The sequence below is a fragment of the Acidobacteriota bacterium genome, from assembly GCA_040754075.1.
Taxonomy (GTDB): Bacteria; Acidobacteriota; Blastocatellia; order UBA7656; family UBA7656; genus JBFMDH01.
Genome location: JBFMDH010000010.1, coordinates 155,501 through 213,171, shown reverse-complemented (window position 1 = coordinate 213,171; position 57,671 = coordinate 155,501). Strand labels below are relative to the sequence as shown.

41 protein-coding genes (2 of these 41 running past the window's edge) are annotated in these 57,671 nt (G+C 50.7%); 36 read left to right on the top strand and 5 right to left on the bottom strand.

Translation table 11 applies throughout. The features are described from left to right. The 6 genes from AB1757_13385 to AB1757_13360 all read left to right on the top strand — a co-directional run. On the top strand, positions 1-1,039 hold the 3' end of the coding sequence (locus AB1757_13385) for a glycosyl hydrolase (protein ID MEW6128027.1). It extends 1,775 nt beyond the left edge of the window; 1,039 of the gene's 2,814 nt are visible here — the last part of the coding sequence; its start codon lies off the left edge, out of view; its stop codon occupies positions 1,037-1,039. Between the two features lie 62 nt (positions 1,040-1,101). Then, positions 1,102-2,760, top strand: coding sequence for an alpha-L-arabinofuranosidase C-terminal domain-containing protein (locus AB1757_13380; GenBank protein ID MEW6128026.1), 1,659 nt, complete (start codon positions 1,102-1,104; stop codon positions 2,758-2,760). 76 nt (positions 2,761-2,836) lie between these two features. After that, positions 2,837-4,033, top strand: a complete 1,197-nt coding sequence (locus AB1757_13375; GenBank protein ID MEW6128025.1) for an alpha/beta hydrolase family protein — start codon at positions 2,837-2,839, stop codon at positions 4,031-4,033. A gap of 358 nt (positions 4,034-4,391) precedes the next feature. Continuing rightward, a complete protein-coding gene (locus tag AB1757_13370; GenBank protein ID MEW6128024.1) occupies positions 4,392-5,138 on the top strand; it encodes a serine protease in 747 nt (248 codons plus the stop codon). A 182-nt stretch (positions 5,139-5,320) separates the two neighbouring features. Then, the gene (locus AB1757_13365) at positions 5,321-6,082 is read left to right on the top strand and encodes a rhamnogalacturonan acetylesterase (GenBank protein ID MEW6128023.1); all 762 of its coding nucleotides are present in this window, start codon (positions 5,321-5,323) and stop codon (positions 6,080-6,082) included. A 41-nt stretch (positions 6,083-6,123) separates the two neighbouring features. Next, positions 6,124-7,608 (top strand): glycoside hydrolase family 28 protein, encoded by a 1,485-nt coding sequence (locus tag AB1757_13360; GenBank protein ID MEW6128022.1) that lies wholly within the window; start codon positions 6,124-6,126, stop codon positions 7,606-7,608. Positions 7,609-7,754: 146 nt separating this feature from the next. Here the strand turns inward: AB1757_13360 and AB1757_13355 are convergent, their stop codons facing one another. Together AB1757_13355 and AB1757_13350 are read right to left on the bottom strand one after the other, a co-directional pair. Continuing rightward, positions 7,755-9,329: a UxaA family hydrolase gene (locus AB1757_13355; protein MEW6128021.1), complete on the bottom strand. Its 1,575-nt coding sequence runs from the start codon at positions 9,327-9,329 to the stop codon at positions 7,755-7,757. 32 nt (positions 9,330-9,361) lie between these two features. After that, the gene (locus AB1757_13350) at positions 9,362-10,285 is read right to left on the bottom strand and encodes a hypothetical protein (protein ID MEW6128020.1); all 924 of its coding nucleotides are present in this window, start codon (positions 10,283-10,285) and stop codon (positions 9,362-9,364) included. 370 nt (positions 10,286-10,655) lie between these two features. On the opposite strand from AB1757_13350, the gene AB1757_13345 reads away from it, so the two are divergent. Genes AB1757_13345 through AB1757_13330 form a run of 4 tightly spaced genes read left to right on the top strand, consistent with a single transcriptional unit; the run spans position 10,656 to position 14,593 of the window. Further along, entirely contained in the window at positions 10,656-11,432 is a 777-nt protein-coding gene (locus AB1757_13345; protein ID MEW6128019.1) for a glucose 1-dehydrogenase, read from the top strand. A gap of 58 nt (positions 11,433-11,490) precedes the next feature. After that, on the top strand, positions 11,491-12,822 hold the full coding sequence (locus tag AB1757_13340) for an MFS transporter (GenBank protein MEW6128018.1): 1,332 nt from the start codon (positions 11,491-11,493) through the stop codon (positions 12,820-12,822). Between the two features lie 6 nt (positions 12,823-12,828). Further along, positions 12,829-13,932, top strand: coding sequence for a sugar kinase (locus tag AB1757_13335; protein MEW6128017.1), 1,104 nt, complete (start codon positions 12,829-12,831; stop codon positions 13,930-13,932). Between the two features lie 7 nt (positions 13,933-13,939). Then, on the top strand, positions 13,940-14,593 hold the full coding sequence (locus AB1757_13330; protein ID MEW6128016.1) for a bifunctional 2-keto-4-hydroxyglutarate aldolase/2-keto-3-deoxy-6-phosphogluconate aldolase: 654 nt from the start codon (positions 13,940-13,942) through the stop codon (positions 14,591-14,593). A gap of 91 nt (positions 14,594-14,684) precedes the next feature. Here AB1757_13330 and AB1757_13325 read toward each other — a convergent pair whose 3' ends face one another. After that, complete coding sequence (locus tag AB1757_13325) at positions 14,685-15,452, bottom strand: FadR/GntR family transcriptional regulator (GenBank protein MEW6128015.1); 768 nt, start codon at positions 15,450-15,452, stop codon at positions 14,685-14,687. Positions 15,453-16,312: 860 nt separating this feature from the next. Between AB1757_13325 and AB1757_13320 the strand changes: the two genes are divergently transcribed. The 26 genes from AB1757_13320 (at position 16,313) to AB1757_13195 (ending at position 56,903) form a co-directional block, all read left to right on the top strand. Then, the gene (locus AB1757_13320) at positions 16,313-19,852 is read left to right on the top strand and encodes a TonB-dependent receptor (protein ID MEW6128014.1); all 3,540 of its coding nucleotides are present in this window, start codon (positions 16,313-16,315) and stop codon (positions 19,850-19,852) included. A 182-nt stretch (positions 19,853-20,034) separates the two neighbouring features. Next, positions 20,035-20,946: an FAD:protein FMN transferase gene (locus AB1757_13315; GenBank protein ID MEW6128013.1), complete on the top strand. Its 912-nt coding sequence runs from the start codon at positions 20,035-20,037 to the stop codon at positions 20,944-20,946. Next, positions 20,939-21,556 (top strand): hypothetical protein, encoded by a 618-nt coding sequence (locus AB1757_13310; GenBank protein ID MEW6128012.1) that lies wholly within the window; start codon positions 20,939-20,941, stop codon positions 21,554-21,556. The genes AB1757_13315 and AB1757_13310 overlap by 8 nt, the downstream gene beginning before the upstream one ends. Positions 21,557-21,570: 14 nt before the next feature. Beyond that, positions 21,571-22,863: a Gfo/Idh/MocA family oxidoreductase gene (locus tag AB1757_13305; GenBank protein MEW6128011.1), complete on the top strand. Its 1,293-nt coding sequence runs from the start codon at positions 21,571-21,573 to the stop codon at positions 22,861-22,863. Between the two features lie 151 nt (positions 22,864-23,014). Next, a complete protein-coding gene (locus AB1757_13300; protein ID MEW6128010.1) occupies positions 23,015-24,346 on the top strand; it encodes a Gfo/Idh/MocA family oxidoreductase in 1,332 nt (443 codons plus the stop codon). Positions 24,347-24,358: 12 nt separating this feature from the next. Then, a complete protein-coding gene (locus AB1757_13295; protein MEW6128009.1) occupies positions 24,359-25,594 on the top strand; it encodes a PmoA family protein in 1,236 nt (411 codons plus the stop codon). Between the two features lie 56 nt (positions 25,595-25,650). After that, a complete protein-coding gene (locus AB1757_13290) occupies positions 25,651-26,910 on the top strand; it encodes an MFS transporter (GenBank protein MEW6128008.1) in 1,260 nt (419 codons plus the stop codon). Further along, positions 26,907-28,388 carry an NADH:flavin oxidoreductase gene (locus AB1757_13285; protein MEW6128007.1) on the top strand — a complete coding sequence of 494 codons (1,482 nt, stop codon included), beginning with the start codon at positions 26,907-26,909 and terminating at the stop codon, positions 28,386-28,388. The genes AB1757_13290 and AB1757_13285 overlap by 4 nt, the downstream gene beginning before the upstream one ends. Continuing rightward, a complete protein-coding gene (locus AB1757_13280) occupies positions 28,385-29,179 on the top strand; it encodes a 3-ketoacyl-ACP reductase (protein MEW6128006.1) in 795 nt (264 codons plus the stop codon). The genes AB1757_13285 and AB1757_13280 overlap by 4 nt, the downstream gene beginning before the upstream one ends. 7 nt (positions 29,180-29,186) lie before the next feature. Next, entirely contained in the window at positions 29,187-30,356 is a 1,170-nt protein-coding gene (locus AB1757_13275; GenBank protein MEW6128005.1) for a glycoside hydrolase family 88 protein, read from the top strand. Between the two features lie 78 nt (positions 30,357-30,434). Further along, positions 30,435-31,532, top strand: coding sequence for a galactose-1-phosphate uridylyltransferase (gene galT, locus AB1757_13270; GenBank protein ID MEW6128004.1), 1,098 nt, complete (start codon positions 30,435-30,437; stop codon positions 31,530-31,532). After that, positions 31,529-32,536: an inositol monophosphatase gene (locus AB1757_13265; protein ID MEW6128003.1), complete on the top strand. Its 1,008-nt coding sequence runs from the start codon at positions 31,529-31,531 to the stop codon at positions 32,534-32,536. Before galT ends, AB1757_13265 begins: the two co-directional genes overlap by 4 nt. A gap of 13 nt (positions 32,537-32,549) precedes the next feature. Continuing rightward, positions 32,550-34,019, top strand: coding sequence for a galactokinase family protein (locus tag AB1757_13260; GenBank protein MEW6128002.1), 1,470 nt, complete (start codon positions 32,550-32,552; stop codon positions 34,017-34,019). A 233-nt stretch (positions 34,020-34,252) separates the two neighbouring features. Then, positions 34,253-35,506, top strand: coding sequence for an HlyD family efflux transporter periplasmic adaptor subunit (locus AB1757_13255; protein MEW6128001.1), 1,254 nt, complete (start codon positions 34,253-34,255; stop codon positions 35,504-35,506). 11 nt (positions 35,507-35,517) lie between these two features. Further along, positions 35,518-36,228, top strand: coding sequence for an ABC transporter ATP-binding protein (locus tag AB1757_13250; protein ID MEW6128000.1), 711 nt, complete (start codon positions 35,518-35,520; stop codon positions 36,226-36,228). 127 nt (positions 36,229-36,355) lie between these two features. Beyond that, positions 36,356-38,815 (top strand): ABC transporter permease, encoded by a 2,460-nt coding sequence (locus tag AB1757_13245; protein ID MEW6127999.1) that lies wholly within the window; start codon positions 36,356-36,358, stop codon positions 38,813-38,815. Between the two features lie 24 nt (positions 38,816-38,839). Next, positions 38,840-41,437, top strand: a complete 2,598-nt coding sequence (locus AB1757_13240; protein ID MEW6127998.1) for an ABC transporter permease — start codon at positions 38,840-38,842, stop codon at positions 41,435-41,437. A 120-nt stretch (positions 41,438-41,557) separates the two neighbouring features. Then, positions 41,558-44,125 carry an ABC transporter permease gene (locus AB1757_13235; protein MEW6127997.1) on the top strand — a complete coding sequence of 856 codons (2,568 nt, stop codon included), beginning with the start codon at positions 41,558-41,560 and terminating at the stop codon, positions 44,123-44,125. A 14-nt stretch (positions 44,126-44,139) separates the two neighbouring features. Then, a complete protein-coding gene (locus AB1757_13230; GenBank protein ID MEW6127996.1) occupies positions 44,140-46,566 on the top strand; it encodes an ABC transporter permease in 2,427 nt (808 codons plus the stop codon). 12 nt (positions 46,567-46,578) lie between these two features. Then, positions 46,579-48,087 carry a serine hydrolase gene (locus AB1757_13225; protein MEW6127995.1) on the top strand — a complete coding sequence of 503 codons (1,509 nt, stop codon included), beginning with the start codon at positions 46,579-46,581 and terminating at the stop codon, positions 48,085-48,087. 43 nt (positions 48,088-48,130) lie between these two features. Then, the gene (locus AB1757_13220; protein MEW6127994.1) at positions 48,131-50,524 is read left to right on the top strand and encodes an ABC transporter permease; all 2,394 of its coding nucleotides are present in this window, start codon (positions 48,131-48,133) and stop codon (positions 50,522-50,524) included. 20 nt (positions 50,525-50,544) lie between these two features. After that, a complete protein-coding gene (locus AB1757_13215) occupies positions 50,545-52,191 on the top strand; it encodes a M28 family peptidase (protein ID MEW6127993.1) in 1,647 nt (548 codons plus the stop codon). A gap of 112 nt (positions 52,192-52,303) precedes the next feature. Beyond that, complete coding sequence (gene speB / locus AB1757_13210; protein MEW6127992.1) at positions 52,304-53,158, top strand: agmatinase; 855 nt, start codon at positions 52,304-52,306, stop codon at positions 53,156-53,158. Between the two features lie 28 nt (positions 53,159-53,186). Then, on the top strand, positions 53,187-55,625 hold the full coding sequence (locus AB1757_13205; protein MEW6127991.1) for an ABC transporter permease: 2,439 nt from the start codon (positions 53,187-53,189) through the stop codon (positions 55,623-55,625). A gap of 187 nt (positions 55,626-55,812) precedes the next feature. After that, a complete protein-coding gene (locus AB1757_13200) occupies positions 55,813-56,685 on the top strand; it encodes a DUF4097 family beta strand repeat-containing protein (protein ID MEW6127990.1) in 873 nt (290 codons plus the stop codon). 68 nt (positions 56,686-56,753) lie between these two features. Continuing rightward, positions 56,754-56,903, top strand: coding sequence for a hypothetical protein (locus AB1757_13195; GenBank protein MEW6127989.1), 150 nt, complete (start codon positions 56,754-56,756; stop codon positions 56,901-56,903). On the opposite strand, the gene AB1757_13190 is transcribed toward AB1757_13195, so the two are convergent. Both AB1757_13190 and AB1757_13185 read right to left on the bottom strand, forming a co-directional pair. Beyond that, the gene (locus AB1757_13190) at positions 56,904-57,272 is read right to left on the bottom strand and encodes an HNH endonuclease (protein MEW6127988.1); all 369 of its coding nucleotides are present in this window, start codon (positions 57,270-57,272) and stop codon (positions 56,904-56,906) included. A gap of 123 nt (positions 57,273-57,395) precedes the next feature. Continuing rightward, on the bottom strand, positions 57,396-57,671 hold the 3' portion of the coding sequence (locus tag AB1757_13185; GenBank protein ID MEW6127987.1) for a hypothetical protein. 405 nt of this gene lie beyond the right edge of the window; 276 of the gene's 681 nt are visible here — the last part of the coding sequence; its start codon lies beyond the right edge, outside the window — the gene reads right to left on this strand; it ends in the stop codon at positions 57,396-57,398.

Sequence of the window (57,671 nt, the reverse complement as noted above, 5' to 3'; positions counted from 1 at the left end):
GATTGCCACTAGACAAATGCCAGTCAAAGCGCCGGGAATGCACGCGGCGGCTGATAAACCAAAAGTAACTACTCTCTCGCAAGCTATTTTTTCAGGCGCATCACCCATTGGTCATTTCGTGACCGACGAAACCGAGCAACTTAAAAATAGACTCGCGTCACTGGTAAAACCGGATGTTCAACTGTCGCCGCAAACTTCGGACATCGGTTTCATTCATCGCCAAACCGAATCGGCAGAAATTTATTTTCTCGCCAATACCGGAAATGTGTCGCGCAATGTAAAAGCGACGTTTCGCGTTCAGGGAATGAATGCGGAATGGTGGAATCCGTTCGATGGAACGATTGCGCCTGCGAAAATCGAAAGCCAAAGCGCGCAGGGAACAACCCTTACACTCGAACTTGAGCCATATGGTTCGCGGGTTCTGGTATTCACCAAACGCGCCTTGCCGGTTGCGCAAATTAAACCGTCGCAAAATATTCCGACGGCGATGGATATAAGTAATGAATGGCAAGTCACCTTTGGTGAAAATCAATCAGCGGTTCGCTTCGCAACCCTGCGTTCGTGGACGGATGATGAAAGCACACGATATTTTTCGGGACTTGCGAGCTATGAAAAAACCATCAATGTGCCCGACAGCTTTTTGCAAAGCGGATTGAATGTACAACTGGATTTTGGTGAAGGCATGGCAATCGCTTCGCAACCCGCACGTCCGCAGGCAGGACCCGGCATGCAAACCTATTATGACGCGCCGGTTCGCGAAGCCGCAGTGATTTATCTCAATAATCAAAAAGCCGGGACGTTGTGGTGTCCGCCCTACAAACTTGATGTAACGAAATTTATACGACGCGGTGAAAATCAAATTAAAATTGTCGTAGCCAATACTGCCATCAATCATATGGCGGGTCGCGCCTTGCCTGATTATCGTCTGCTCAATTCGCGATACGGTGAACGTTTTCAACCGCAGGATATGGATAGAGTTCAACCGGTTCCTTCTGGTATATTGCAACCCATTCGTCTGGTTCCGACAGCAAAACTTTAAACCACTCTTTTGAATTCAGCTTCACAAGGGATTCATCGCTGAAAAAATTGAAAGGGAGAGCTATGAGAAGACGCGCGTTTTTAGGTGTAGCTGCTGGAGCCGGATTAACCTTAATTACGAAACCAACATTTGGAACTTTGTTTGCGCAATCGACCGATTCACGAATTGAAATTCTCTTGAACGAACCCATCGGCAGAATCGCTCCCGAAATCTACGGGCATTTCGCTGAACACCTGGGCGGCGTGATTTATGACGGCATATGGGTTGGTGAAAATTCCAAAATTCCCAATATCGGCGGCATACGCAAAGCCCTCGTCGAGGCCTTTCAAAAAATCAAACCTTCGGTGGTTCGCTGGCCCGGCGGTTGCTTTGCCGATAGCTACGACTGGCGCGATGGCATAGGAGCCAGAGACAAACGCCCGCGTCATACCAACTTCTGGCGTGAAGCCGGTGAGTGGGGAAAGAACTCGCCCGATGGACCTTGGAAAATCGAACCCAACTTTTTCGGCACTAATGAATTCGCAAGGTTTTGTAAACTGGTCGGCGCTGAGCCTTATTTTGCGGCAAACTTGCGCAGCCTTTCAGCCAAAGATTTTTACCAATGGGTCGAGTATTGCAATTCGCCTGCGGGCAGCACCACGCCTGCGGAGATGCGCGCGGCAGGCGGCGACCGCGAACCGTTCAATGTGCGTTTCTGGGGCATCGGCAATGAATCGTGGGGATGTGGCGGCAACTTTACGCCCGAAGAATACGCCGCCGAATATCGCCGTTTCACCGCTTGGGTTCCGGGGTTCGGTTTGCCTCTGGCGTTTATCGGATCGGGACCAAACGGCGGCGATCTCGATTGGACGCGAAGATTTTTCACTAAACTCAATGAGCGGCGCGCGCTTGGTTCGATGTGGGGGTGGGCTTTGCATCATTACTCGTGGAATGTCACGGGCGGGCGCACCAATGATTGGTTTCAAGGTAAAGGCGACGCGGTCAATTACCCGGACGATGAATGGTATGAGTTGCTCAGCGAAGGCGACAAGATGGAGTCACTGATTTCCGATCACTGGCTGGTGATGGGCGAAATCGACCGTGGGCATCGCATCAAACTTGTGGTTGATGAATGGGGCGCGTGGTACAAGCAAGGCTCCGAAGCGCATAATTCGCATCTCCTCGGTCAGCAATCAACCATGCGTGATGCGCTGCTTGCGGGACTCAACCTCGACACCTTCCATCGTCACGCCGATAAAGTGGCAATGGCAAACATCGCCCAACTCGTCAATTGCCTTCAAGCATTATTTCTAACCAATGAAGATAAATTTGCGCTGACGCCGACCTATCACGTTTTCGATATGTATGCGGTGCATCAAGGCGCGCAAGCGATTCGCACCATTTTCGCTTCGCCGCGCTCACCCTATACGCGAAATGGCAAACCGGCTTCGATTCGCGGGCTTTCCGGTTCTTCTTCTCTGCGTGATAAAGAACTAACCCTGACTGTGACTAACCCGGATATTAAACAAGCGCGCGAAAGCGAAATTGCGCTGCGCGGCGCGACGATTAAATCCGTCAAAGTCACGACGCTTGCAGCAGACGATATTCATGCGCATAACACTTTTGCCAATCCGCGACGAGTTGAACCGAAAGAGAGTCAGGCGACGGCGCGAAACGCAGGGACATTGGTGCATACCTTCGCCCCGGCATCGGTCACCCGTTTGCAAATCACCCTCGCGTGATCGCGGGCTTGGCGGATTAACCGATTTTGCCTGTGGTGAATTTCATTTAAGAAAATTCAAAGTAGAGGTTTCGTCTATGTCAACACCTGAGAAAAAATTTGCCCGTCGCCGCTTCTTGCAGGCGAGTTCTGTCGCTGCCTTTGCAACCGCGCATTTCGCTTCATCAACAACACCGGCAAAAGCGTTGGTCTCACTCGCGCGCCCGCAAACCATCTATCAAAGCCCGCTCAAGGATTTTTCAATTGATGCCGCGCAATTCGATAGTTTGTTATTTACTCAGGCGATGTATGCCGAACAGAAACCGGCGATGACCTTCGAGGCAAAAGATGAACGCGCGGCTCGGCTCTGGCAGAAACGTGTGCGACGAAAAATTGCGGAACTGGTCGGCGGTTTCCCGCCAAGCCGCGTCGCTTTGCAGGCAAAAATTCTTGAGACCAAAGATTTCAAAGATTACACGCGGGAAAAAATCATCTTTCAAAGCCGTGAACAACTCGCGGTTTTCGGCTATTTGTTGTTGCCGAAAAATCGCCCGCAACCTCTGCCTGTGGTCATCTGTTTGCCGGGTCACGGACGCGGTTGTGACGACATCGTCGGTATAGATGAACAGGGCAATCAACGACAGACCAAACCCGGCTATGCGTATGATTTTGCCTTGCAGGTGGTCGAGAACGGTTATGCGGCGTTTGCCATCGAACAACTCGCATTCGGTTGTCGCCGTGATGAAGCGGCGCGGAAAAAAGGCGCAGGGCAATCTTCGTGTCAACCGGCAGCAGGCGCAGCATTGCTATTCGGGCAGACCATGATTGGCTGGCGGGTCTGGGATGTGATGCGGGCGATTGATTATCTGCAAACCCGCAAAGAGATTGACCGCCAGCGCATTGCGACGATGGGAATTTCCGGGGGCGGGACGATTTCGCTGTTTGCGGCGGCGCTCGATGAACGAATAAAAGTCAGTGTAGTGAGCGGTTATTTCAATACCTTTCGCGACAGCATTCTTTCACTTTCGCATTGCATCGACAATTATGTTCCGGGAATTCTCAACGTCATTGAAATGTACGACCTCGCGGGACTGGTTGCGCCGCGCGCGTTGTTTGTTGAATCGGGTTTAAAAGACCCGATATTTCCGATTGCCGGCAGCCATCGCGCCTTTAAACAGGCACAAATGATTTATCAAACCTTTGGCGTCGCGGATCAACTGGGCAGAGAAGTTTTCGATGATGGTCACGTCTTTTATGGCAAAGGCGCGTTTCAATTTTTGAAAACCAATCTTTAAGTCTTCATTGAAAAGGCAGCGGAGAAGGGGCTTTCAACAAGAAAGCGAGCTATTTATTAAAGGAAAAATATTTCCCTACAGGTGTGCGCGCAAGGGTTTTGGCGGGAACTGAATATTCAGCTATTGGAACTTTTTAACCCTCTCAGGAGCGCCATCGTTTGCTTTTGAAAATCAATTTTTTGTGTCAAGATAGGTTGGGTAAATCAGTTTCCACCAAGCACCTGATCAACAAATGAATGGGAAAAATTCAGTGCTTTCAAGTGGACAATCAAAATCATCGAATGCACCCTAATGGTCAGTCTGATTTGCTGGCAGAGTGCCATTCAATTCAAAACCCTAACTGCTTCAGGAGGCTTCAATGAACGGAAAGATTCGCAGCCTTGCCGTAACTGCATTTTCACTTTTAATTCTCCCTTGGGTTTGTCCCTCGCAGCGTTCGACCTCGAATGCAATCAAACAACAGGAGCGCAACAGCATTCTGGTGGGTTTGAAATTTACCAAGAAACATCGTAATTCATTGTCAAAGGCTTTAAGCTTCGTAAGCGGTATAGACCCCAATGCCTATGCCACCGGTTTTCTCGTTGGCGATGGATTGGTGCTCACCAATTATCATGTGGTATCGGGAAAATTGAGTACGCCGAAAAAGCTGTTATTGGGGTTCAAAGCGAATGATGAACTCGATGTGGAAGTTTATATCGATAGTTGCCGTGCCAAGGTGGTTAAGGTTGATGAAGCCGCCGACCTCGCGCTTTTAAAAATTTGCGACTCCTCGAAATCCGCCAAGCGCCCGAAATTCCAAACCGACCCCGCAAAGGATGAAAACCTGATTTTAGTCGCGCAACAGGTCAATCAAAAAATTATCCGGCGAGGCAATTTTCACGGCTTGTACACCTATCAGGGACAGCAATACTGGTCAGCAAGAATCGATGGGCAAGACGGTTTTTCCGGCAGCCCGGTGTATAACGAAAAAGGCGAAATCGTTGGCGTGTTCTCTTCTTATGATTCGGTAAACGATGTGGCATTGATGAGTCCGGGCGTCAAAGCGCAAAAAATTCTGGCTGACTATGATGCCGATTTGCAAAGCGCCCCGACGCCAAAGGATTAATCGCTGAATCGGGCGCTCGCTAAAGTTACGGATAAGTTTAGCGAGCGCTCTTTGACCGCGACCTGCAAGCGGCAGTCCGGGATTCGATAAAAACGATTGCAAACTATTCAATAAAGAAAAATCGCAAGAGCCATCAGTTTCTGGCTGATGGTTTTTTTATTCACTTTTGATTCGGGGAATTGATGCGCTATCTGTCGGTACTATTTTTTCTCGCGCTATTTTCGGGCACTTCGTCAGGGAAAACGCCCATCACGATTTATCTTGCGGGCGATTCGACAATGGCGGAAAAAACGCCCGATAAACGACCGGAAACCGGTTGGGGCGAGATGCTGCAAAAATATTTCAAGGTGGCTCAGGTTAAGGTTGAAAATCATGCGAAAAACGGTCGCAGCACGCGCAGTTTTATCGAAGAAAAACGCTGGCAAACCATTGTTGAAAAATTGCGGGCGGGTGATTATGTGTTCATTCAATTCGGGCACAACGACCAGAAAGAAAATAGTGACCGTTATGCTTCGCCGGCAGACTATGGCAAAAATCTGATTCGCTTTATCAATGAGGTGCGCGATAAAAAAGCGATACCCATATTGCTTACACCGGTGATGCGCCGTCGGTTTGATAGCAATGGCGTCTTTCAAGATACCCACGGCGAATACCCGAATGCGGTGCGCGCCGTTGCCCGGGAGCATCAGGTAGCATTGATTGATATGCACCGCCAAAGTGAAGCGGTCATCAAGCGATATGGAATTGAGGAATCGAAAAAACTTTTCTTGCAGTTAAAAGCCGGTGAGCATCCCAACTACCCGAATGGTGTTGAAGACAACACCCACTTTTCACCGCTTGGCGCAGATGAGATGGCGAAACTGGTCATCACCAGCATACGCCAACTAAAACTCGATTTGTCGCGCTACCTCAAGAAGGCTAGTGAGGCGAATCAAACGAAATGAAGGAACCATTCAGACAAAAATTTATTGATTAGGAAACCTGGATGAATCTAAGGACGACGGCTGTACATCGACGGTTTTTAATTTGCTGGTTGCTTATCGCGATTGCTGGGTCGCTGATTTTGCCATTGCCAGTCACCGCTTGGGCAAGCTCGCCAATTGTTGCTCAGCCTCAACAAAAAGCCAATCGAAAGGCTATTGGCTGGCAAACCCTTCCAACAATTCTTGGGCGTATCAAAGCGCCGAAATTTCCCAATCGTGATTTCGATATTAAACATTTTAACGCCATTGCTGATGGCAAAACCGATTGCACCGAAGCCATCAGGAAAGCGATTGCCGCCTGTAATCAAGCCGGTGGCGGACGTGTGGTCATCTCTGGCGGGACAGTGCTGAGTGGAGCGATTCATCTTTTAAACAACGTCAATCTGCATATTGCCGAAGGCGCAACCTTAAAATTCATTCCCGACCCGAAAAAATATTTGCCTTTGGTGTTTACGCGATTTGAGGGAACCGAGTGCATGAATTATTCGCCCCTCATTTATGCTTTTGAAAAACGGAACATTGCCATCACGGGGAAGGGAACCCTCGATGGCTCGGCTTCGGATGAGAACTGGTGGAAATGGGCTAGACGCGGTGAGGGCGGCACACCTTCGATGGCATCTGTAGACATTCGCCGCTTGCGCGATATGGGCAATCAAGGTGTGCCGGTGAGCGAGCGGGTTTTTGGCGAAGGTCATTTCCTGCGCCCGAGTTTTATTCAACCGCTGCGCTGCCGCAATATCTTGATTGAAGGGGTCAAAATCATTAACTCGCCGATGTGGGAGATTCATCCGGTGCTATCGACCAACGTGACGGTGCGCGATGTCACCATCACCAGTCACGGTCCCAATAATGATGGTTGCGACCCGGAATCGAGCCGCGATGTGTTGATTGAAAATTGCCTGTTCGATACCGGCGATGATTGCATCGCGATTAAATCCGGCAGAGATAATGACGGGCGACGTGTCGGTGTGCCGTCAGAAAATATCATCGTTCGCAACTGCACGATGAAGGATGGTCATGGCGGCGTGGTGATTGGCAGCGAAATATCCGGCAATTGTCGCAATGTGTTCATTGAAAATTGCAAAATGGATAGCCCCAATCTCGACCGCGCATTAAGGTTCAAATCGAACGCCTTGCGCGGCGGCATCATTGAAAACGTTTTCATGCGCGATGTTGAGATTGGGCGCGTAGCCGAAGCGGTGTTGACAATAGATTTTCTCTATGACACTGGCGATAAAGGGACGCATAAACCTGTATTGAGAAATGTGACAATTGAACGGGTGAGGAGTAACGCCAGTCCGCGTGTGATGTGGATAGCCGGATTTAAAGGCACAGTTATCGAAAACATTCGCTTTGTGGATTGCGCCTTTCGCGGTATCGAAACCAGTGAAGTGATGAACCAGGCGGGCACCGTGACCTTTAAAAACGTGACTATCGAACCGGCGAAAAAAGGGCGAAGTTTGAATTCACCACAATCGAATCAGTAGGGTCATTTGAGTTGATTGCAAAACTGTTTTTCAAAGGTTGAGAATGTAAGGTAAACAAATTGGTGAGTAAGTCGCGGTCATTGACCGCCTTTTCAACCTCCGGTCAATGGTTTTGCAAGCGGTTCCGGTTTGTGTTGGATTGGGAATTAAAGCGAAACCGCTTGCTCTGCCCAGAATTGAAATTCGCGGTGCTTGTGTTCTTCGGCTTTGGCTAACACCTCACCGCTTGCCACGCGCCTGAGATGTTCAAAAACTCTTTGACCAACCTGTTCGATGGTTTCGGTTCCATCAACGACACCCCCTGCGGATAAATCCAAATCGCGACTCATGCGTTCAAACACGGGGGTGTTTGATGCCAGCTTGATCACCGGCGCGATAGCATTGCCGATGGTGGTGCCGCGCCCCGTCGTGAACACGATAACCGTAGCGCCTGCGGCGACCAGTCCCGGCGTTGATTCCTGGTCGTAACCGGGTCCCTGCATTAAGTTGATGCCGCGATTTTTCGGAGTTTCGGCGTATTCAATGACGCCTTCGATTCTCGTGGTGCCGGCTTTGGCAATAGCGCCGAGAGATTTAATGGTGATGTTCAATAGCCCACCGGCGATATTGCCGGGACTGGGATTTTGATTGAGCACCGCGCCAAATTGCGCCGCATAATCTTTGTACCAATCAACCATTCGATAAACCGCGCGTCCGGTCTCTGCATCTTTGGCGCGATGCGCGAGAATATGTTCCGCGCCGCAAAATTCCGGCACTTCGGTAATCAGGACGGTGCCGCCTGACCTGACTAATAAATCCGCCGCATGTCCGAGCGCAGGATTCGCAGACAAGCCTGAAAAGCCGTCCGAGCCGCCGCATTTGACGCCGAGAATTAGTTCGCTCACTGACACGGGTTCACGCTTAACGCGATTGACTTCCGGCAACATTCGTTCGACCTCTTTCAAGCCGCGTTCGATAGCGGCTTGCGTGCCGCCCACCTGTTGAATGCCGATTTTCGCAACCGGTTTATTGAAAAAGCGTTCGTGACCGAGCAAATATTTTTCAACATAAGCGAGGTTGGTCTTTTCACACCCTAAATCCATGAAAATCACCCCGCCGACATTCGGATGGTCTGCATAATTGGCGAGCGTGCGAAGCATCACCTCGAGGTTTGAACCGTCCTGACAACCGCAACCTTTGTTATGCGGGATGGCGACAACGCCATCGACATTGGGATATTTCTCGCGATTGTACGTCAACAGTTCCGCCATCATCGAAATTTGCATGGCTTCATGACTGGCGCACATGCTGGTTGGAACAATGAGCACGAAATTGCGGGTGCCGACGCGCCCATCGGGTCTGCGAAGTCCCAAAAAGGTTGCGCGCTCGTCTACAGAAAAGTAATCGGGTGGTGGCGTGAGTAAATTATCCGGGAGTTCGCGAACCACAGGAACGTGGTTGGTCATATTCGCAGGTGAAATCAACTCGCCTTCTTCGATGCCAAGTGAAGTGCCAATCGGTTCGCCAAATTGCAGAACGAACTCCCCGGCTGGAATATTTCGTGTAGCAAAACGGTGCCCAGGAGTAATTACGGTTTTCACGCTAACTACACGACCTTCCGGGAGGGTGACCTCCAGGCCGGGGAGTATCTCTTGCTTAACGACCGCCACATTATCATGCGAATTGACGATGATGGCGTATTCGTTAATCGGCGCAGCTTTTATGATATTTGCACTCGACATGACAGTTCATTTCACTCGGTTAAGCGAAAAACTTATAAAACATCAGGCAGAATTAACGACCTGACATTCGGATGTAAACGCACCCACAGACCGGGATTTTCATCCAGTTGGGCGGCGCGAGTTTCCGGGTCAGCGGAAATTCGGGTTTCCACTACCCGACGAAAACTTTGGCGTTTTGCAGGCGAAGTTTTCGCATCAACAATTGATTGCACAACTCTGCGAGCATTGAGGATTGCCGCAGGCCCAAGCGTTAAAATTTTTGAAGCGCGACGGCATTCCCGCTCATCTTGCGGGCTAACCTCACTGCCACCGGCTTTGAATTTGGCGATGTGATGTTCGAGAATGCTTGATGAAATCGGAATGATGCCTGCAACATCGGTTTGCGTCGCGCCCGATCCCGGTTTGATGTAGGCGAGATGTGATGCGGCTTCGGCTTCGGGACCGTGCCCGATGAAAAAAATATCGATGCCGCCGAGCGCGTTGAGGTTATCGAGATAGTTAATCAACTCGCCTTCAAGGTCATCGGTTTCGGTCTGCATCGGCGTAAAACTTTTAACCTTTTTAAAAAACGCTTCGCCAAGCAATCGCTCAAAATCGCGAACGAAACTGAAACTGTTCGCCATTTTCAAGGGGGCAAGGGCATCTTGGGTGAATACCTGAAGCCGTCCAAGCAAATCATCTGCGGCATCGGTCAACGCAAGGCTACCGAGCATTTTGTGTAAAGCTTGCGCGCCGCGACCGCCGAGTAAAACGATCACCAAATCGCTGGATTTATTTCGCGCTGCCTGTTCTAATTCCTCGAACATGGCGCGACCAACAGCCGCTTCATCGGGCAATACTTCGTAAGTCAGTTCGCGTGCATCGAGCGTCGGTAATCGGTCAGACAGCGTTTGACTCAGCCAGAGATTGTTGCTGGTCAGGCGACGGTTTAAAAATGCTTTTCCGGTTGCAGACAATCATCCCTCTCAACGGCTTTGTGAAATCTGAATGAAGCGTAAAAAGCGAAAATGGTATAACCATTTTAATTTTGACGAAAAGTCATTTAACCACACGAGTGAAAATATGGCAAGCAGTATGGTGGCAGAAAATGCTTGGGTTTCAGGTTTAAAATACTGAAATGCTTGAATGAGTTCGGGTAATCGCGCCTGGGTCGGTAACTAAGGTTTAAGAAACAGCACCTGAAGAATTCCGGCTCAAAAGCCGTAAAACTTGACAACATAAAGCAATGGTGTTACACACATCCTGTTTGAATTTTAATGGTAATACCTTTTGTGTATTCGTAGGCAGGGATATTAAAATCCCAGGCATTCAAAATCTAAGGAAATTATGAGTTTTGCATTACTGGAACTAAGCGATAAAGTCGCCGTGGTCATTGGCGGCACCTCAGGAATTGGGCGAGCCATCGCTTTGGGAATGGCGGATGCCGGAGCCGATGTGGTGGCTTCATCCAGGCGGCTGGAACAGGTTGAAGAAGCCGCCAAAGAAATCGAAAGTCGTGGGCGGCGGTCGTTGCGCGTCACCTCCGATGTTGCTGACCGCGTGTCGCTCGAAAATTTATTGAATGAGTGCGTCAAGGCTTTTGGCAAGGTCGATATTCTGGTGAATTCTGCCGGGCGCACCAAACGCGCGCCGACGCTGGATTTCGCTGAAAGCGATTGGCATGATATTTTGGACACCAACCTCACGGGCACCCTGCGCGCCTGCCAGATTTTTGGTCGCCATATGCTCGAACGAGAATATGGGCGCATCATCAACATCGCTTCACTTTCAAGCTTCGTTGCTTTGTATGAAGTCGCCGCCTATTCGGCAAGCAAAGCGGCGGTCGCCGCGCTGACGAAATCGCTGGCAATCGAGTGGGCAGCGCGCGGGGTTTGCGTCAATGCCATTGCGCCCGGGGTGTTTCGCACGCCGCTGAATGAAAAACTTCTCGATGAAACCGAACGCGGACGCGAGTTTTTATTGCGCACCCCGATGAAACGTTTCGGCAAGGTCGAAGAGTTGGCGGGAGCTGCGGTATTTCTGGCGTCGGATGCCGCGAGCTTTGTGACCGGGGAAGTGTTGGTCGTCGATGGCGGATTTCTGGCGAGCGGCGTCAATCAATAAGTCGTCTTGCGAACCTTCGTATTCACTTTGAAATTAACCTGAGAAGGATGTACCGGATATGGCAGAAGAGACCGGCTTCGTCAAAACCACCGATTATTCGACTCCACAAATCCAAACGGCAGGCGAAAGTATCGCTGCGCGTATTGGTCGCTATCGTTGGGTCATCTGTGCACTGCTGTTTTTTGCGGCAACCATCAATTACATAGATCGCCAGGTCATTGGCATTCTCAAACCGACCTTGCAAAGCGAAATCGGCTGGACGGAAATCGAATATAGCTGGATTGTCTTTTCGTTTCAGGCAGCATATGCCGCAGGCATGTTGCTAATCGGCGGCTTTATGGATCGCATCGGCACCCGTAAAGGATTTTCAATCGCCATTGTCTTCTGGAGTTTCGCAGCGATGGCGCATGCGTTTGCCAGTTCGGTGATGGGGTTTGCCGCCGCGCGCTTTATGCTGGGGCTTGGCGAAGCGGGGAATTTCCCTGCTTCGATTAAAACGGTTGCCGAATGGTTTCCGAAAAAAGAGCGAGCGTTAGCTACCGGGATATTCAATTCCGGCACCAATATCGGCGCACTCGTAACGCCGCTGGTAGTGCCGATGATAACGATTGCTTACGGGTGGCGTTGGGCATTTGTTTTAACCGGGGCGGTGGGGTTTCTTTGGCTGGCATTCTGGTGGCTGCTTTATCGGAAACCGGATGAGCATCCGAAATTATCAAAAGCCGAACTGGAGTATATTCAAAGCGACCCGCCCGACCCAACGGCAAAAATCCCCTGGGCGAAATTAATCCCCCATCGGCAGATGTGGGCTTTTGCCATCGGCAAATTTTTGACAGACCCGATCTGGTGGGTATACCTGTTCTGGTTGCCCGATTTTCTGCATAAACAACATGGCCTCAGCCTCAAAGAATTTGGCCTGCCACTGGTTGTCATCTATTTGATTGCCGACATCGGCAGCATCGGCGGCGGTTGGATTTCCTCATCGCTAATTAAACGGGGTTGGAGTATCAACAGCGGTAGAAAAACCGCCATGCTGATTTGCGCTTTGCTGGTTGTGCCAATTGTGCTGGCTTCGCAAACCACGAATCTATGGATCGCGGTTATTTTAATTGGTCTTGCAGCCGCGGCGCATCAAGGCTGGTCAGCCAATATCTTCACGATTGCTTCAGATACCTTCCCGCGCCACGCGGTCGGCTCAGTAGTTGGCATCGGCGGCATGGCTGGCGCGGTCGGCGGCATGTTGATTGCGCGTCTGGTCGGCGAAATTCTCGAACGCACGGGAAGCTACGTGCCGGTGTTTATCATTGCCGCCTCTGCATATCTATTTGCCCTGTTGATTATTCATTTACTTTCACCAAAACTTGAGCCGGTAAAATTAGAGGCGAATTAATCAGCTATGTCCGAATCATTACAAGTGAAATCAAAAGAGCATTGTCGCTGGGATTTGGTCGGTCTCGGTGAAGTGATGTTGCGCCTCGACCCGGGCGATAGCCGCATTCATACGACGCGCACTTTTCAAGTTTGGGAAGGCGGCGGCGAATACAACGTGGCGCGCGGTTTAAAAAGATGTTTCGGATTGGACACCGCAGTCGTCACCGCGTTTGCTGATAATCCGGTTGGCAGACTGGTTCAGGATTTGATTTATCAGGGCGGCGTTGATCAATCTCACGTCAAGTGGGTGAAATATGACGGCGTCGGGCGCGCGGTTCGCAATGGCATGAATTTCACCGAACGCGGTTTCGGTATTCGCGCCGCGCTCGGATGTTCAGACCGTGGACATACGGCGATTTCACAACTGCAACCCGGCGAAATCGATTGGGAAAAAATTTTCGGAGAGGAAGGCGCGCGCTGGTTTCACACAGGGGGAATCTTCTGCGCTTTGTCTGAAAGCACGCCATTGGTGGCGCGTGAAGCGATGGAAGCCGCGCGCAAACACCGAACGATAATTTCTTATGACCTCAATTATCGCGAATCGCTTTGGAAATCCATCGGCGGAAAAGCGAGAGCGCAGGAGGTCAATCGCGAACTTGCGCCGCTCGTCGATGTGATGATTGGCAATGAAGAAGATTTCACGGCTTGTCTGGGATTTGCCGTCGAAGGGTTGGACGAGCATCATTCAAAACTCGACATCGGAAATTTCCGACGAATGATTGAACGCGCGGTGCAGGAGTTTGCCAATTTCAAAGTGGTCGCAACGACATTGAGAAATGCCAGGACCGCGAGCCTCAACGATTGGGGCGCAGTCTGTTATGCGGACGGTGAATTTTATCAAGCGCCGACCCGCGAAAATCTTGAGATATTCGATAGAGTCGGCGGCGGCGATTCCTTCGCCTCGGGGTTGATTTACGGATTGATGAACGGGCGAGGCGCGCAGTACGCAGTTGAATGTGGCGCGGCGCACGGGGCGTTGGCGATGACCACACCCGGCGATACGACGATGGTCACGCTTGCCGAAGTTGAACGCGCCATGAAAGGCGGCACCGCGCGCGTCGCCAGGTAATATTTTTATGAACAAACATGAAATTATCAGTTGCCTGAAAGAGACCGGATTAATTCCTGTGGTGCGCGCGGCTTCCGCTGATGAAGCGATTCGCGCCATTGATGCGATTAAAGAAGGCGGCGTATCGGTCTTGGAAATTACCATGACAGTGCCCGGCGCAGTGAAGGTCATTGAAGAGGTATGCAAACGCTTCGGCAAAGACGCGCTGGTCGGAGCCGGCACGGTTTTGGACGCCGAGACTGCCAGGCATTGCATTCTCGCAGGGGCGCAATTTGTCGTCAGTCCGGCGTTGGATGTAAGCACGATTGAATGTTGTCGAACCTATAGCGTTCCGGTGATGCCAGGGGCGTTGACGCCGACGGAAGTTTTAACGGCGTGGCGCGCGGGCGCAGATTTCGTCAAAGTTTTCCCTGCGGATTCGATGGGCGGCGCAAGCTATATTAAATCCGTAAAAGCGCCGCTTCCACAGATTGAAATTGTGCCGACCGGCGGCGTGACGCTGAAAACCGCCGCCGATTATTTGAAAGCCGGAGCCAGTGCGCTCGGCGTCGGTTCAGACCTTGTGGATTTGAAGGCTTTGCGGGAAGGGAATGCCAGTTTGATTTCGGAACGCGCCCGACAGTTTGTTGAAATCGTTAAAACGGTTCGACAAGCAAGCTGAAGATGACAGATTGATAAACTTTCAATGGCGAAAGTTTTTTCATTGAATCAATTGAAGATTTGCCGATTGACGACTTCTAATTTTGGTCGCTTCATTCAGATTGTGGCGACCCATTATTTTGCCCGAAAGGTTCCAACTCTTCAGACTCCTGAGCTTTTTGTGCCAGCACCAGATGGTCACGCATGGCATTGCGCGCGGCTTCGGGATTGCGCTCGCGAATGGCGCGGTAAATCTGTCTGTGCATTTCCGCAGACTCTTTCAAATCGTGGGCGCGTTTAACGGTTTTAACCCGAACATCGAAAAGCACGGTGGCGACCATATTCATCAGGGCTGTGAGAATGCGATTGCCCGAAGCCGCAGCTACCGTTTGATGAAACCGCATATCGTGCAACAGGTATTCTTCAGGCGCATCAATCGAAGCATACATGCCAGCCAACTCTTCAGCCATCGAAGCCATTTGATCGCCGGTGGCGCGTTCGGCGGCAAAACCTGCAATTGCCATTTCCAGCGCCCGACGCGCTTCAAACATTTCTCCGGCGGTAAACCCGTGAAGCGCAGCCATCAATCGCAGCGGGCTGCTGTCGAGTTCCGGGGCACCATTTGCGGCAGCCACAAACGTACCGGCTCCCTGCTTGGCTTGCAAAACTCCAACCGCTGCCAGTGAACGAATCGCGGCGCGCAGGGTTGGTCGACTGACCCCAAATAATTTCGCAAGGTCACGTTCCGGAGGTAGTCGATCACCGGGTTTTAATTCGCCGCGTTGAATCTTTTCACGCAGTTGCAGAATCACTTCTTCCAGCATGGTTCCGGTGCGGTCTGCATCAATGGTTTTGAATTTCTTTTTGCTTGAATCGGTCATACCATTTTTTTACCGTTCGGGACTCTCGCCCGCCAATTTTAAATAATGAAATTTCAATAGTTACTCAATAAGTGGAGCGCTTTTGTTAAGCCTCCCCATCTTAACGAATTTAAAAGGTGATGTCGAATAATATTTTTATTGCGAATTGGTTTTACCAATACCGGCAATAAATCGCTGATCGTTTGCCGGTTAAAATCGCATTGCATAAATTAAAGTACCGGTGGTGACTGCAAAGTCGGGGTGGTGACCGCTCAGAAAAAAGCCAGACGTAATCCTGCCGGGGTTCTGGCGATATGGCGACGAATCATTAATGATTTTAATTTATTAGGCAATTTTACTATGAGTTTTGAAAACCCCATGAGAAAACTCCAGCCTTGAAAATGGGTGAGCCTCGCAATATGCCAGAGGATTTAAGCAGCTTCCAGATAGAGAAAGGGCAAGCCGGGGTTGTCAGCGCCGCATTTCAGTTACCAATAAGCGGTTTTCTTGAATTGGTTTTACCCTTGTAAAATAAAAAATTAATTGGTCATAAAATAGCTTGACTAAAAATTTCTATTGGTAGAAAATAATCGCCGTCTTAGACAAAGTATCAGTTTAGTTTAAGCTCTTAAACGTTCCGACAAAAAAAATCAGGTTGTGTAAATTGATAGAAGCCCGATTGGGCAACTTATCAATCAGGAATCCCGACCCCTACAAACAGGGAATTCCAGAAATAAAATTCATCCGCTCACGCGCCTAATGTTTCAAGGCGGTTTGGCGTCGATTGCCAGCACATCTTGAACCGATGGCAAAACTGGATTGAGTTACAACCTCCCTGGCGAACCAATTTGTAACTCTCTTATACCCACAGGAGAAGACTTATGAAGACAAGAAAGATCAAGGCAGTAGCGGTTGTAGCCTTAGTGCTTTCCCTGCTGACGGCGTTGATTCCGTCAACGACCTGGGCAGTTCAGGAAGCGCGAGGCACAATCACCGGTAAGGTAATTGATTCGCAAAAAGCGATTATTGCAGAGGCAACCGTCACTATCAGCAACACGGCGATGGGGACGACGGTTACAGTAAAGACCAATGATGAAGGTATTTTCAGAGCCCTCTACTTGATTCCCGGAACTTATCAGGTGGTGGTTGAATCACCGGGCTTCAAAAAATATATTCGTGATGGCGTCATCCTGCGGGTAAATGACACGCTTTCTCTTGACGTTCAACTGGAAGTCGGCGCGATTGACCAATCGGTAACTGTGGTGGCAGAAGCGCCGCCGCTGGAAACCACCACTGCCTCGCAAGGCACGGTAGTGGATTCGCGTCGCGTCGCTGAACTTCCCATCGCTCATGGCGACCCTTATAAATTAATCGGGTTGACGCCCGGGGTGACTTATTCAGGTTCGCAAAGACTTGATAGACCTTTCGAGCCGACCCACATTGTCGGTTATGCGATTGATGGCACCCGGCGCAATCGCAGCGATTTGACCATTGACGGCACCCCCAGTACCGCCACCGCCAATGCCGGTGAAGTCATCGCTTCCTATGTTCCGCCACAGGATTTGGTCGCCGAGTTCAAGGTGCAAACCGCAACCTTTGATGCGGCGCTCGGCAATACCGAAGGCGGCGTCACCAACCTGACCATCAAATCGGGAACCAATGATTTTCATGGCACATTGAATTATTCAAAGATGTGGCCGGGACTGGTCGCCAATGACTTTTATGGCAATGCCAATAAAATCCCCCGCCCAAGCTTTTATTACAACCGTTTCGGCGGCACCGTTGGCGGTCCCATCTGGATTCCCAAGGTTTATCAAGGCAGAAACAAAACCTTCTTTATGTACGGCTATGAAGCGATTCGCGAAGCCCGCCCGCGCAACAACGGCACCCCGACGGTTCCCACCGAAGCCATGAAACGCGGCGATTTTTCGGAATTGCTGAAAATCAGTTCTTCATATCAAATCTACAATCCGTTCACCCGTCGGCGACTGGCGAATGGTCGCATTCAATCCGACCCGTTTCCGAATAACATCATTCCGCAAAACCTGATTAACCCTGTCGCCAGAGCCATCGTCGATAACTTCTTCCCAAAACCGCGAACCGTTGGCAATGCCGATGGCACACAGAACTATCTCAGACCGGAAATGGTCGAGCGGGCAATCTATGCGTCGCATACGATTCGCTTAGACCATAACTTCAGTGACACGCACAGGGTATTCGGTCGCGCCAGTTGGTATGACCGCAACAGCGATTACAATAATTATTTTGACAACATCATCACCGGGCAGGAATTCAAATTCATCTCCCGACAACTCACTTTTGACGATGTGGTGACCATCAACTCCACAACCGTTTTGAATTTCCGCTATGGCTACAACCGTTTCATCCGCGTCGATCAGGGCAATTCCGGCAGTCTCGGTTTGGATTTGACCACGCTCGGATTTCCGGCAGCTTACAATAGTTTAATTTCTCCTGACATTCGCCGTTTCCCGCGCCTCGACATCACCGGCTATCAGGGCACAGGCGTCGGCGGCGAATTCCGACCGAATGATACGCATTCATTCGGCGCGACCTTGAATAAAGTGTTCAATAGCCATGCCGTGAAATGGGGCGTTGAATTTCGTTCCTATCGCGAAAACGATTTCTTCTATGCCAACAACCAGACCGGGCAATTCAATTTCGATGGCGCCTGGACAAAAGGGCCGTTGGATAATTCGCCGACCTCGCCCGGCGCTATCGGTCAATCCTTCGCGCAATTCCTGCTGGGGCTTCCGAGCACCTCAAGTTTCCTTGCCAATCCTGCAAGCTACGCCGAGCAATCAACCACCCTCGGTCTGTTTGTCCATGATGATTGGAAGGTCAATAACCGGCTGACCTTGAACCTCGGTTTGCGATATGAAGTCGAAGGCGCGTTGACGGAACGTTTCAATCGTTCGGTGAAAGGCTTCAATTATGATTTCACCCAACCTTTTGCAGTCGCCGCGAGAACCGCTTTCAACAACGCGCAATCCAATCCGGCGAATGCCACACCCGAAGTAACGGATTTTCAGGTGCGCGGCGGGTTGGTTTTCGCCAATCCCGGAGACCGTTCGCTCTACAACACGCCCAAAAAGAATTTCATGCCGCGCATCGGTCTGGCATTCAAATTAAATGATAAGACGGTGATTCGCAGCGGCTATGGAATTTTCTTCGGCTTCCTCGGTCAACGTCGAGGCGATGTGATACAGGCGGGATTCAGTCAGAATACCCCGCTCAATGTCACGCTTGATAACGGATTGACATTTATCGAGACGTTATCAAATCCCTTCCAGTCGGGCATCATCAAACCGGTTGGTTCGCTAAACGGTGAGCAGACCTTCCTCGGTCAAGCGATTTCCTTCTTCAATCCCAACCCGAAAACGCCCTATATGCAAAGATGGGAACTCACCATTCAACGTGAATTTGCCGGGATGGTCGCCGAAGCTGCCTATGTCGGCAATCGCGGAACGCATATCGAAACCTCGGTCAATATCAATGCCACCCCCAATCAATACCTGAGCACCAGCCCGACCAGAGACCAGGCGAAAATTGATTACCTGTCGAAACTGGTTCCCAATCCCTTTGTCGGATTGATGCCGGCAACTGCCAGCGCCACCTTCCGCTCATCAACCATTGCCCGCGAAAGGTTGCTGCGCCCCTTCCCGCAATTCGATACCGTGACGACCACGGATAACAATGGCTATTCCTGGTATCACTCATTGCAACTCAGGCTGGAAAAGCGATTCTCGAATGGCTACACCCTTGGTTCAAGCTACACCTACTCGAAATTCATGGAAGCGGTTGACCGCTTAACCGCCGGCGACCTGAAACCTGCGGAAACCATTGCCGCAGACGACCGACCCCATCGTTTAACGGTGAGCGGCATTTATGAATTTCCCTTCGGTGAAGGTCGGCGTCTGTTTGCCGATACCAACCCGGTGGTTTCGCGAATCATCGGCGGTTGGCAAATCAACGGTATCTACACCTATCAAAGCGGTCCGCCCATCGGCAACTGGGGCAATGTGATTTATAACGGCAACCTCGGTGATATTACCCTGCCGCGTTCCGAACAGACCGTGAAAAAATGGATCAACACCAATGGATTTGAGAAGGAATCAGCGAAACAACTGGCGAGCAATGTCCGCACCTTCCCGCTCAGGCTCGGTTATATTCGCGCCGATTACATTAACAACTTCGATTTCGGGTTGTTTAAAAATACGCGAATTACCGAAGGCACCAGCTTGCAGTTCAGAGCCGAATTCTTAAATGCCTTCAATACGCCGTTGTTGTTTACTTCACAAATCAACCTGAATCCAACGCAAACGGCATTTGGCAGCGTTACCGCGACGGCTCAGGAAAACTATGCGCGCCGTGTTCAATTTTCCTTGAAACTGCTGTTCTAGGAAAATCGACCGGGCAACTCAAGCGGGATTGAAGTCCGACTTCAATCCCGCCATTAATTTCCTTCCAACTTCAACAGGCGAAACGTTTCCGAATTATGTTACCGAGGCGACAATTTCTGCAGTTCTCTCCGAGCCGCCCACAACCATCTGAAAAACTCTGGCTCCATATCAGTCGCCACATCATGGCTTGTCAATTTGAAATCACCCTATCGAACAGTGAACCGGCGGGCGTGAGCCTTGCGCAACAGGCGCTCGATAAAGCTGATCACCTGGAGCAACAATTAACCATTTTTCGCGACACCAGCGAAGTGAGTTTGGTGAATCGTTATGCGGCTTCCGAACCGGTGCAAATTTCATCCTCACTCTTTCGACTGTTGCAACTATGTTTAAATTTGTATCAGGAAACTCAAGGCGCTTTTGACATTACTTCCAGCCCCTTGAGTCATTGCTGGGGATTCATTAAAAGAGCCGGGCGTATTCCTCTACCCGAAGAACTTGAGGAAGCGAAATTACGAGTCGGAAGCGATAAATTGGCACTCGATAGCCGGTCGCGAACGATTGCTTTTATACATTCCGGGGTCTGCTTAAATCTCGGCAGCATCGGCAAAGGTTACGCGCTCGATTGCATGAAAGAATTTATGCAAGCGAAAGTGCGAGCTGCATTACTCAACGCCGGCGCGAGCAGTTTTTATGCAATCGGGGATGGCGCGGGGTTGGGCGGCTGGGAAATCGGCATTCGTCATCCGAAATTTTTGGAAAGACGGATGGCGTGGTTGCGACTTAATGATGTTGCAATGGCAACCAGCGGCAGCGAAGAACAATTTTTTGAACATGAAGGCAAACGCTTTGGTCACATCATCGATCCGCGCTCGGGTCTGCCTGCCGAAAGCGTTGCCAGTGTTACCGTGGTCGCGAAATCGGCGGCAATCGCTGATGCGTTGGCGACCGCGTTTTATGTCGGCGGCAGAACCCTTGCCGAAACTTACTGCGAATTACACGATGATATTTTAGTGGTTTTACTGGAAAGCGAGGCTGACTTGCCCATCATCCTGGGCAATCGGCAACTTGCAGAAGTGGAGATTCTCCATGCGTAGTGTGAATACCTTTTCATCCGGTCAACAAATCGTTCTGGTGGTTTTGCGAAGCTTGATTGGCTGGCATTTTTTTTACGAAGGCTATTATAAATTGAGCGTACCGGGTTGGAGCCGCGAAGGCGTCTTACTTGCGCCGTGGACATCTGCCGGTTATCTCAAATCGGCAACGGGCCCGCTTGCCTGGATATTTCAAAAAATGATTGATGCAGGTTGGACAACCTGGATTGATAACACCGTCAAAATCAGTTTGCTGGTCATTGGCATTTCACTACTGCTCGGACTGTTTATCCGCATCGGGTTATGGGGCGCGTTGGTACTTTTAGCGATGTTCTATTTTTTAATGGTTCCGCTTGCGGGAACGCCACAACCGGGAGCCGAAGGCGTTTACTTACTGGTCAACAAAACCTTGATTGAAGGCGCAGCGGTTGTGGTTTTACTGTTTTTCAAAACCGAAACCATCGCCGGACTCGATTTGTTGCTGGCGAGAAAGAAAAAATCAATGGAGGTGTCAACCAATGAAATCTCCTTATCCGATTCGCAACCGGAAGTCACTTTGCAAAAATCCGCAACGGTTGAATCCGTTGAGCGAGCGCGTGAATTGAATATATAGAAAGAAGGTGTGCGATGAATTTAACCGAAGAGATGAAAGACCGTGGGCGGCGAAATTTTTTGAAAGCCATAGCCGGTGCGCCTGCGTTAGTGGCGGTCGGCGCGGCGGCGCTCACCCAGGGACCTATCAAAGGTGGCGCGGTTAAAACGGCGCTCATCGGCACAGGCGATATGGGAAGCGGTCATTTGCGCCAAATGAAAAAAGATTACATCGAATTGAAAGCCCTCTGTGACATCAATCCCAAACGGCGGGCGGCGGCTTCCGAATCTCTGGTGAAAAACGGTTGGGCAAAGCCCGCCGAATATGATGACTGGAAAGAGATGCTTGAAAAAGAAGACCTCGAAGCCGTCATCATCGCGACGCCTTTATGGACGCACGCAGATATTAGCGTCGGCTGTCTCAATGCCGGAAAGCATGTGCTTTGCGAAAAGATGATGGCGAAATCCGAAGCCGATTGTTTGCGCATGATGGATGCGGCGCGGCGCAACAACCGCATTCTGGAAATCGGTTATCAACGCTATTACAATCCGACCTATCAGGCAACTTATAACAATATTATTAAACAAGGCGTGCTCGGTGATATTTATCATGTGCGGCTCGCCTGGCATCGCAATGCGCCGTGGCGAAAACAGCAAGATGCGCCTTCGCCGGATTTCGATCCGAGTCGCTGGGGATACCCGGACTGGGAGCACCTCTTAAACTGGCGAATGTACAAACAATATTCCGAAGGCTTGATGGCGGAACTCGGCAGCCATCAGCTTACCGCCGCAAGCTGGTTTTTGGATGCCGCGCCCACTGCGGTTTACACGCACGGAGAAATTGCCCGTTACAAAGACGGGCGCGAAGTCTATGACCACATCTTTTCAACCTTTGAATATCCCGGCGGACGCGCGGCAACTTTTTCTTCGATTCAATCAAATGCTTTTGAAGAAGCTTATGAAATGTATATGGGCACCAAAGGCACCTTGATTTTAAAGACCGAAACCGAAGCATTCTTGTTTACCGAAGGCGATGCGCAAATCACCAAAGTGGAAGCAACCAGGCAGGGAAACGGCCCGGTTGCTGATGCTTCGGCGAGTCGTCCGCCGGATGCCGCCGGTCGCACGGTGACGGCGCAACCTGCGACGCAGACCAACGATAAAGGCAATGCTTATCAAAACGAGACATCGGAATTCGCGGCTTCGATACGCACCGGAAAGCCTGTGCGGTGCGGTCCCGAAAAAGCGATGCGCTCGGCAATCGCCTGTTTAACCGCAAATCGCTCGGCGGAACAGAAAGCGCGTTTGGAGATTAATCTGAATGCTTAATCGAGGATTGAGTCGGAAAGAGAAATTTTTATCTACCAATAAAATCTATCATTGAGAAAGCGGTCTTTGACCGCGACTTTGAGGAGAAACTTTGAGTTGAGGGAGTGGTCTTTGACCGCGACCGACAATCATTCATAAAAGAGGAATCACCATGACTAATCCGAAAGAGCTATCCCGTCGTGAATTTGTAAAAACCGCAGGCAGCGCCGCTGCTGCCGCGTCTTTACTCACCTTTAACGGTTCACTTGCGAATGCTGAATCGACGCGGCGACGTTATGCGATTGTTGGCACCGGCGACCGCGCCACCACAATGTGGGGAAAACCGCTCGCTACTCGTTACAGTGATGTTCTGGATTTTGTCGGTCTTTGTGACATCAATCCGAAACGTGTTCAAGCCGCTAAAGAATTAATGGGAGTCGGTTGCCCGACCTTTACCAACTTCGATGAGATGATGGATAAAGTCAAACCTGACCTGTTGATGGTCACCACGGTTGATGCTTTTCACAGTCAGTACATCGTCAAAGCTTTAGAGCGCGGCATCGAAGTGATGACCGAAAAGCCTATGGTTATTGATGAAAAACAATGTCAGGCAGTTTTGGATGCCGAAAAACGCAGCAACAAAAAAGTCATCGTCACTTTCAATTATCGTTATGCGCCGAAGCATCAAAAAATCAAAGAGATTCTTTTATCGGGTGAAATCGGCAACGTCCGTTCGATTGATTTCAGTTGGTATCTGGATGTCTATCACGGCGCGGATTATTTCCGTCGCTGGCATCGCTTGCGAAATCGCAGCGGCAGCCTTTGGGTTCACAAAGCGACACATCATTTCGATTTGATTAACTGGTGGCTTGGCGCAGACCCTGTGGAGGTCACCGCCAATGCGAGCCTCAATGTTTATGGCAAAAGCGGCAGCCTGCGTTCAACCCACTGTCGCGCCTGCCCGCATCAATCGCAATGCAAGTTTTATTACGATATGACCAAAAATCCCTTTCGCATGAAAATCTATGCCGGGTGCGAAGATGCCGACGGCTATTATCGCGATGGTTGTGTGTTTCGCGAAGACATAGACATTTATGATTCAATGTCGGCGTTGGTGAAATATTCAAACGGCGCAACCATGACTTATTCGGTCAATGCCTTTATGCCGATTGAAGGTTATCGTCTGGCATTCAACGGCGATAAAGGACGACTGGAAGTGCGCGATTACGAACGCCAGCCGTGGAAGGTCGAAGAAGAAACCGAAATCGATTTGATTAAAAATTTTGGCAAACGTGAACCGGTTCCGTTGCCAAAAATCGAAGGCGGGCACGGTGGCGGCGATGACCGTTTGCGCGATTTGATTTTCCGCAAAGCGAAAATGCCGGATTATATGCAACTGCCGGATTCGCGCGCCGGAGCGATGAGTTGTTTAACCGGCATTGCGGCGCGCACCAGTGTTGAACAGAAACGCGCAGTCAAAATCGCTGACCTCGCGCGTGTGTGACAGGAGAAGAAAGTGATTAACAAGCCCAATAAAACCGGCACATTTTTGATAACCATCTGGTTGTGCATCACAATGTGCGCGGTTCCTTCACTCGCTTCACAAAAAACTATCTGGATTGAGGTGGCTGCCGGAAAACTTGATCGAGCAGATTCAGTAAGCAGTTTTCAAATGCCGAAAGAGGCAACCGGCAAAGCCTTTGTGTTGCGTGATGAGCAAGGCAAACTAATTCCTGTACAGGTTGATGAATCGGGTCGCGCCATCTTTATTTTGCCGAAACTGAGAGCCAACACCACGAAACGTTTTCGTTTGGTTGCAACCAAAGAGCAGGCAAAATCGCCGGGCGTGCAACTGGTTCGTGAACGCGATAAATTATTCGTAACTTCTGCGGGTCGCAAAATTTTTACTTATCAAGCCGAACCCGGTGATTTGCCGAATGCGACAATCAAGCCGGTGTTTAAGCGCGGCGGTTATATTCATCCGGTGTACACGCCTGCGGGGCGCATCATTACGGACGATTTTCCATCAGACCATTTTCATCATCACGGCATCTGGTTCGCCTGGACGAAGACCGAATTTGAAGGTCGCCATCCTGATTTCTGGAACGTCGGTGACGGCACCGGCAGAATCGATTTCGTCGCGCTTGACCGCATGTGGAGCGGCGCGGTTCACGCAGGCTTCAAGGCGCGCACCAATTATATAGATGTCAGCGCCTCGCAACCGAGAACCGTATTAAATGATGAATGGGTGGTGACGGTATATCGCGTAGGCTTAGGGCAAAAGGCTTATTCAATGTTCGACCTGGTTTCAACCCATGAGTTGATGACGTCGAGTCCGTTGCTGCTGCCGGAATATCGCTATGGCGGATTGGGATTTCGCGGGGCGCGCGAGTGGCTTGCGAAAGATAATTGTGTATTTCTGACTTCCGAAGGCAAAGACCGTTCAAACGGTCACGCGACGCGGGCGCGCTGGTGTCACATCGGCGGCAAAGTCGGCGGCGAACTTGCAGGCATCGCGATTTTCGATAACCCGAATAATTTTCGCGCGCCGCAAGCCATGCGCATCAATCCCGACCAACCGTTTTTCTGTTATTCGCCGTCGCTATCGGGCGATTGGAAAATTTCGCCCGGCGAAAAATATGTCTCGCGCTATCGCTTTGTGGTTTATGACGGTGCGCCGGATAGCGACCAACTCAATCGCCTGTGGGAAGATTATGCGAATCCCCCGCAAGTCACGGTGAGCGTCAAATAATTTATCGAGTTGCGAATTCACGTAACTTTTTTCATCAACCTTGAAGATTCAAATCTATGTCTGAACGTCAACGCATTGCCCAAATTCAAGTCGCCGCCACAGGGTTTCTGGCGCTCTTTGCCATTGTCGGTCTTGCACTCTACGGACTGCCGCTTTACTACGATTTCATGGTCAAGGAATTCGGCTGGACGCGGGCGCAGGTGACATCGGGCAATGCGCTCAGCAAACTGTTAATTGGCCCGTTATTCGGATTCATCGCCGGTTGGGTGGTTGATAAATTTGGTCCCAGACGTTTGATGATGACGGGGATATTGATGGCTGGCGGCGCGCTCATCGGACTTAGTTTGATGACCTCGCTTTGGATGTTTTATCTCTTCTACATTTTCAACGCGCTCGGCTATGTCTGCGGCGGACCCTTACCAAATCAGGTTTTACTATCGCGCTGGTTCGATAAATCGCGTGGCAAAGCGATGGGCTTTGCCTATCTTGGCATCGGCGCAGGCGGGGCGCTTGTTCCCTGGTTGGCTTATCGTTTAACCGATGCGTTCGGCTGGCGAAGCTCTTTGCGCTGGCTTGGCGTATTGATGATTGTGATTGCTTTGCCGATGGCTTTATTTGTTAAAGAATCGCCCGAAGGTCACGAAGAAAAAAAGGCTGCTGCGCCGCTTGCGCCAATCAAGCAAATTTTGCGAAGCCCGGCATTTTATCTGCTCGCGCTCGGCAGTATGTGTTCAATCGGCGCAGTTGGCGGCACCAATCAACACTTGAAACTTTTCCTCAGCCTCGATCAAAGTTATGAGCAAGGTGAAGCGGCAAAAATTATTTCACTGGTTTTAAGCTTCAGTATCATCGGGCGATTATTGATGGGCTGGCTTGCCGATTATCTGCCGAAAAAATTTGTGATGTTGTTGATTTACTCGTTGATTGTGGCGGCGATACCACTCCTCTTTTTTGCTTCGACGCCGGGCGTGATGTATCTGTTTGCGGCGATTTTCGGACTCGGACTTGGCGGCGAATATTTAATCATTCCGTTAATGGCAGCCGAACTTTTCGGCGTCAAAGTTTTAGGTCGCTTGATGGGCATCGTACTCACCGCGGATGGCGTCGCTGAAGCGGTTTCGCCAATGTTCATAGGCTTTTTGCGCGACCGCACTGGCAATTATCGTACAGGTTTTTTGGTCTTGATTGGCATTGCGCTACTTGGCGCACTCGCCATTGCCTTTTTGCCGCGAAAAAAAGTTGAAGAGGTAACGGATGAAAAAGTTGAGAACCTCAATGCTCCTGAAATGAAACTGCGTGTGGAGGAATCGAGATGAGCGAACAACGATTCCTTCATCTCGGCAGCGTCGCGAGTGTCGCGGCATTTAAAAAATATTTAGACGACCATCACATCAATCTTCCTTGCGATGATGAAATTTTTATTGGCGCAGATTCGCCGCTCGCCCGACCGATTGAAATCGGCAATCGGAAAATCGGCAATCGTTTTACCATTCATCCGATGGAAGGGTGGGATGGAACAACGGACGGAAAGCCTACGGAACTGACGATTCACCGTTGGAAAAATTTCGGTAAAAGCGGCGCAAAACTCATCTGGGGCGGGGAAGCGGTCGCGGTTCTGCACGACGGTCGCGCTAATCCCAATCAATTGCTCATCAATGAACAGACGCGCGCGGGACTGGCGAATTTACGCGAGGCGTTGATTGATGAACATAAAAAAGCCACCGGTTCAACCGACGATTTGTTAATCGGTTTACAATTGACCCATTCGGGTCGTTACAGTCGTCCGAATTTTAAAGACCGGGGTGAGCCAAAAATTCTCTATCATCACCCGATTCTCGATAAACGACTGGGACTCGCAAGTGATTATCCAATACTGAGTGATGGCGAGATTCGTCAAATCATCGAAGCTTTTCACAAAGCCGCAAAAATCGCCTATGAACTCGGATTCGATTTCGTTGATGTCAAACATTGTCACGGCTATCTCGGTCATGAATTTTTGAGCGCCCACACGCGAGAGGGCGATTACGGCGGCAGTTTTGAAAATCGCACACGGTTCTTGCGCGAAATTGTCGAAGGCATTCGCGCGATGGCAAGCGATTTAGAAATCGGTGTGCGGCTTTCGGCATTTGACCTCATTGCGTTTCGCCCCAATCCCGAAACCAGTGTGCCGGGGCGTCCGGGTGTAGGCGTTCCCGAACTCACCCAAGGGTTGTTGCCATATCGCTTCGGATTCGGTGTGAATGCGGAAAATCCGGTTGCATATGATTTGACCGAACCGGTGCAATTTTTATCTCTGCTTCGCGATATGAATATTCGCCTCGTCAATCTCACGGCGGGTTCGCCTTATTACAATCCGCATATTCAACGACCGGCGTTGTTTCCACCGTCAGACGGGTATCAACCACCTGAAGACCCTTTGATTGGCGTCGCCAGACAGGTTGACGTGACGCGACTATTGAAACAACAATTCGCTGAGTTATTGATTGTCGGAACCGGTTATACCTATTTGCAGGATTTTCTGCCGAATGTGGCGCAGGCTGCGGTGCGCCAGGGGTGGGTTGATTCGGTCGGACTTGGTCGCATGGTGCTGTCTTACCCCGAACTGCCGCTTGATGTGATTAACGGGCGTTCGCTGGCGCGCAAACGTTTGTGCCGGACGTTCAGCGATTGCACGACCGCGCCGCGTAATGGCTTGCCATCGGGTTGTTATCCGCTTGATGACTTTTACAAAACCACAGAAGCCGCCGTAGAGTTGAAACAACTCAAAAACACCCATCGGAGAAATGCTCAATGAGTGATGCAAAACCTGTTGCCTTCATCACCGGCGCGAGTCGCGGCATCGGGCGCGGCATCGCCATTGAACTGGCAAAACGCGGATACGATGTGGCAGGGAATTCCCGAACCCTTGACCCGACAAAAACTGAGAACGGCATTTTTGAAGTCCAACGAACGGTTGAAGCGCTTGGCGCAAATTTTCTTCCGGTTCAAGGCGATGTTTCTATTCTTGATGACCACGAACCGATGGTCGCGGCAATTCTCGAAAAATTCGGACGCCTCGATTTACTGGTGAATAATGCGGGCGTCGCGCCCGAAATCCGCCGCGATATTTTGGAAACCACCCCTGAAAGTTTCGATAGAGTTTTAGGCATCAATCTGCGCGGCGTGTTTTTTTTAACTCAGCGCGTTGCCCGACAGATGATTGAGCAGGTGAAAGCCTATCCCGACAGCAAAGCCAACATTGTTTTTGTGACTTCTATATCCGCCTATATCTCTTCGACCTCGCGAGCCGAATACTGCATTTCAAAAGCCGGACTGAGTATGACCGCGACGCTGTTTGCTGACCGGTTGGCGGAATATGGCATCAATGTTTATGAAGTGCGACCCGGCATCATCAAAACCGATATGACCAGCGCCGTTGAAGCAAAGTACGACAAATTGATTAGCGAAGGTTTGATACCGCAATGCCGCTGGGGATTTCCCGAAGATGTCGGCAAAGCGGTTGTAGCGTTGGTGAGCGGAGATTTTAGTTACTCAACCGGAACGGTGATGGAAGTGAGCGGCGGCATGAATCTGCGCAGGCTTTAAGAAAAATATGAAGATCAATCGAGAGATAAATGAGAGTGAATTGCTGGAACGTTGTCGGCGGACGTTTGATTTCGGCGTGGGACAACTCAAAAAAATGTTAAACAAATGGCTGGTTGAAAAACCCGCGCCGATTTACACCGAAAACGGTGTGTGGTCGCGACCTGATTTTATCTGGACGGATTGGTGTCCGGGTTTTTATGCGGGAATGATGTGGCTTGCATATGAACGCACAGGCGCTGAAGGGTGGCGCGAGGTTGCCGAAAACTATACGCGGAAACTTGAATCGCGGAAATTTGACCGCGATGTTCACGACCTCGGCTTTATTTTCATGTCAACGGCAAATCGCTGGTACAACCTGCTGCCCGATGGTGATGCGACAAAACTTTGGCTGAAAGATTTGTTGATTACCGCCGGAACCATTCAATCGTTTCGCTGGAAAGACACCGGTGAAGACCACTACATCTATTCGTTCAATGGCCCACAATCGTTGTTCATCGATATTATGATGAACATTCGTTTGCTGTTTCGCGCCCACCAGCTTGGCGGCGAAGCGGCGCTTTATCATAAGGCAGTTACGCACGCGCGAACTACGGAAAAATATTTAGTTCGCAAACGTGGCGACCGTCTGGTTGATGGCGAAGGCAAAGTGATTCACGAAGCGATTTTCAATCCCGCGAGAGGCGAGTTTCGCAATCTCTCAACGCAACAAGGCTATTCGCCGTTTACCTGTTGGGCGCGTGGTCTGGCCTGGGCGATGTATGGCTTTACCGACACCTTTTTGTTTACCCAGGATGCGTTCTTTTTAGAAGTCGCTGAACGATGCGCGGGATTTTACCTGGAAAATACCCCCGACGGCGGGGTGCCTTATTGGGATTACGGTGCGCCGAATATTCCTGATGAACCCTGGGATAGTTCGGCGGCGGCGATTGCGGCGGTGGCTTTCTGGAAATTGAAAGATTTAAAAACCACCAAACAACGACCTGAAACCTATCGACAAACCGCTTTGACGATTCTCTCGACCCTCAATAGCGAAGGGTTCACCGGTGATGAAAGTCGCGAAGGCATTTTAAAACATGGCGTCTATCATAAGCCGATGAACTGGGGCGTTGATGAATCGGTGATGTGGGGCGACTACTTTTTCATGGAAGCCTTGCATGTGGTTTTAAGTGAATCATAGTTTTAGATTGTCGTCCGACGATATGCCTGAGCGGGCGGTACTGATTTTTACTCACCAAGCTTGCCAAAGGTTTATTTGATGACTGACACTCACAGCGTGTTAAACAATCAAAAAAATGAATCGGGAAATGCGGTCTGGGAAGAACGCTGGCACCCGCTGCGCGAAGAATGGGTCATCGTCGCGGCGCATCGCCAGAATCGCCCCTGGAGCGGAGAAACCGTCGCGCACGATGCGCAAACCGTCCCCGAATTTGTCGAGGACTGTTATCTGTGTCCCGGCAATTCGCGTGTGAGCGGCGCGCGTAATCCAAATTATGAAGGCGTCTTTGTTTTCGATAATGATCATCCCTGCGTTGGCATGAATGCGTCTGCTGATTTGGAAACGCCGACAGGGATTTTCAAAAATCGCCCGGCGCAAGGCATCGCCCGCGTTATTTGCTATAGTCCCAAACACAACCTCTCACTTGCAGAACTCGAACTCAACGAAATTGAAAATTTAATTGCTGCCTGGCAAGCGCAGTACCGCGACCTCGGCAGTCGTGATGAGATTAACCATGTTTTAATGTTTGAAAATCGCGGCGAAACCGTAGGCGTTTCCAATCCGCATCCGCACGGGCAAATCTATGCCACCAATTTCGTTTTCAAAACCATCGAAACCGAAGCCCGCGCCGCGCAAAACTATTTCAATGAAACCGGGCGGATTTTATTCGCAGATATTATTGCGTCCGAACAAGCAGACAATCGGCGCATTCTTTTTGAAAACGAAAGAGCCATCGCCTTCATGCCATATTTTGCCCGCTATGCATATGAAGTTTACGTTGCGCCAAAACCATCGCGTCAAAGTATCAACGATTTGTCTGATACGGAAGTCCATGATTTTGCCGAAGCTTTGCAATCGGTGTTGATCAAATTCGATAACCTCTGGCAGATGCCCTTTCCCTATGTCATGCCGCTGCATCAAGCGCCTACGGATGGCGGCGATTATCGCAGTTTTCATTTTCATATTGAATTTCATCCGCCGCTTCGCAAACCCAATCTGTTGAAATATCTCGCGGGACCGGAAATCGGCGGCGGCAATTTTCTTTCGGACACCTCACCCGAAGAGAAAGCCGCAGAACTCGGCGCACAACCGGCGATTCATTACAAAAAAATTCAAGCCGGAGTTGAGCAAAGATGAATCTTCACGAATTGCTGGCAGCGATAAAAACTCTGCATGAAACGATACGCCACACGGTGGTTGCAGCCTGTGAACAAACGGCGCTCGAAAACCTTTCGCAAATCGCCAAGGAAGAAGAAGGCGATACGATTTATGCGGTTGACCGCGTCAGTGAAGCGGTCATCGTTGATTTTGTTGATAGCGAAATCGCCTCGAAGGTTGGCGTCATCTTAATCGCCGAGGGTATCGAACACGGGCGAATCGTTTTGCCGGAAGGCACACCCGAAGAAGCAGCCCAATGGCGAATCATCATTGACCCGATTGATGGCACGCGCGGGTTGATGTACCAGAAACGCAGCGCCTGGATTTTAACCGGAGTCGCGCCTAATAAAGGAGACGCGACCAACCTTTCGGATATTGAACTCGCCGTGCAAACCGAAATCCCGCTCGTCAAACAACACCTTTCGGATGTGCTTGCGGCAATCAGAGGTGAAGGGGTGAGCATCGAGCGATTTAATCGCTTGACCGGCGAGCGCCAGCAGATTCAACTGCACCCTTCAAAAACCCAGACCATCGCGCATGGGTATGCAGCGCTTTCAAGATTTTTTCCGGGGGCGCGCGATGAACTCGCGGCGATTGATGAAGAAGTTGTTTTAGCGGCATTGGGTCCTGTGCAATATGGCAAAGCCCACTGTTTTGAAGACCAGTATGCTTCGACCGGCGGACAACTTTATGAACTGCTGAGCGGGCACGACCGCTTCATTGCTGACCTGCGCCCGTTGATGGAAAAAGTTTTAGCGGGACGTGGGAAAACCCTTGGCATCTGTTGTCACCCTTATGACATTTGCACCGAGTTGATTGCCCGGGAACTTGGCGTCATCATCACCAATGAAAAAGGCGAATCGCTCAATTCAAGGCTCGCGGTTGAACCGGATGTGGCTTGGGTTGGGTATGCGAATGAAAGCATTCGCGGGCAAATCGAACCCCTCTTGCAAGCGGCATTAACAAAGCGAAATTTAATTTAAAAGGAATTCGCGAATGTATCGCATCGTTTACGGGTCAACCAAAAATCTCCAGGATGTCACAGCGTTTCTTGAGTTGTTGAACTCGCTGCATACGCATCAGCTTGAATCGGTCAGAAATCTGTTTTCTAAAGACGACATCCTGGTGACGCGCGCCCCCGGAAGGCTCGATGTGATGGGAGGCATTGCCGATTATTCAGGCTCGCTGGTTTTGCAATTGCCGATTCAGGAAGCCACGCTGGTCGCTTTACAGAAAAATGAATTGCGACAAATCAACATCATCAGCCTGAATGCCGAAGCCAATCATCGTTCCAGTTATTTCAAAATGTCGCTTGATGATTTTGCAGATGATGGACAGCCCATCAGCTACGCCAAAGCCCGCGATTATTTTAAACGGGACATTTCACAACACTGGGCGGCTTATGCCGCCGGTGCATTTTTGGTCTTGATGCGTGAACGCGATATTCGATTCACCCAGGGCGCAAACATTTTAATCGAATCGCGGGTTCCCGAAGGTAAAGGCGTCAGTTCATCTGCGGCAATCGAAGTCGCGGTTTTTAAAGCCATCATTTCAGCATTCGATATTGCGGTTTCGGCGCGCGACCTCGCCCTGCTTTGTCAAAAAGTCGAAAACCAGGTAGTCGGCGCGCCTTGCGGGGTGATGGATCAGATGACCGCCGCTTGTGGTGAGGCTAATCAATTGCTCGCTTTGCGTTGTCAGCCGGCGGAGTTAAACCCTTCGCAAAAAATTCCCGAAGCGATGGCTTTCTGGGGAATGGATTCGGGCATCCGTCATTCGGTTGGCGCAGGCGATTACGGCTCTGTCAGAACAGGCGCATTTATGGGCTATCGCATCATTGCCGAGTTAGCTGGTTTTGAAGTAATGCCGACTGCGATTGCCGGGCAGGTCAACATCAAAGATGAAAAGTGGCGAGGGTATCTCGCGAATATCACGCCTGCGGAATATGAAAATAATTTTGCGACACATTTGCCTGTGGAGATTTCCGGGCAGGAATTTTTATCGCGCTATCAGGGCATCAGCGATTCAGTAACTCAAGTTTACCCCGATAAAATCTATGCGGTGCGCGTGCCGACGGCGCATCCGATTTATGAGAATGCCAGAGTTCAGCGATTTGCCCAGCTTTTAAATCAACCGGTGACGGACGCGACATTGAAAGCAGCGGGTGCGTTGATGTTCGCTTCACACGCCAGTTACTCGGCTTGTGGTTTGGGTTCGGAAGGCACGGATTTGATGGTGGAGTTAGTGAAAACTTTGGGTGAATCGCGAGGTCTTTATGGCGCGAAAATCACCGGTGGCGGCAGCGGCGGAACCGTCGCGATTGTCGGACGGCAAAATGCTTTGGCTATGGTTGAACAAATCGCCGATGAATATGCAAAACAAACCGGACATCGCCCGTTGATTTTTTCCGGTTCGTCAATGGGGACGGAAGCCTTCAATTATTTAAAGTTGAGCGATGCTCCATAGTTTAATAAATGCGCAGTCAGCAACACCTGCGAGACCCGCTTCACCTACTTCGCCAACGGCTATTTGCCACTTTGCCGGTGCTTAAAAGTGTTCGTTTATGAACGAGCAAATTCTCAATTTTGCGAAAAGGGTTTTTGTCGCGCTTTGGTAATCCCAACTAAGTCCATAAATTTCAGCAATTAAAAATTCAAGCGTTCTGGCACACGGATTTCCTATGGTTGACCGGAGGAAAAATGGACGTACCACGTAAAAATGCTTCGCGCAAGAAACTGATTAAACGCATTATTTACTTCGTTGTCGCCGCTGCCGTTATCGGTGGCATCACCTTCGGCGTATCGAGACTCAAACCGGCAGCGCCGACGGTCGATGCCGCGACCATGTTGATGGACACCGTGAAACGCGGTCAGATGGTTCGTCAGGTTCGCGGTATCGGAACTCTGATTCCCGAAGAGATTCGCTGGATTCCGGCGCTTTCCGACGGTCGCATCGAACAATTGAATGTGAAACCGGGCGCGGAAGTCACCCCTGACACCATCCTCGTGGTCTTGAGCAATCCTGATCTCGAACAATCGGCGCTCGAAGCCGGAACTCAACTCAAATCTGCCGAAGCCGATTTCGCAAGCCTTAAAGTTCGCCTCGAACGTCAGGTGCTTGATCAGAAAGCTCAGGCTGCCACCGTGCAATCCGATTTCAGTCAGGCGAAGATGCAGGCAGAGGTAAATGAATCGCTTTATAAACAGGGTTTGCTTTCGGAAATCATCTGGCGCACGTCGAAAGTGCGCGCCGAAGAACTGGCGACGCGAAATGAAATCGAAGAAAAGCGATTGGCGATTTTTAATGATGAAGTCAAAACCCAACTTGCTGCACAGGAATCGCAACTTGAACAAAGACGCGCGCTTTATAAATTAAGACAAGATCAAGTTGGCCAACTCCGCGTTCGCGCCGGCATACGCGGTGTCGTTCAAGTTGTTCAAGTACAGGTCGGGCAACAGGTCACCGCCGGAACCAATCTGGCGCGGGTTGCCGACCCTTCGCTGCTCAAGGCAGAATTGAAAATTGCCGAAACCCAGGTTAAAGACATTGCGCTCGAACAACTCGCCACCATTGATACGCGCAACGGCGTGATTCAAGGCAAAGTTTCCCGCATTGACCCTGCCGCACAGAACGGAACCATTACGGTTGATGTCAGGCTTGAAGGGGAATTGCCCAAAGGCGCGCGCCCGGATATCAGTGTTGAAGGGACAATTGAACTTGAACGACTCGAAAATATTTTATATGTCGGTCGTCCGGTTTACGGGCAGGAACGCAGCACCGTCGGCATTTTTAAACTCGACCCCGATGGCAAAAATGCGTCACGTGTTCAAGTGCGCCTCGGTCGCAGTTCCGTCAATACCATAGAAATCATTGATGGTTTGAAAGAAGGTGACCGCATCATTTTGTCAGACACCGCAAGTTATGACAGCGTAGATCGAATTCGATTGAATTAAAAGGAGAGAATATGAGTGATTATCCACTGATTCATATGTCAGGTGTGAAGAAAATTTTTTATACGGATGAAGTCGAAACCCATGCCCTTGCAGGCATTCATCTGGATATTAACAAAGGCGAATACATTTCCATCGCCGGACCGTCGGGTTGTGGCAAATCCACTTTGCTTTCGATTCTCGGCTTACTTGATTCACCGACCGATGGCGAATACTGGTTGAATAACCATGATGTTTCGGATTTACCGATGGCGGAACGCGCCCGCATTCGCAATCGCGAAATCGGTTTCATCTTTCAAAGTTTCAACCTGATTGGCGATTTGACGGTGTATGAAAATGTCGAATTGCCGCTCACCTATCGCGGTATGAAAGCTTCCGAGCGCAAAGAGCGCGTTCATGCGGCATTGGAGCGCGTCGGCATGGCGCATCGCGCCAAACATTTGCCGAGCCAGCTATCGGGCGGTCAACAGCAACGAGTTGCGGTGGCGCGCGCGGTTGGCGGCGACCCGTTGATTCTGCTTGCTGATGAGCCTACCGGAAACCTTGATTCAACCAATGGCGAAGCGGTGATGGATTTAATGCGTGAACTGCATGCCGCTGGCGCAACCATTTGTATGGTGACCCACGATCCGCGTTATGCGCGTTATGCCGATAGAAGCATCAATCTGTTCGACGGTCTGGTTGTCGAAGAATCGTCCATTTCAAAAGCGGCGAGCGAAACATAGGCGCGCTCATCGTCGCCCAGGTCTTTGATGAACAAGCAAGTCGTTTTCCTGCTTGAATGTTTGTCATCCTCGCAAACCCCAGCCATTCAAAATCCGATTTTTTTTCCTGACCTTGGAGTGTCTCCTTATGGATACCTGGTTGAAAGATGTTCGTTACAGCTTGCGGATGCTGATGAAAAAACCGGGCTTTACCCTGGTTGCCGTGCTCACTCTGGGGCTTGGCATCGGCGCGAACACGGCGATTTTCAGCGTCGTCAACGGCGTGCTGCTGCGTTCACTCAATTATCGTGAACCGGAACGCATCGTCACCCTCTTGCAATCTGGACGCGGACCAGTGGCACCGGCAAACTTTCTGGACTTGCGCGCCAACAGCCAAAGCTTCGCGCAGATGGCAGCCGCAGAAGCCTGGGGCGGCACCCTGGCAAACAATGATCGGACTGAAGTGGTAGCCGGATTGCGCATGGGCGAGGGCTTGTTCGATCTATTGGGCATCCCACCGCTGTTGGGACGCGCCTTGCAAGTCGAAGATTACCAACCGGGCAAGGATCACGTCCTGGTGCTCAGCCATAAGCTCTGGCAACGTGCCTTTGGTGGTGACCCGAAGATTGTCGGGCGGCAACTGACCTTGAATAACGAAAGCTACACCGTAGTAGGCGTGATGCCGGCGGAGTTTCAATTTCCGCCATTTTGGTCTACGCGGGCAGAGATGTGGGTGCCGCTGGATTTGCGCGCGCGCGCCACCAACCGGGGCGGCAGTTCCTTGCGCATCTTTGCGCGGCTGAAACCTGAGGTCAGTCTGGAACAAGCCAAGGTGGAAGTCGAAGCCCTGAGCCAACAACTCGCTACCGCTTATCCTGCCGACAACACCGGTTTGGAACTGCGCGTAGATCAGTTGAATGAAAAAGTCGTGGGCAATGTGCGCCCGGCATTGCTGATGTTGTCGGTGACGGTTGGATTCGTGTTGCTGATTGCCTGCGCCAACGTTGCCTGTTTGTTGCTGGCGCGCGCCGCCGCCCGGCAAAAAGAAGCGGCATTGCGCGTGGCTTTGGGCGCGAGCCGCTGGCGCATCGTGCGGCAGTTGTTGACCGAAAGTTTGCTGCTGTCATTATGCGGCGCGGCGGTCGGCATTTTGCTTGCCGTGTGGGGCGTAGATTGGTTGGGCGCGTTGCTGGCGGGCAACAGCACCAGTTTCAGCGTCAAATTGCCGCGCTTGAATGAAATCAAACTCGATGCGGCGGCGCTCGCCTTCACCTTCACGATGTCGCTGATGACCAGTGTGCTGTTTGGCTTGGCACCGGCGCTGGCTGCGTCAAAACCGGATTTGAATCAGGTGTTGAAAGAAGGCGGACGTGGCATAACGGGTGGACGGCACCGGTTGCGCAAAACGCTGGTGGTCGCGGAACTCGCGCTGGCGTTGGTATTGCTGATTGGCGCAGGGTTGCTGATGAACAGTTTTGCGAAGTTGCAAGCGGTTGATCCCGGCTTCAACACGCGCAACCTGCTGACCATGTCGGTTTCACTGAATGGCGCGGCGCAATACGTCGGGCCCGCGCGCGAAGCGTTTTACCAACAATTGACGGACAAGCTTGCCGCTCTGCCCGGCATTCAATCGGTCAGCGCGATTAATCACCTGCCGCTGGCGGGTGATCTGTGGGGACAGTCGCTGGTCATCGAAGGTCGCCCGTTGCCCGCGCCGGGTCAGGAAATCCCCGCCGCTTTCCGCGTCAGCCGCCCCGGCTATTTGCAAACGATGGGGATTGAGTTGCGTGGCGGACGCGATTTCAACGAACGCGACACCGCCGATGCGCCCGGCGTCGTCATCATCAACGAAACCCTGGCGCGGCGACATTGGCAAAATGAAGACCCGCTAGGCAAACGCCTGACGCTGGATGATCCGCGCAGCAATGCGCCCGCGCCGCGCTGGTTGACCATCGTCGGCGTGATCAAAGATGTCAAACAAGATAGTTGGATGAGCGCGCCCGAAAACGAATTTTACTTGCCGTTCCAACAGAGCCGGAACTTTTACGCGGGCACTGCCGGGCACCTCACCTCGATGACGCTGGTGATGCGCACCACTGTTGCGCCGCAAACGCTGGTGGCGAGCGTCAAAGAAACGGTCAACGCGCTTGACCACACCTTGCCGGTCTCGAATGTCATCAGTCTGGAGCAAGTGGTTGCCGATACGCTTTGGCAACCGCGTTTCAACTTACAACTGATCGGGCTATTCGCTGCCATAGCGTTGTTGCTTGCCGCCGTTGGGCTTTACGGGGTGATGTCTTATACGGTCGCCCAGCGCACTCACGAAGTCGGTTTGCGCATGGCGCTGGGCGCTGGACGCCGTGATGTCATCAAGCTGATGGTGAGCCAGGGCATGAAACTGGCGCTTGCCGGAATCGGCTTGGGCTTGCTCACGGCGTTCGGGCTGACACGTTTGATGGCGAGACTGTTGTTTGAAATCAGCGCCACCGATCCGCTTACGTTTGGCGGACTCGCGCTGTTGTTAGCACTGGTGGCGTTGTTGGCATGCTGGATTCCGGCGCGGCGGGCGACGAAGGTTGATCCGCTGGTCGCGCTGCGGTGCGAGTGATTCAAATCCGAAAAGGAGAAAACCATGCAAACCCTCTGGCAAGACTTGCGGTACGGCGCGCGAATGTTACTCAAGCAAAAAGGGGTCACAACGATTGCAGTATTGTCGCTGGCTTTGGGTATCGGAGCGAATACCGCGCTCTTTAGCATCGTAGATGCGATGCTCTTGAAAATGTTGCCGGTTAAAGAGCCGCAGCGGTTGGTGCTGTTTCAAGCGCAATGGAACAAAAATTTCAGCTATGGCAGCTACAGCGGCAGCACCCGTGAAGACCCCGCAACCGGTTTAACCATTGGCACGTCGTTTCCCTATCTAAGCCTTCAACGCCTGCGCGAACAACAAAATGAGCAAAGCGCATTGTCTGACATTTTTGGCTTTGGCAATATCAGTGTAAATGCACTGGCTGACGGACAAGCCGATGTTGCCTCCGGTCAGGTTGTCACGGGTAACTATCACGAAGGTCTGGGCGTTCAACCGTACCTTGGTCGCCTGCTGACGGATGAAGATGATCAGGCATCAGCTACACCGGTTGCGGTATTGAGTTATCGCTATTGGCAAAAACGTTTCGGCGACAACCCAGCGGTTATCGGCAAACAGATCAATCTCAACAATCGGGCATTTACGATCATTGGGGTGACGCCGCCGGGCTTTGATGGCGCGGGACAAGTTGGTTCAACCCAGGATGTAACGATTGCGCTTGCTCAGGAGCCACAGCTCAATATTGACCCGAAACGGTCGCGGCTCTACGGGGCAGGGCAATGGTGGTTGCGTATGATGGGGCGTTTGAAACCAGAGGCAACCCAGGAGCAGGCACAGGCTCAACTCGAAGGCGTGTTTCAGCAATCGGTCGTCGAACATCGCACAGCACGTAATAGCCAATCGCTTGCTCAGGGGGGCAATGCCATCAGTCCCTTAGACCCGACGGATTATCCGCGACTTTCACTGATTTCCGGCAGTCAGGGCGAAATGCATTCGCGCCAGTTTTACGCGCCATCACTCTACTTGCTACTCGGTGTTGTGGGAATGGTGTTGTTGATTGCCTGCGCCAACGTCGCCAATTTGCTGTTGTCGCGCGCCGCATCTCGACAAAAAGAGATTGGTGTGCGGCTGGCTTTAGGGGCAAGTCGCTGGCGTTTGATGCGCCAATTGCTGACCGAAAGCGTATTGCTTGCCGCTATCGGCGGCGCGCTGGGTCTGGTGTTTGCAATGTGGGTCAAAGACGGCTTGCTGGCAGTCGGCGATTGGGGACCGAAAGCGTTGGAGCCAAAACTGGATTGGCGGGTGCTCGCCTTTACGATGGCGTTGTCATTATTTACCGGAATCATTTTTGGATTGGCTCCGGCGTGGCGCGCTACTAAAGTGGATTTGACCCCGACGCTGAAAGACAGCGGGCGCAGTTCGAGCGCTTCGACGCGGTCGTTACTCAGTCGCGGATTGGTCATCGCGCAGGTGGCGCTGTCTTTGTTGTTATTGGTTGGCGCGGGATTGTTTGTGCGGACGCTGTTAAATTTGCAGCGCGTTGACCCAGGATTTAATACACAAAATTTACTCGTCTTTAGTGTGTCACCGGGATTGATTGGTTATAAAGACGAACGGCTCATTCAGCTTTATGACCGCCTGACCGAACGCCTCGAAGCCTTGCCCGGCAATCCGAAAGTAACCTTTGCCAACGTTCCCTTGCTGGCGCAAAGCACCAATTCAAACAGCTTCCATTTACGCGAGTCGTTGAACACTGCGCCGGACGCTGATGGGCGCATCAAACCCACAGGCAACACCAATACGTTGTATGGGCGCGATAATCTTTTAGAGACGCTGGAGATTCCCCTGCTTGCAGGTCGGGCATTCAATAAACAGGATGACGAACGCGCTCCCAAAGTCGTCGTCGTCAATCAAACCTTCGCCAATAAATTTTTTCCTGACGAATCGCCAATTGGCAAACGCTTCACCTTCGATGTGAAAAAGCCGGATGAAATGGAAATCGTTGGTCTGGTCAAAGATGCCAAATACGCCAGACAACGCGAAGAAACCAGACCAACTGTTTACCTGCCTTGGCGACAGACTCCGGTTACCATGTCAAGCGCAAATTTTTATGTGCGCACCACAGGCGACCCGAACGCCCTGATTGCAGGGGTGCGCCAAGCCATGCGCGAAGTAGATGAAAACCTGCCGCTCACCAATATCAAAACGCAAGCCGAACGCGCCAGCGAAACTCTGCAAATGGAACGGCTCTTTGCCAGACTGGTCACCCTGTTTGGATTGCTTGCCCAGCAACTCGCATCCATCGGTTTGTTCGGGGTGCTGGCTTATGCGGTGTCGCAGCGCACCCACGAAATCGGCATCCGCATGGCGCTTGGCGCTTCGCAAACCGATGTGCTGAAGATGATTGTCAGGCAGGGCATGGGGCTGGCAATAACCGGCGTTGCACTGGGTTTAGGAGGCGCATATGTGTTGACCAAATATCTGGAAAGCTGGCTCTCACAGGTGCTTTATGGCATCAAGCCTTCTGACCCGATGACCTATGGCGTAATTGCCGTTTTGTTGACTATCGTCGCCTTGATTGCTTGTTACATTCCGGCGCGTCGGGCGACCAAAGTCGACCCGATGATTGCCCTCAGATATGAATGATTTTGTTTTTGGGATGCCAATTCAGATTCTTGAAAATGATTAAAGCGAAAATCTGAAAGACCACGCTTGGTAAATCCTCCTTAAGCGATTGGCATCCCAATTTTTTGAAAGGAAAGTGAAATGGACAGTTTGATTCAAGACTTGCGATACGCGGTCAGAATGTTATTTAAAAATCCCGGTTTTACGGCAATCGCAGTTTTCACGCTTGCCCTGGGAATTGGCGCGAATACGGCGATTTTCAGCATGGTTGATGCGGTACTTTTGAAGAAATTACCGGTCAAAGATACTGAGTCGCTGGTGCTGTTCAACTGGGAAGCAGGCAAAGCGTTTCGCAACAGCGGCAATCGCGGTATATTCGTTGGCGGTTTTGCAGAAGGGCGACGCGGCGGCTCTTCATTCCTTTCAAAATCTTTTGAAACCTTACAAAAAACCATTTCCGAAAATCCCGATAGTCCGGTTACCGACCTTTTCGCTTTTGCAGACTTATCGAGATTAAATCTCGCGATTGATGGTTCAGCGGAAGTTAAACGCGGGCAGGTGGTATCGGGAAATTATTTTTCGGCAATGGGCGTCAACTCCATTCAGGGTCGAGTGATTGGCGAAGCCGATGACGACCCGGCGGCGCAACCGGTTGCGGTTCTCAGTTATCGTTACTGGCAAGACCGCTTTGCCTCAGACCCCGCGGCTATCGGCAAACAGATTTTAATCAATAAAAACAGTTTCACCATCATCGGGGTGACGCCTCCTGAGTTTAATGGTTCTTCACAGGTTGATGACCGTCCGGCGATATTCGTGCCGATTGCCACACAAGCGATTCTTGAAGAGCGCCCGATGGCGGATAGACCGGGCAAACCCGGAGTCTGGTGGTTGCATTTGATGGGGCGGATGAAAAAAGGCGCGACGCTCGAACAGGCGCGTGAAAGCCTCAACAGCGCTTTTCAATCAGAGGCATTAGCGATGATGCCGCCGCCCAGAAACGCCAACGAACCGGCGCAACTTGAAGTCAAAGATTACCCGCAACTGGTTACCAAGCCGGGCGCTCGTGGAATGTGGGAAGTGCGCAGCATCTACGCATCGCGAATCTACCTGTTATTCGGCGTTGTCGGATTTGTTTTATTGATTGCCTGCGCCAATGTAGCGAATTTATTACTGGCACGCGCCGCCATTCGCAGCCCTGAAATCACTATTCGTTTAGCGGTAGGTGCCGGTCGCTGGCGGTTGATTCGCCAGTTACTCACCGAAAGCGTGTTGCTTTCGGCGATGGGTGGCGCAGTCGGTGTGGTGTTTGCGCTCTGGGGAAAAGACGCGCTGGTTGCCATCAGTGACGGGCAGAGCACCTTGTATCCGGTTGAGGTCAGCTATCAAATCGACTGGCGGGTGCTCGCCTTTACCGTCTTGCTCTCATTTCTCACCGGCATCATTTTCGGAATGGCTCCGGCGTGGCGTGCCTCGAATAAAGATTTGACTTCGAGCCTCAAAGAGAGCGGGCGCAGTTCGATGGGAACTTCGCGCTCAAGACTCAGCAAAGGTTTAATCATCGCTCAGGTCGCCCTGTCTTTGGTGCTGCTGGTGGGCGCAGGACTTTTCGTTCGCACCTTGCTCAATTTGCAAAAGGTCGATGTCGGATTTAATCAGGAAAATCTTTTGACGTTCACTTTGCAACCCGGAGCCAACGGTTATAAAAAAGAACGCCTCGTGGAGTTTTACAAACAACTATTTGAAAGAGTAGAAGCCAATCCCGGCGTGCGCGCCATCACCTTTGGCACCGTGCCGCTGATTGCTCACTACATCAATGACAATTCGTTGATTTTGCCGGGTGAGACGACGCAAACTCCTGATCAACATATCACCAATGTTCAGGAGGTGCGCGAAAATTATTTTTCGACGATGGAGATTCCCTTATTACAAGGGCGCAACTTCGGTTCACAAGACAGTGAAAAAGCCCCGAAAGTGGCAATCGTCAGCCAGTTGTTGGCGGAAAAATTTTTCCCCGGCGAAAACCCGATTGGCAAGCGCGTCGGCTTTGATGAAGAGACCCTCGGGAAAATTGAAATCATCGGCATCGTGCGCGACATCACTTATAACAGCCAACGCGAAGAAAGAGCGCCGATGATTTATCTGCCGTGGTTACAAGCAACCGATACGCTTGGCGAAATGTCATTTGCTGTTCGCACGGTTGGCGAACCAACCGCGAGTGCCGCAGCAATCAGACAAACCATCAGTGAAATGGATAACACCATGCCGATTCGCGAAATCAAAACGCAGGTGAAACAATCCCAAGAGGCGCTTGCCGAAGAGCGTCTGTACGCCAGCCTCATCGGGTTTTTCAGTTTGCTTTCGGTGTTGTTATCGGCAATCGGTTTGTATGGTGTGCTGGCTTATTCGGTGACTCAACGCTTTCACGAAATCGGCATTCGCAGAGCTTTGGGCGCAAATACCGGCGATGTTTTGCGATTAATCATCTGGCAGGGGGTGAAGCTGGTTTTAATCGGACTCCTTATCGGTGGAGCCGGAGTTTTCGCTTTAACCCGAATTATCGAAAACCAATTGTACAACGTCAGCGCCACTGACCCTTTAACCATCTCGATTGTCGGAGGCTTTCTTTTAATGACAGCGTTGTTTGCCTGTTGGATACCGGCGTATCGAGCGACAAAGGTCGACCCGATGGTGGCGCTCAGATATGAATAGGAGAACCTATACGAATGCTTTGGAACGATATTAAATATGCGATTCGCACATTACTGAAAAAGCCCGGATTTTGTCTGGTGGCGATTTTTACTTTTGCACTGGGAATCGGCGCCAACACGGCGATTTTCAGCGTCGTCAATGGTGTCGTGTTAAAACCCCTGCCGTATGTCGAACCCGAACGAATCATTCAACTCTGGGAATATGACAAGCGACAAAAACCCACCCAGAGTTCGATCTCGCCGCTCAATTTCAATGACTGGCGAAATCAGAGCCAGCAGTTTGAACATCTCTCGGCTTATCGTTTTTTGAGTTTCACCTTGACCGGTGGCTCTCAGCCCGAAAGTTTGCGCGGCGCGGGCGTGTCTGCAAGTTTTCTTTCCGTACTTGGCGTCAAACCCGCGCTCGGTCGGGATTTTCTCGCCGAAGAAGATGCGCCGGGAAAAAACCGCGTGGTGATGATTAGCAATGGATTCTGGCGCACGCGATTTGAAGGTCGCGCCGATGTGCTGAGTCAAACCCTGCAACTCAATGGCGAAACTCATAACATCATCGGCGTCCTGCCCGCAGGTTTTGAATTTCCCAATAACGTTGAACTGTGGACGCCGCTTGGCATTGATGTCTCGCGCATCGAACGCGGCAACCATTTTTTATTCGCCATCGGCAAATTAAACCCCGGCGTTCAGGTGAGCGCCGCGCAAGTTGAAATGGACAGCATCGCAGGCAATCTCGAACAACAATATCCCAACACCAATACCAATTCGGGAATCAACCTGATTCCGCTGCACGAACAGATTGTGAATCCCACGGTTCGCGCTTCGCTTTATGTATTGCTCGGCGCAGTCGGATTGGTGTTGTTGATTGCCTGCGCCAATGTGACGAATTTATTACTGGTGCGCGCCACGTCAAGACGCAAAGAGATTGCCGTGCGCCTGAGCATCGGCGCGAGTCGCTGGCAATTGTTCAGACAATTTTTAACCGAAGGTTTACTGCTTTCGGCGCTTGGCGGCGGCGTTGGACTTTTCCTGGCGTGGTGGGGCGTGGATTTGATTTTGTCGTTGATTCCCAATGACGTTCCGCGTTTCAAAGACATCAATCTCGATAGCCGGGTTTTACTCTTCACTTTAATCGCTTCGTTCATCGCCGGAACGATTTCATCGGTCATCCCTGCGCTTTATGGAACCCGGTTGGATTTAAACCACACCTTGAAAGAATCCGGTCAATCGGTTGCCGGGAATTCGCTGAAAAATGGCGTGCTTGGTGTGCTTGTAAGCGCGGAAATCGCCATTGCCCTTGTGGTCTTAGTCGGCGCTGGTTTATTACTCACGACCTTCTTGCGTCTGCAAAATGTCAATCCCGGTTTTAACCCAACCAACTTGCTGAGTGCGCAAATTTCTTTGCCACAAACCCGGTACAAAGAAGCCGAAAAACCGGGAGCCTTCTTTCAAAAGGCGCTTGAACGCATCAATAACATCAGCGGGTTGGAATCCGCAGGCGCAGTGAGCAACTTGCCATTTTCCGGCTCTCGTTCGGTCAGTTCTTTTGAAGTCGAAGGTCGCCCTTCGCAAAATTCCGATGATGGATTTGCTGCCGACCGCCGTGTTGTAACCCCGAATTATTTCAAAACCATGAATATCCCGTTGGTTGAAGGGCGCGACGTCACTGACCGCGACACCCCGCAAACCAATGGTGTGATTGTCGTCAATCAATGTTGGGCGCGAACTTTCTTCCCCAACGAAAATGCGATTGGTAAACGCATCCAAATCGGTGACGAGGACGAGGTCGAACTTTACGGCAAACCGATTTGGCGCGAAGTGGTCGGCATCGTTGGCGATATAAAACATCAGGATTTGGCGGTGGCGGAAAAACCGGAGATGTACATTCCCTACCTTCAACAAAGTTCATCGAGAATGATGCTGGTGGCGCGTGGCAAAGGCGATTCGGGCAATTTAACTGCGGCGATTCGCAATGAAGTGCAATCGCTGGATGGCGATTTACCGCTCTATAACATTCGCATGATGGATGAACGATTGGCGCTCTCTTTAACGCCGCAAAAATTCATCGCCATATTGATTTCGATTTTTGCCATCATCGCTCTGTTGCTGGCAATCATGGGGATTTACGGCGTAATGGCTTACACGGTTGAACAGAACACCCGCGAAATCGGTATACGCATTGCGCTTGGCGCGCAAAGCCGCAATGTGCTCAACATGGTTATTCAACAAGGGCTGAAACTCGCGGTGATGGGCATTGTGCTCGGACTTGGCGCGGCTTATTTTCTCGCGAAAACCCTATCCGGGTTGCTTTACAGTGTGAGCGCCACGGACTTCACGACCTTCGGTTCAATCGCCTTTCTGCTTGCCTTGGTTACTGTGGTTGCCTGCCTGGTTCCGGCGCGGCGTGCGACCAAAGTCGACCCGATGATTGCGCTGAGGTATGAATAACAAGGAGGGCGTATGTTGTACTCCAAACGATTGGCGATTGGTTTACCGGTGATGTTTTTAATGAGTGCAGGTTTTTCTTTTACTCAAACCCATTCACCACTGGTGCAGCCAAAAAGTTCTAAATCGAAATCAAACATTGCGACAGTTATCGCTACCCTCAAAAATCGGATTCCCCAATTAATGAATGAAGGACGAGTGCCGGGGCTTTCGATTGCGGTGGTTGAAAATAACCTGATAGCCTGGCATCAAGGGTTCGGCGTTAAAAATTCTGCGACTAATGAACCGGTCACCGACACCACAACCTTTGAAGCCGCCTCGCTCAGTAAGCCGGTGTTCGCTTATGCAGTTTTGAAATTAGTTGATGCGGGGAAAATCGAACTCGACAAGCCGCTCAATCATTATTTGCCGGGCAATTATGATGTCGGTGATGATGCGCGCATTAGTCAAATCACCGCGCGCCATGTGCTTTCACACACGCCGGGATTTCCCAACTGGCGAAGGCCGGGCAGCCCTTTATCGATTCATTTTACGCCAGGTGAGCGATTCAGTTATTCAGGCGAAGGCTTTGTCTATCTCGCCAAAGTGATTGAAAAAATCACCGGTGAAAAATTCAACGATTTCATGACACGAACGGTTTTTGTTCCGCTTGAAATGAAAAGCAGCAGCTACGTCTGGCGAAATGATTACGACACGCAGGCGATTTTTCGCCATAACGCCATTGGTGAACCCGCAGGGCAGAATAAAACTCAGCAACCCAATGCTGCCGCGAGTTTGCAAACCACGGCAACCGATTATGGGCGATTCATCGTCGCCATTCTGAAAGGCGAAGGGTTGAAAAAAACGACAGCCAAACTGATGTTGACGCCGCAAATCAAAGTGAGTGAAAGCGGCGCCAACAACACGCTGCGCGCGCCTGAAAAATTGTCGCCGAGTTTGGCATGGGGTCTGGGTTGGGGATTGCAGACCACAGCGAATGGAACAGCCTTCTGGCATTGGGGTGACAACGGCAACTCCAAAGCCTACATCGTTGCCAATCCGCAAAAAAAATCCGGGGTCGTGGTATTTGCCAACAGCACCAACGGGCTTTCCATCGTGCCTGAAATCATTGGCGAAGTTCTCGGCAATAATCAACCGGCGCTCGCCTGGCTCAAATACGAAACCTATAACTCGCCCGGAAAAAAACTGTTCAATGACATCCTGGCGCGAGGCGCGGAAAGCGCGCTGCGTGACTATCGCGAGCGTCGCAAGAATCCGCAAGCGGCGCTTGATGAAGCGCAGGTCAATCGCCTCGGTTACAACCTCATCACTGCACGTAAGCTGAAAGACGCCATCGAAGTTTTTAAAATGAATGTTGAGGATTATCCGCAATCGGCGAATGTTTACGACAGTCTCGCAGAAGCTTATGCGGCAGATGGCGGGAAAGCATTAGCGATTAAAAATTACGAACGGGCAATCGAGCTTGACCCAACGAATGAAAACGCCAAACAGACTTTGAAGAAGTTGAAAGAAAAACCTGAATAAATAATGAGAACCCAGCGCCAATTCTTTGCCACAGGAGAATGTCATGGAAACACTTTGGCAAGATGTGAAATATGGTTTGCGGTCGCTGAAAAATAAACCGGCTTTTACCCTGCTTGCCGTTTTTACGCTGGCGCTCGGCATCGGCGCGAATACGGCGATTTTCAGCGTCGTCAATTCGGTGTTGCTCAGTCCCTTGCTCTATAAAGATTCAAACCGCCTCATCACGTTCCGTTCAAATCAATCACCCCTTGATGTCGCCGACCTTAAATCGCGCAATCAATCGTTTGAAGAGATAGGCGGCATCACCTATCAACCGCTGGATTACACCGGCGGGGCTGAACCCCAACAAATTATGACCGGACAGGTTACTGCCGGGTATTTCAAAACGCTTGGCGTCGAACCCTTGATGGGTCGCGTCATTTCAACCGAAGACCGGCAGGGCGGGGAACCGGTTCTGGTTTTAAGTTATGAACTGTGGCAAAGCCAGTTTAATGGTGACCCGCAAATCATCAACAAAGAGATTCCGCTTGCCGGTAAGGTTTATACCATCATCGGCGTGATGCCCAAAAATTTTGTTTCGCCTCGCGAACGTGTCGAAGCCTTTGCGCCGGTCAATGTCGCAAACCCGCTTGCGGCGGCTTATCGTGGCGTACATTTTTTAAGAACCTATGCGAAACTGGCGAAAGGTGTCTCTATCGAACAGGCGCAAGCCGAGATGCAAATCATCGATCAGCAATTTGCCGCCGAATATCCCGAAGAAAACAAAACCCGGCAAACCGTTTTGTTTCCTTTGCAGGAACGCATCGTCGGAAATTCCCGCACCCCACTGCTGATTATTTTCGGCGCAGTCGCTTTGGTGTTGCTGATTGCCTGCGCCAATTTCGCCAACCTGTTACTCACACGCTCTGCGGAACGCGAACGCGAAATGGTTATCCGCTCGGCGCTTGGCGCAAATCGTTTGCGCATCATTCGGCAACTACTGACCGAAAGCGTACTGATTGCGCTTGGCGGCGGGGCGCTCGGCATCATTCTGGCAATCTGGGGAATTGATTTGCTGGTGTCACTGAAACCCGATGATTTGCCGAGGCTCAATGAAATTCGCGTTGACCGTGTGGCACTGCTTTTTACCTTGGGGCTTTCGGTGATTACCGGGTTGGTCTTTGGTTTGATACCGGCGTGGAATGCTTCAGGCAATAACCTGAACGATTCGCTGAAAGAAGGCGGACGAACCGCCACCGGCGGGTTTGGAAAACAGCGTTTGCGCAGCACACTGGTCATTGCAGAGATTGCCATTGCAATGGTATTGCTCATCGGCGCAGGACTGCTCATCAAAAGTTTTTCGCAATTGCGCGCCGTTCGTCCCGGCTTCAATCCTGAAAATGTGACGACCATGCGGATTGATTTACCGGAAACGCGCTACAAAGAAATTGCCAGACAAAATCAGTTTCGCTCGCGCATGCTCGAAGAGGTCAATGCGATTCCCGGCGTTCAGGCAGCTTTAGTTAGTGAATTGCCGCTCGGCACCGATTTGCTAACTCACAATTTCATTATCGAAGGTCGTCCGCCGGTCGCCGTTGGTGAAGAACCGGAACTTTTAACCCGCAGCATTGAAGGTGAATATTTTCGCGCCATGCAGATTGCGCTACTCAGCGGGCGCGATTTTACCGCGCAGGATACCGACAAAGCGCCGCTCGTTGGCGTCGTCAATGAAAGTTTCGTCAATGAATTTTTCGATGGCGAGTCGCCGCTTGGCGCGCGCGTTCGCTGGGCGCGCGACCGTGAAGTGAACTGGATTACCATCGTCGGTGTGGTAAGCGATGTGAAATATTTTGGACTCAATCAGCCTGAGCAATCGGCACTTTATACGCCTTATGCACAATCAGGTCGCGAATGGAAACGCTGGATGAATCTGGTGGTGCGCAGCCAGTCCGCGTCTGCAAATTTAATTCAGGATGTGAAAACCAAAGTATGGAAAGTTGACCCGTTGATTCCCTTAAACAGAGTGCGACCGATGACGGAAATCGTTTCGACATCGCTTGCCGGCGAGCGTTTCAATACCTTGATGCTCACGATATTCGCGGTTGTCGCCTTGTTGTTAGCGGTGAGCGGCATCTATGGCGTGATTGCGTATCTGGTCACCCAACGCACGCACGAAATCGGCATACGCCTTGCACTTGGCGCACAGTTGCGCGATGTGTTCAAACTGGTTATCGGTCAAGGACTCCTTTTAACCATCATCGGTGTCGGCATCGGATTGCTTGCGGCATTTGCTTTAACGCGATTATTGCAAACCCTGTTGTTTGGTGTGAGCGCCAGCGACCCGCTGACCTTTACAATGATTGCCGGGCTGCTTTTTCTGGTTGCCATCCTTGCCTGTTATCTTCCGGCAAGACGCGCCAGCAAGGTCGATCCGATGATTGCTCTGCGATACGAATAATTTTAAAAACAGGAATGAATATGAAAAAACCACTCTCTCTCATTTATTTTTTGGTCATCGCTTTGGTGATGCCTGGCGTTCAAACGTTCGCGCAACGCAAGGCTGAAAAACTTGCGGCAACTACTGCGGCGTCAGTTCACGGCAATGCCGATTTTATCAACGCCACACAGTTGAAAGACTACCTGACCTTTGTGGCATCGGATGAAATGGAAGGGCGCGACACGCCTTCACGCGGACTCGACACCACAGCGAAATATATCGCTTCACAACTCTCGCGCTGGGGCGTTAAACCGGCGGGCGATGATGGCAGTTACTTTCAACGCATCGCCATGAAGCGCAATAAAATTGACCCGCAACAGACTCGCGTCGAAATCAATGGTCAGGCATTTAATTATGGTGAGGATTTTCTGACCTCGCTCTCTCCGGGTTCAGCAAGCGGACAGGTGGTTTATGCCAGTCACGGCTGGGTGTTCAAAGCGAAAAACATTGATGCCTATCAGGGCATTGATGTGAAAGGCAAAATTGTCGTGGTAACGGGCGCACCGCCGAAAGACATCTCCAACAAAGATTTTTCAGGCAAACAGGGCGAAGACTGGGATTTTCCAACCAGTGCGGCGCAAAAACGCGGGGCGATTGCCGTCATGCAAGTCGCCGGGTTTCAAACCCTGGCAAACTGGAATCAGTCCCGTCAAAACGCCTTGGAACGAGGATTTGCAACGGTCGATAAATTCCAGAGCGCGACCAATTCTCAAATCCCTTCGCTTATCATTGCGCCGAGATTGGTCAATGTGCTCTTTCAAGGTGAAAAACAGAATGCGACGATGATTTTCAATCGCGCTGCCGCGAGCGATTCGATTGAAGCTTTTGAATTCAAGGCAGAGAAAAAAGTCAGCATGCAAATCGCAACCAGATCGGAACCCACGGGAACCCAAAATGTCATCGGCGTTTTAGAAGGCAGCGACCCGGTATTGAAAAATGAATATGTCGCCATCGGCGCGCATTATGACCACGTTGGCATCGGGCTTCCCGTCAACGGTGATGCGATTTATAACGGCGCGGATGATGATGGTTCGGGAACCGTAGCGGTGCTGGCGATGGCAGAAGCCTTTGCCAGAGGCACCCGCCCGAAACGTTCGATACTGTTTATCTGGCACGCGGGCGAAGAGAAGGGTTTGTGGGGGTCGCGCTATTTCACGGACTATCCGACGATTCCGCTCAATCAAATCGTTGCCTGTCTCAACATTGATATGATTGGGCGAACCAAAAAAGAGAATGATGTACCGGCAAATCAACCCTTGCCAAAACCCGGTGAAGTTTTTCTCATCGGTCCCAACATGATGAGCACAGAGTTGAAGGGCATCAGCGAAGCCATCAACCAATCCTATCTCAAATTGAATTTCGATTATCGCTATGATGACATCAAACATCCCGACAATTTCTTTTTCCGCAGCGACCATTACAACTATGCAAGAAAAGGAATACCCATCATCTTTTACATGGATGGCGAGCACGCAGATTATCACCGACCATCTGACCATGTAGACAAAATCGATTTTCAAAATATGGAAAAAATTGCGCGAACCATTTTCGCAACCGCGTGGGAGTTGGCAAATCGCGCCAATCGTCCCAAGGTCGATAAAATTCCTTCGCTTGAAGCCGGGAATTAGCGCGCCGTCTAAGACCCGCAACTCTTTATAAGGGCAAGGCGCGTCCTTGCCCGATATTTGTCCAAGTTGAAGCGCTTTGAAGTTCATGGCAAACGGTCAACCATCAAATCGAATGACACTATCCAGCCGAATCGCCTTGATTGGCATTCCACTTGATGACCATTCCTCGTTTTTAAAAGGCGCGGCTCAAGCGCCACCGTTGATTAGAAAAGCCTTTCATTCGGATTCCAGCAACGACTGGACAGAGCTTGGTTTTAATCTCGGAACCGAGGATGTAATTTACGATGCGGGCGATTTAAAATTCACGCCAACTGCAAACGTCTTCGCTGAAATCGAACAGACTATCGAATCCTTGCTCGAATCGAGCCTGCCGGTTGTTTCGCTAGGCGGAGACCATTCCATCACCTATCCGATTATTAAAGCTTTCCGAAAAAAATATTCACGGCTGAGCATCCTGCATTTCGACGCCCACCCTGACCTTTACGATGAACTCGGCGGTAATCGTTTTTCACACGCTTCACCGTTTGCGCGAATTTGTGAAGCGGGACTTGCTGACCGTCTGGTGCAAATCGGCATTCGCGCATTGACCTGTCATCAACGTGAACAGGCTGACCGATTCGGCGTCGAAATCCACGAGATGAAAGATTGGCGCGGCGCGATGGATTTGCAATTTGCGACGCCGGTTTATCTCTCGATTGATATGGACTGCCTCGACCCGGCATTTGCGCCGGGCGTTTCGCATCACGAACCCGGCGGACTTTCGACGCGGGAAGTGATTCAACAAATTCACGCAATTCAAGCGCCGATTGTCGGCGCGGATATTGTCGAATTCAACCCGGTAAGAGATGTGATGGACATGACGGCGATGACCGCAGCCAAGTTATTAAAAGAAGTAGCCGGGCAAATTTTGCGGAATGCCAATACCACATCACCGCCGCATTTCACCGATGAATTGGCGGAAACGTGATAATCGACAAAGGCTTTAAGGAGTGATTATGGATACGCTTTTGCAAGATATTCGTTATGGTGCGCGGATGCTTTTGAAAACCCCGACCTTTACCTTCATTGCGGTAATTGTCATCGCGCTTGGCATCGGCGCGAATACGGCAATTTTTTCGGTCGTCAACGCTGTGCTGCTCAAAGCCTTGCCTTATCCGAATTCCGAAAGCGTGATGGACATCGGCTTGTTCAATTCGCAATTGGAAGGCGGTCGAGGCAGCCTTGGCGATGCTGATTTTCTCGCCATTAAAGAATACAATCAAAGCTTTTCTCACGTTGCTGGTTTTTCAACGCCGCGTAACGGGTTCAACCTCACTGGCAAAGAGGTTCCCGAACAGGTCATCGGTTCACTTGTGACCGCAGACTTTTTTGAAGTTTTGCAAATGAAGCCGATGTTAGGTCGAACCTTTTTACCGGATGAAGACCAACCCGGCAAAGAGCGTGTGGTGGTTGTCAGTTACGCTTTCTGGCAAAAACATCTGAATGGTGACCCTCGCGCCAGCGAGCAATCGATTTCCCTCAATAACCAAAGCTATGCAGTGATTGGCGTGATGCCCAAAGAATTTCGCTTTGCCAGAACCGGAACTTCAGAATTTTGGGCGACGATTCAAATTGCGCCGCCGCAAAATCGCCCGCCTTATTATCTGGGGGTCATCGGTCGGTTACAGGATGGAGTCACACAACTACAGGCGCAAGCCGACACTAGCGCCATCGTCAACGAAATCGGCAAACGCTTTGCTACGCCTGGCAGTAATGATGAAAGCAAAAGCAAAACCGTCTTGCGACCGCTCAAGACCATAATTGTTGGCAATTCCGAATTGCCACTCATTGTGCTGCTTGGCGCAGTGGTTTTTGTGTTGCTTATCGCTTCGGTCAATGTCGCCAATCTATTACTGGTACGCGCAACCGGTCGTGAAAAAGAGATGGCGATTCGCGCGGCGCTGGGCGCGAGTCGTTGGCGGTTGATTCGCCAATCGATAACTGAAAGTTTATTATTGGCGCTCATCGGCGGAACGCTTGGATTATTTCTTGCGTCCTGGGGAATGGATTTGATTGTCGCCTTCAAACCGGAAAATCTGCCGCGCCTGGACGAAATGCAACTTGATGGTCGAGTGCTTTTATTTACCGGTTTGATTTCAATGGTGAGCGGATTGATTTTCGGACTCGCGCCGGCAATTCAAAGCGGCCAGGTTCGTTTGCAGACAGCACTCAAAGAAGGCGGGCGCAGTGATACGGAAGGTTTTGCCAAACGCCGACTCAAAAATTTATTGGTAGTCTCTGAACTCGCACTCGCCTTGATTTTATTGGTTGGCGCGGGTTTGATGATTCGCAGTTTTCAAACTCTGCAACAGGTCAATCCCGGTTTCAATCCCCACAATGTGGTCAGCCTGCAAATCAATTTGCCGCGCAATAAATACCCGGATGCTGCTCAGGTTGCCACATTTCAACAACGGTTTTTACAGGGTGTTGAATCCTTGCCCGGTGTGGAATCGGCAAGCCTTTCGATGGCATTGCCGCCGAATCTGTTAATTATGACCAACCCTTTTACGGTAGAGGGAAATCCGCCTGCCACCGGTGAAGCGCAACCGCTTGCCGAACATCTGTTGGTCAGTCCCGATTATTTCAAAACGCTCGGCATCCGATTAATTAACGGACGGGTGTTTACCGATGCGGATAATCAGGATGCGCCGGCGGCTATCATCATCAACAAGACAATGGCTGAACTCTATTTTGCCGGTCAAGACCCGGTTGGCAAACGACTGCAAACCGGCGATTACAGCCCGCAATTTCCGTATGATTTGATAGTCGGCGTGGTTGATGATGTGAAATACGCCGGGTTGAATGAAAAACCGAAGCCGACCCTGTATACGCCCTTTTTGCAGAATCTGTGGTGGCGCTCGATGTATGTAGCGGTGCGTACACAAGGCGACCCGCTCGGTTCGGTTGCCGCAATTCGCAATGAAGTCTGGGTTGTCGATAAAGATTTGCCGGTATCGAATGTCAAAACTATGGAGCAATTGATGTCCGAATCGGTAACGGAGCCGAGAGCTTTAACCACGCTTTTTGCCATGTTCGGACTGCTGGCGTTGATTCTCGCAAGCATCGGAATTTACGGCGTGATGGCTTACTCCGTCAGTCAGAGAACGCGCGAAATCGGCATACGGTTGGCGCTCGGCGCACAGAAAAAAGATATCCTGCAAATGATTATCAACCAGGGGCTGAGGCTTGCGGTTATCGGCGTCAGCATCGGTCTGGCTGGTTCGTTTTTTCTGACGCGGTTGATGAAAGATTTGTTGTTCGGCGTGAGCGCGACCGATATTTTAACCTTCGCTGCGGTATCGGTAATTTTGACAGGAGTGGCTCTGGTAGCCGGTTTGGTGCCGGCGCGTCGCGCCGCCAAGACCGACCCGATGGTGGCGCTCAGGTATGAATGATTGGGGATTTCGGATGGCTGTTGCACTATAGCGATTGGAGGAAGCTATCACTGTAGAAGGTTATCAGTGATGCGCGTGAAAGCAGACCATCCTCGCATTTAAATTAGTCCAAAATTTATTGAAACGAATTGTGGTCAACCACCACTTACACACCAGTCTTATTTCAAATCAATTTCGGAGGTTTTCAATGAAAAGGGTTTTCGGATTATTTTTGCTTCTTTTTCTGGTTGCCATCGCGCAACTGTCACAACCAACAGTCGCGCGTATGGAAACGGTATCTGCTACGCAGAGCAAAGATTTTAAGAAGACAGTGGCGGTTGATAACGGCGCGGATTTTCGCTTGGAGACAGACAAGGGCAGCGTCCGGTTGACCGCCTGGGATAGCAATCAGGTAGAAATTTCAGCGCGCATCGATCCGCCTGAAAATGAATCCACAGATTACCAGACACGCGCCGTTGAAGCGGTTCGCATTGAAGTATTGGGCGGCGGCGGGTCGCTCACCGTGCGCTCGAATTTCGAGGACGTTCCTTACAAAAACCAGGCGTTAGGGAGACTTTCACGCTCAAGAAATCTGCCCGACGTTCATTACGAAATTCGCGCCCCGCGAAATTTGAATATCCATATCGAACTCGACAGGTCAAACCTTTCCATCGAAGGATTCAAAGGGCGTGTGAACCTCGAAGCCGATAGAACACCGGTAACCGCGCGCGACATTGAAGGCGATTTTCGTTTGAATGTCGATAGAGGAACGGCAAACTTAGCCAATCTCAAAGGCAGTATCAAACTCGATGCCGATAGAACCGACGGTGAAATTCTTGCCGCGCAAATCAACGGCGATTCAACCATTGATATTGATCGCGGGGAAATCGACTTGCGACTTTCCGAATCGCAGGGGTTGAGCGTTAAAACCGAATTCAGTAAACGCACGCGCTTCAATAGTGACTTCCCGATTGCGACCACGACGCTTGACCGCGCCAGCTTTGAAGGCACGATCAATGGCGGCGGTCCGCGTCTGCTCATACGCTCTGACCGCGGCACCATCAAACTGAAACGTCAATAATTCGGGAAGGGGAAAACCAGGCAAAACCTCTTTAAAGGTATTGCCTTTACCCTGATGAAAGTTTCGGATTGCCCCAGTTCTTTGGCAGGGGCGTAACCCATGCTTTGGCATTTGCTTTCGTACCGGTAATTTTAACAGGAGTGGCTCTGGTAGCCGGTTTGGTGCCGGCGCGCCGCACCGCCAAGACCGACCCGATGGTGGCGCTTCGTTGCGAATGATTATTTGTAATTGGGATGATGTAAAGGGGGGTGTTTTCCTGCAATTATTAGAACACGCCGTAAATTAACCACGTTAACCCGATTCAATTTTAACCCTTCAATAGTAGCGCGCCCAATAGGGGTAAGCCCAAGTAGTTCGGTAAAATCCTGATTCCAGGTGAAGTGCTCATGCCAGAGGTCGGTTCTCGGATTAAAGAAAGGCACAACCTCCTGTGTTATTGGGTCGATAGTAGAAATTTTATTATATTTAAAATTGTTACAACTTTGACAAGCAAGTGCGAGGTTGTCTTGTATGCTTAGTCCGCCACTATCTATTGGCACGATATGTTCAATTGAGAATGTCGTTGGAGAAAAATCTTCGTTACTCAAACAGTATTCGCAGCAGAAATGAGCACGTTCTTTCACCAACTGTCTCAATTGCGGAGAAATCTTGCGCTTATTCATGAGATGCGAGATTGTTGGACAAAAAACACATGGATATTAAGACTCTTTTTAAGAAGACAGTATTTGTTCCAATTCGTTCAACAACTCCAAGTGGGTATCTGTTTGCAAAGGTGCTTGGGAGTAGTATTTATTTTCTGAGAAGAGAGTATCATTTTCTCTTTCAAACCGAAACGGTGAAGGCTTCAGTCCTAATCCATCTGCTGTAAATACTAACCCGGAAGTCTCAAAGGTAAAGGACTCACTTGGCAAAGATGATAACCGCTCACCAGATGTGAGTTTAGATAATCGGGCAGCAAATTTTTCCAGCTTAGGATTTAGCGCATT

Excerpts from the sequence above, each read along its gene's own strand:
- AB1757_13365 (MEW6128023.1), top strand. The coding sequence starts at position 5,321 with ATGCGCTATCTGTCGGTACTATTTTTTCTCGCGCTATTTTCGGGCACT.
- AB1757_13325 (MEW6128015.1), bottom strand. The coding sequence starts at position 15,452 with ATGACCGATTCAAGCAAAAAGAAATTCAAAACCATTGATGCAGACCGC.
- AB1757_13310 (MEW6128012.1), top strand. The coding sequence starts at position 20,939 with ATGCGTAGTGTGAATACCTTTTCATCCGGTCAACAAATCGTTCTGGTG.
- AB1757_13225 (MEW6127995.1), top strand. The coding sequence starts at position 46,579 with ATGTTGTACTCCAAACGATTGGCGATTGGTTTACCGGTGATGTTTTTA.
- AB1757_13345 (MEW6128019.1), top strand. The coding sequence starts at position 10,656 with ATGAGTTTTGCATTACTGGAACTAAGCGATAAAGTCGCCGTGGTCATT.
- AB1757_13260 (MEW6128002.1), top strand. The coding sequence starts at position 32,550 with ATGTATCGCATCGTTTACGGGTCAACCAAAAATCTCCAGGATGTCACA.
- AB1757_13340 (MEW6128018.1), top strand. The coding sequence starts at position 11,491 with ATGGCAGAAGAGACCGGCTTCGTCAAAACCACCGATTATTCGACTCCA.
- AB1757_13380 (MEW6128026.1), top strand. The coding sequence starts at position 1,102 with ATGAGAAGACGCGCGTTTTTAGGTGTAGCTGCTGGAGCCGGATTAACC.
- AB1757_13240 (MEW6127998.1), top strand. The coding sequence starts at position 38,840 with ATGCAAACCCTCTGGCAAGACTTGCGGTACGGCGCGCGAATGTTACTC.
- AB1757_13250 (MEW6128000.1), top strand. The coding sequence starts at position 35,518 with ATGAGTGATTATCCACTGATTCATATGTCAGGTGTGAAGAAAATTTTT.
- AB1757_13255 (MEW6128001.1), top strand. The coding sequence starts at position 34,253 with ATGGACGTACCACGTAAAAATGCTTCGCGCAAGAAACTGATTAAACGC.
- AB1757_13305 (MEW6128011.1), top strand. The coding sequence starts at position 21,571 with ATGAATTTAACCGAAGAGATGAAAGACCGTGGGCGGCGAAATTTTTTG.
- galT (MEW6128004.1), top strand. The coding sequence starts at position 30,435 with ATGACTGACACTCACAGCGTGTTAAACAATCAAAAAAATGAATCGGGA.
- AB1757_13360 (MEW6128022.1), top strand. The coding sequence starts at position 6,124 with ATGAATCTAAGGACGACGGCTGTACATCGACGGTTTTTAATTTGCTGG.
- AB1757_13315 (MEW6128013.1), top strand. The coding sequence starts at position 20,035 with ATGGCTTGTCAATTTGAAATCACCCTATCGAACAGTGAACCGGCGGGC.
- AB1757_13245 (MEW6127999.1), top strand. The coding sequence starts at position 36,356 with ATGGATACCTGGTTGAAAGATGTTCGTTACAGCTTGCGGATGCTGATG.
- AB1757_13355 (MEW6128021.1), bottom strand. The coding sequence starts at position 9,329 with ATGTCGAGTGCAAATATCATAAAAGCTGCGCCGATTAACGAATACGCC.
- AB1757_13335 (MEW6128017.1), top strand. The coding sequence starts at position 12,829 with ATGTCCGAATCATTACAAGTGAAATCAAAAGAGCATTGTCGCTGGGAT.
- AB1757_13220 (MEW6127994.1), top strand. The coding sequence starts at position 48,131 with ATGGAAACACTTTGGCAAGATGTGAAATATGGTTTGCGGTCGCTGAAA.
- AB1757_13230 (MEW6127996.1), top strand. The coding sequence starts at position 44,140 with ATGCTTTGGAACGATATTAAATATGCGATTCGCACATTACTGAAAAAG.
- AB1757_13290 (MEW6128008.1), top strand. The coding sequence starts at position 25,651 with ATGTCTGAACGTCAACGCATTGCCCAAATTCAAGTCGCCGCCACAGGG.
- AB1757_13370 (MEW6128024.1), top strand. The coding sequence starts at position 4,392 with ATGAACGGAAAGATTCGCAGCCTTGCCGTAACTGCATTTTCACTTTTA.
- AB1757_13265 (MEW6128003.1), top strand. The coding sequence starts at position 31,529 with ATGAATCTTCACGAATTGCTGGCAGCGATAAAAACTCTGCATGAAACG.
- AB1757_13205 (MEW6127991.1), top strand. The coding sequence starts at position 53,187 with ATGGATACGCTTTTGCAAGATATTCGTTATGGTGCGCGGATGCTTTTG.
- speB (MEW6127992.1), top strand. The coding sequence starts at position 52,304 with ATGACACTATCCAGCCGAATCGCCTTGATTGGCATTCCACTTGATGAC.
- AB1757_13275 (MEW6128005.1), top strand. The coding sequence starts at position 29,187 with ATGAAGATCAATCGAGAGATAAATGAGAGTGAATTGCTGGAACGTTGT.
- AB1757_13280 (MEW6128006.1), top strand. The coding sequence starts at position 28,385 with ATGAGTGATGCAAAACCTGTTGCCTTCATCACCGGCGCGAGTCGCGGC.
- AB1757_13235 (MEW6127997.1), top strand. The coding sequence starts at position 41,558 with ATGGACAGTTTGATTCAAGACTTGCGATACGCGGTCAGAATGTTATTT.
- AB1757_13215 (MEW6127993.1), top strand. The coding sequence starts at position 50,545 with ATGAAAAAACCACTCTCTCTCATTTATTTTTTGGTCATCGCTTTGGTG.
- AB1757_13200 (MEW6127990.1), top strand. The coding sequence starts at position 55,813 with ATGAAAAGGGTTTTCGGATTATTTTTGCTTCTTTTTCTGGTTGCCATC.
- AB1757_13300 (MEW6128010.1), top strand. The coding sequence starts at position 23,015 with ATGACTAATCCGAAAGAGCTATCCCGTCGTGAATTTGTAAAAACCGCA.
- AB1757_13320 (MEW6128014.1), top strand. The coding sequence starts at position 16,313 with ATGAAGACAAGAAAGATCAAGGCAGTAGCGGTTGTAGCCTTAGTGCTT.
- AB1757_13285 (MEW6128007.1), top strand. The coding sequence starts at position 26,907 with ATGAGCGAACAACGATTCCTTCATCTCGGCAGCGTCGCGAGTGTCGCG.
- AB1757_13375 (MEW6128025.1), top strand. The coding sequence starts at position 2,837 with ATGTCAACACCTGAGAAAAAATTTGCCCGTCGCCGCTTCTTGCAGGCG.
- AB1757_13330 (MEW6128016.1), top strand. The coding sequence starts at position 13,940 with ATGAACAAACATGAAATTATCAGTTGCCTGAAAGAGACCGGATTAATT.